This window comes from Pseudobacillus sp. 179-B 2D1 NHS, from assembly GCF_045370945.1.
Taxonomy (GTDB): domain Bacteria; phylum Bacillota; class Bacilli; order Bacillales; family Domibacillaceae; genus Pseudobacillus.
The window spans coordinates 304894-362564 of record NZ_JBIQDP010000001.1 but is presented as its reverse complement, the minus strand read 5'-3'; the positions used below and the strand labels follow the sequence as shown (position 1 = coordinate 362564).

51 protein-coding genes, 2 pseudogenes and 1 riboswitch (1 of these 54 running past the window's edge) are annotated in these 57671 nt (G+C 41.4%); of the genes and pseudogenes, 20 read left to right on the top strand and 33 right to left on the bottom strand.

Translation table 11 applies throughout. The features are described from left to right. The 3 genes from ACH0BF_RS01885 to ACH0BF_RS01875 all read right to left on the bottom strand — a co-directional run. A protein-coding gene (locus ACH0BF_RS01885; RefSeq protein WP_120031252.1) for an HNH endonuclease crosses the window boundary here: on the bottom strand, positions 1–75 show its start. The gene continues 846 nt to the left of window position 1, outside the view; the window shows 75 of its 921 coding nt (coding positions 1–75); its start codon is at positions 73–75; its stop codon lies beyond the left edge, outside the window. Between the two features lie 226 nt (positions 76–301). Beyond that, positions 302–535 carry a hypothetical protein gene (locus tag ACH0BF_RS01880; protein ID WP_120031254.1) on the bottom strand — a complete coding sequence of 78 codons (234 nt, stop codon included), beginning with the start codon at positions 533–535 and terminating at the stop codon, positions 302–304. 20 nt (positions 536–555) lie between these two features. Further along, positions 556–2172, bottom strand: a complete 1617-nt coding sequence (locus ACH0BF_RS01875) for a thiamine pyrophosphate-binding protein (RefSeq protein WP_120031256.1) — start codon at positions 2170–2172, stop codon at positions 556–558. A 207-nt stretch (positions 2173–2379) separates the two neighbouring features. Here ACH0BF_RS01875 and ACH0BF_RS01870 point away from each other — a divergent pair, with 207 nt between their 5' ends. Further along, positions 2380–3204 (top strand): aldo/keto reductase, encoded by an 825-nt coding sequence (locus tag ACH0BF_RS01870; RefSeq protein WP_120031258.1) that lies wholly within the window; start codon positions 2380–2382, stop codon positions 3202–3204. A gap of 208 nt (positions 3205–3412) precedes the next feature. Continuing rightward, complete coding sequence (locus ACH0BF_RS01865; RefSeq protein WP_120031261.1) at positions 3413–3658, top strand: YkuS family protein; 246 nt, start codon at positions 3413–3415, stop codon at positions 3656–3658. Between the two features lie 187 nt (positions 3659–3845). Here ACH0BF_RS01865 and ACH0BF_RS01860 read toward each other — a convergent pair whose 3' ends face one another. Both ACH0BF_RS01860 and ACH0BF_RS01855 read right to left on the bottom strand, forming a co-directional pair. Further along, on the bottom strand, positions 3846–3926 hold the full coding sequence (locus ACH0BF_RS01860) for a putative holin-like toxin (RefSeq protein ID WP_406908788.1): 81 nt from the start codon (positions 3924–3926) through the stop codon (positions 3846–3848). A gap of 433 nt (positions 3927–4359) precedes the next feature. Then, on the bottom strand, positions 4360–6039 hold the full coding sequence (locus ACH0BF_RS01855; RefSeq protein WP_340854143.1) for a formate--tetrahydrofolate ligase: 1680 nt from the start codon (positions 6037–6039) through the stop codon (positions 4360–4362). A gap of 421 nt (positions 6040–6460) precedes the next feature. Between ACH0BF_RS01855 and qoxA the strand changes: the two genes are divergently transcribed. From qoxA to ACH0BF_RS01825, 6 genes are all read left to right on the top strand, one after another. Beyond that, a complete protein-coding gene (gene qoxA, locus ACH0BF_RS01850; protein ID WP_120031263.1) occupies positions 6461–7390 on the top strand; it encodes a cytochrome aa3 quinol oxidase subunit II in 930 nt (309 codons plus the stop codon). A gap of 74 nt (positions 7391–7464) precedes the next feature. After that, positions 7465–9408 (top strand): cytochrome aa3 quinol oxidase subunit I, encoded by a 1944-nt coding sequence (gene qoxB / locus ACH0BF_RS01845; RefSeq protein WP_340854141.1) that lies wholly within the window; start codon positions 7465–7467, stop codon positions 9406–9408. Positions 9409–9411: 3 nt separating this feature from the next. Next, positions 9412–10008 (top strand): cytochrome aa3 quinol oxidase subunit III, encoded by a 597-nt coding sequence (qoxC, locus tag ACH0BF_RS01840; protein ID WP_120031265.1) that lies wholly within the window; start codon positions 9412–9414, stop codon positions 10006–10008. A gap of 1 nt (position 10009) precedes the next feature. After that, the gene (qoxD, locus tag ACH0BF_RS01835) at positions 10010–10291 is read left to right on the top strand and encodes a cytochrome aa3 quinol oxidase subunit IV (protein ID WP_120031267.1); all 282 of its coding nucleotides are present in this window, start codon (positions 10010–10012) and stop codon (positions 10289–10291) included. 448 nt (positions 10292–10739) lie between these two features. Beyond that, positions 10740–10907, top strand: coding sequence for a hypothetical protein (locus ACH0BF_RS01830; protein ID WP_406908712.1), 168 nt, complete (start codon positions 10740–10742; stop codon positions 10905–10907). Next, a complete protein-coding gene (locus ACH0BF_RS01825; protein ID WP_340854137.1) occupies positions 10907–11032 on the top strand; it encodes a small acid-soluble spore protein P in 126 nt (41 codons plus the stop codon). The genes ACH0BF_RS01830 and ACH0BF_RS01825 overlap by 1 nt, the downstream gene beginning before the upstream one ends. Positions 11033–11146: 114 nt before the next feature. On the opposite strand, the gene ACH0BF_RS01820 is transcribed toward ACH0BF_RS01825, so the two are convergent. The 9 genes from ACH0BF_RS01820 to ACH0BF_RS01780 all read right to left on the bottom strand — a co-directional run bounded on the left by ACH0BF_RS01820 (position 11147) and on the right by ACH0BF_RS01780 (position 21551). Further along, entirely contained in the window at positions 11147–11746 is a 600-nt protein-coding gene (locus tag ACH0BF_RS01820) for a response regulator transcription factor (RefSeq protein WP_120031271.1), read from the bottom strand. A 2-nt stretch (positions 11747–11748) separates the two neighbouring features. Then, the gene (locus tag ACH0BF_RS01815) at positions 11749–12879 is read right to left on the bottom strand and encodes a sensor histidine kinase (RefSeq protein WP_120031273.1); all 1131 of its coding nucleotides are present in this window, start codon (positions 12877–12879) and stop codon (positions 11749–11751) included. Positions 12880–13023: 144 nt separating this feature from the next. After that, positions 13024–14055 (bottom strand): Delta(5) desaturase DesA, encoded by a 1032-nt coding sequence (gene desA / locus ACH0BF_RS01810; protein ID WP_340854134.1) that lies wholly within the window; start codon positions 14053–14055, stop codon positions 13024–13026. A gap of 119 nt (positions 14056–14174) precedes the next feature. Next, entirely contained in the window at positions 14175–14657 is a 483-nt protein-coding gene (locus ACH0BF_RS01805; protein WP_120031278.1) for a DUF456 domain-containing protein, read from the bottom strand. Positions 14658–14662: 5 nt separating this feature from the next. After that, positions 14663–15193: a G/U mismatch-specific DNA glycosylase gene (gene mug, locus ACH0BF_RS01800; protein ID WP_340854131.1), complete on the bottom strand. Its 531-nt coding sequence runs from the start codon at positions 15191–15193 to the stop codon at positions 14663–14665. A gap of 130 nt (positions 15194–15323) precedes the next feature. Continuing rightward, positions 15324–16178 (bottom strand): dimethylarginine dimethylaminohydrolase family protein, encoded by an 855-nt coding sequence (locus ACH0BF_RS01795; protein ID WP_340854129.1) that lies wholly within the window; start codon positions 16176–16178, stop codon positions 15324–15326. Between the two features lie 83 nt (positions 16179–16261). Further along, entirely contained in the window at positions 16262–18838 is a 2577-nt protein-coding gene (locus ACH0BF_RS01790; RefSeq protein WP_406908711.1) for a DEAD/DEAH box helicase, read from the bottom strand. A gap of 614 nt (positions 18839–19452) precedes the next feature. Beyond that, positions 19453–19788, bottom strand: a complete 336-nt coding sequence (locus tag ACH0BF_RS01785; protein WP_120031286.1) for an ArsR/SmtB family transcription factor — start codon at positions 19786–19788, stop codon at positions 19453–19455. Positions 19789–19805: 17 nt separating this feature from the next. Further along, positions 19806–21551: a SulP family inorganic anion transporter gene (locus ACH0BF_RS01780; RefSeq protein WP_340854126.1), complete on the bottom strand. Its 1746-nt coding sequence runs from the start codon at positions 21549–21551 to the stop codon at positions 19806–19808. A 392-nt stretch (positions 21552–21943) separates the two neighbouring features. Here ACH0BF_RS01780 and ACH0BF_RS01775 point away from each other — a divergent pair, with 392 nt between their 5' ends. From ACH0BF_RS01775 to ACH0BF_RS01765, 3 genes are all read left to right on the top strand, one after another. Further along, positions 21944–22135 (top strand): DUF2975 domain-containing protein, encoded by a 192-nt coding sequence (locus ACH0BF_RS01775; protein ID WP_120031290.1) that lies wholly within the window; start codon positions 21944–21946, stop codon positions 22133–22135. Between the two features lie 210 nt (positions 22136–22345). Continuing rightward, the gene (locus ACH0BF_RS01770) at positions 22346–22876 is read left to right on the top strand and encodes a hypothetical protein (protein WP_340854123.1); all 531 of its coding nucleotides are present in this window, start codon (positions 22346–22348) and stop codon (positions 22874–22876) included. A gap of 479 nt (positions 22877–23355) precedes the next feature. After that, positions 23356–23811, top strand: coding sequence for an AraC family transcriptional regulator (locus tag ACH0BF_RS01765; RefSeq protein ID WP_120031296.1), 456 nt, complete (start codon positions 23356–23358; stop codon positions 23809–23811). A gap of 118 nt (positions 23812–23929) precedes the next feature. Here ACH0BF_RS01765 and ACH0BF_RS01760 read toward each other — a convergent pair whose 3' ends face one another. Further along, positions 23930–25114, bottom strand: coding sequence for an acetyl-CoA C-acetyltransferase (locus ACH0BF_RS01760; protein ID WP_406908710.1), 1185 nt, complete (start codon positions 25112–25114; stop codon positions 23930–23932). A 151-nt stretch (positions 25115–25265) separates the two neighbouring features. Here ACH0BF_RS01760 and ACH0BF_RS01755 point away from each other — a divergent pair, with 151 nt between their 5' ends. The 3 genes from ACH0BF_RS01755 (at position 25266) to ACH0BF_RS01745 (ending at position 28451) form a co-directional block, all read left to right on the top strand. Further along, the gene (locus ACH0BF_RS01755) at positions 25266–25859 is read left to right on the top strand and encodes a dienelactone hydrolase family protein (RefSeq protein WP_406908709.1); all 594 of its coding nucleotides are present in this window, start codon (positions 25266–25268) and stop codon (positions 25857–25859) included. 273 nt (positions 25860–26132) lie between these two features. Next, positions 26133–27224 (top strand): hypothetical protein, encoded by a 1092-nt coding sequence (locus ACH0BF_RS01750; RefSeq protein WP_340854112.1) that lies wholly within the window; start codon positions 26133–26135, stop codon positions 27222–27224. Between the two features lie 3 nt (positions 27225–27227). Further along, positions 27228–28451, top strand: a complete 1224-nt coding sequence (locus ACH0BF_RS01745) for an amidohydrolase family protein (RefSeq protein ID WP_340854110.1) — start codon at positions 27228–27230, stop codon at positions 28449–28451. 313 nt (positions 28452–28764) lie between these two features. Here ACH0BF_RS01745 and ACH0BF_RS01740 read toward each other — a convergent pair whose 3' ends face one another. Together ACH0BF_RS01740 and ACH0BF_RS01735 are read right to left on the bottom strand one after the other, a co-directional pair. Further along, on the bottom strand, positions 28765–29694 hold the full coding sequence (locus ACH0BF_RS01740) for a DMT family transporter (protein ID WP_406908707.1): 930 nt from the start codon (positions 29692–29694) through the stop codon (positions 28765–28767). After that, complete coding sequence (locus ACH0BF_RS01735; protein ID WP_340856403.1) at positions 29687–30643, bottom strand: proline dehydrogenase family protein; 957 nt, start codon at positions 30641–30643, stop codon at positions 29687–29689. The genes ACH0BF_RS01740 and ACH0BF_RS01735 overlap by 8 nt, the downstream gene beginning before the upstream one ends. A gap of 116 nt (positions 30644–30759) precedes the next feature. Between ACH0BF_RS01735 and pdxR the strand changes: the two genes are divergently transcribed. Next, positions 30760–32163, top strand: a complete 1404-nt coding sequence (pdxR, locus tag ACH0BF_RS01730; protein WP_340854108.1) for a MocR-like pyridoxine biosynthesis transcription factor PdxR — start codon at positions 30760–30762, stop codon at positions 32161–32163. A gap of 44 nt (positions 32164–32207) precedes the next feature. Here the strand turns inward: pdxR and ACH0BF_RS01725 are convergent, their stop codons facing one another. The 8 genes and pseudogenes from ACH0BF_RS01725 to nagE form a co-directional block, all read right to left on the bottom strand. Next, positions 32208–32732, bottom strand: a complete 525-nt coding sequence (locus ACH0BF_RS01725) for a hypothetical protein (protein WP_406908706.1) — start codon at positions 32730–32732, stop codon at positions 32208–32210. 193 nt (positions 32733–32925) lie between these two features. Further along, positions 32926–33687: pseudogene (locus tag ACH0BF_RS01720) on the bottom strand (class I SAM-dependent methyltransferase). Between the two features lie 489 nt (positions 33688–34176). After that, positions 34177–35178 (bottom strand): C40 family peptidase, encoded by a 1002-nt coding sequence (locus ACH0BF_RS01715; protein ID WP_406908705.1) that lies wholly within the window; start codon positions 35176–35178, stop codon positions 34177–34179. A 29-nt stretch (positions 35179–35207) separates the two neighbouring features. Then, positions 35208–36290 (bottom strand): dipeptide epimerase, encoded by a 1083-nt coding sequence (locus ACH0BF_RS01710; RefSeq protein ID WP_406908704.1) that lies wholly within the window; start codon positions 36288–36290, stop codon positions 35208–35210. Positions 36291–36305: 15 nt separating this feature from the next. Beyond that, entirely contained in the window at positions 36306–37469 is a 1164-nt protein-coding gene (locus tag ACH0BF_RS01705) for a DUF819 family protein (RefSeq protein ID WP_340854096.1), read from the bottom strand. Positions 37470–37564: 95 nt separating this feature from the next. Continuing rightward, positions 37565–37882 carry a DUF3870 domain-containing protein gene (locus ACH0BF_RS01700; RefSeq protein WP_120031318.1) on the bottom strand — a complete coding sequence of 106 codons (318 nt, stop codon included), beginning with the start codon at positions 37880–37882 and terminating at the stop codon, positions 37565–37567. Between the two features lie 146 nt (positions 37883–38028). Next, positions 38029–39372 (bottom strand): MATE family efflux transporter, encoded by a 1344-nt coding sequence (locus tag ACH0BF_RS01695; RefSeq protein WP_406908703.1) that lies wholly within the window; start codon positions 39370–39372, stop codon positions 38029–38031. A gap of 156 nt (positions 39373–39528) precedes the next feature. Further along, positions 39529–41415, bottom strand: a complete 1887-nt coding sequence (gene nagE, locus ACH0BF_RS01690) for an N-acetylglucosamine-specific PTS transporter subunit IIBC (protein ID WP_340854095.1) — start codon at positions 41413–41415, stop codon at positions 39529–39531. Between the two features lie 204 nt (positions 41416–41619). Between nagE and nagA the strand changes: the two genes are divergently transcribed. Genes nagA through ACH0BF_RS01675 form a run of 3 tightly spaced genes read left to right on the top strand, consistent with a single transcriptional unit; the run spans position 41620 to position 44268 of the window. After that, positions 41620–42798: an N-acetylglucosamine-6-phosphate deacetylase gene (nagA, locus tag ACH0BF_RS01685; RefSeq protein WP_340854094.1), complete on the top strand. Its 1179-nt coding sequence runs from the start codon at positions 41620–41622 to the stop codon at positions 42796–42798. Beyond that, entirely contained in the window at positions 42795–43517 is a 723-nt protein-coding gene (locus tag ACH0BF_RS01680; RefSeq protein WP_120031326.1) for a GntR family transcriptional regulator, read from the top strand. The genes nagA and ACH0BF_RS01680 overlap by 4 nt, the downstream gene beginning before the upstream one ends. A 13-nt stretch (positions 43518–43530) precedes the next feature. Further along, on the top strand, positions 43531–44268 hold the full coding sequence (locus ACH0BF_RS01675; RefSeq protein ID WP_340854093.1) for an SIS domain-containing protein: 738 nt from the start codon (positions 43531–43533) through the stop codon (positions 44266–44268). A 51-nt stretch (positions 44269–44319) separates the two neighbouring features. Here ACH0BF_RS01675 and ACH0BF_RS01670 read toward each other — a convergent pair whose 3' ends face one another. The 3 genes from ACH0BF_RS01670 to thiT all read right to left on the bottom strand — a co-directional run bounded on the left by ACH0BF_RS01670 (position 44320) and on the right by thiT (position 49597). Beyond that, positions 44320–48111 (bottom strand): dynamin family protein, encoded by a 3792-nt coding sequence (locus ACH0BF_RS01670; protein ID WP_340854092.1) that lies wholly within the window; start codon positions 48109–48111, stop codon positions 44320–44322. A 49-nt stretch (positions 48112–48160) separates the two neighbouring features. Next, a complete protein-coding gene (locus ACH0BF_RS01665; RefSeq protein WP_340854091.1) occupies positions 48161–48604 on the bottom strand; it encodes a DUF1801 domain-containing protein in 444 nt (147 codons plus the stop codon). A gap of 426 nt (positions 48605–49030) precedes the next feature. Continuing rightward, entirely contained in the window at positions 49031–49597 is a 567-nt protein-coding gene (gene thiT / locus ACH0BF_RS01660) for an energy-coupled thiamine transporter ThiT (RefSeq protein WP_120031335.1), read from the bottom strand. Positions 49598–49667: 70 nt separating this feature from the next. After that, positions 49668–49769, bottom strand: a riboswitch (TPP riboswitch). 379 nt (positions 49770–50148) lie between these two features. Between thiT and ACH0BF_RS01655 the strand changes: the two genes are divergently transcribed. Together ACH0BF_RS01655 and ACH0BF_RS01650 are read left to right on the top strand one after the other, a co-directional pair. Beyond that, on the top strand, positions 50149–50643 hold the full coding sequence (locus ACH0BF_RS01655; protein WP_120031337.1) for a L,D-transpeptidase family protein: 495 nt from the start codon (positions 50149–50151) through the stop codon (positions 50641–50643). Positions 50644–50721: 78 nt separating this feature from the next. After that, on the top strand, positions 50722–51063 hold the full coding sequence (locus ACH0BF_RS01650) for a DUF3243 domain-containing protein (protein WP_120031339.1): 342 nt from the start codon (positions 50722–50724) through the stop codon (positions 51061–51063). A gap of 184 nt (positions 51064–51247) precedes the next feature. Here the strand turns inward: ACH0BF_RS01650 and ACH0BF_RS01645 are convergent. The 5 genes and pseudogenes from ACH0BF_RS01645 to thrS form a co-directional block, all read right to left on the bottom strand. Continuing rightward, positions 51248–51418 (bottom strand): annotated as a pseudogene (locus tag ACH0BF_RS01645) (GNAT family N-acetyltransferase); the annotation flags it as partial. 220 nt (positions 51419–51638) lie between these two features. Further along, positions 51639–52730, bottom strand: coding sequence for a branched-chain amino acid aminotransferase (locus ACH0BF_RS01640; RefSeq protein ID WP_340854090.1), 1092 nt, complete (start codon positions 52728–52730; stop codon positions 51639–51641). 154 nt (positions 52731–52884) lie between these two features. Next, the gene (locus ACH0BF_RS01635) at positions 52885–54402 is read right to left on the bottom strand and encodes an ABC transporter permease/substrate-binding protein (RefSeq protein WP_340854089.1); all 1518 of its coding nucleotides are present in this window, start codon (positions 54400–54402) and stop codon (positions 52885–52887) included. Beyond that, positions 54395–55357, bottom strand: a complete 963-nt coding sequence (locus ACH0BF_RS01630; protein ID WP_340854088.1) for an ABC transporter ATP-binding protein — start codon at positions 55355–55357, stop codon at positions 54395–54397. The genes ACH0BF_RS01635 and ACH0BF_RS01630 overlap by 8 nt, the downstream gene beginning before the upstream one ends. Positions 55358–55563: 206 nt before the next feature. Continuing rightward, positions 55564–57486: a threonine--tRNA ligase gene (thrS, locus tag ACH0BF_RS01625; RefSeq protein WP_340854087.1), complete on the bottom strand. Its 1923-nt coding sequence runs from the start codon at positions 57484–57486 to the stop codon at positions 55564–55566. Positions 57487–57671: the final 185 nt, after the last annotated feature.

Sequence of the window (57671 nt, the reverse complement as noted above, 5' to 3'; positions counted from 1 at the left end):
TTGAGGAGACCAAATAATACCTTGCTCTTTTTCTTCTTGATAAGTGTGGCCTTGCATGACAATAAAGCTATTCATACGATATCCTCAATTCTATAGGTAAATTAAAAAATTCATTTACATTCGATTATACATCATTTCTCCTTTTACTTTCTAACTGTTCTCTTTCAGGCACCTTCTATTCTTTAGTTTTGTGCAGACCAAAAAGCTCATAAGTCTCTCCGGACGACTCATGGGGAAAGTAACGGCCAAAAGTATCGTGTCATTTATGCTTAACGGAGTAAATTTTATCTCTCCGATCGCCTTAAGACTCTCGATAATAATAGATTTTTCCATTGTCCTCTCGCATGTTAATACGGCCGATGGATTCTAGATAAGTCACATTTGTAATGGTTTGAACGAAAGCGGACATCGCCCGGTCTTGAGGCAGTCTATTTCCATAAATATCTTGGGGTAGAAGATTTTTATCAGGAAATGGGTGATAATCCGAAGGAGGAGTATCATAAATAATTATTTTCAAAGCAAAAAGCTGTGGCAATGGATGGCCACAGCTTTTCGTTATTTACTGCCCGGGAAGACAGCTTGCTCTGTACGAATATCTACTAATGTAGGGGAAGGCGTATTGAATGCTTCCTGAAGAACATCGTCTAAGTTCGAATCTGATTCGATACGAAAACCTTTCCAGCCACAGGCTTCAGCTATTTTAACAAAATCCGGGTTGGTCAGCTCCACGCCTACCTCCTCCTCACCGGCTGCTTTCAGTTTATCTCTTTCCATTTGCAGGGCATGATTATTCATTACAATGACAGTAATGTCGAGCTCATAGCGTGTAGCTGTTAAGAGATCGGCCAGCGTCATTTCCAGTCCGCCATCCCCAACAACAGCTACTACTTGTTTCTCCGGCTTCTCAAGCTTCGCGGCCATAGCAGCTGGAAGGCCGAAGCCCATAGTTCGCCAATACCCTGAAAAGAGAACAGTCTGGTCTTTTTGCCGTAGGTTACGGTTCATCCAGACAGTGACATTTCCTGTATCGAGTGTAAGAATAGCATCTGCATCTACTGTCTGTTCGATCGCCCGGACAATGGTCGAAGGATAAACTGGAGAGCCGGAAGTATGACTTTCCTGTTCATTTTGACGAGCCCACTTTTCTTTAGCTTCACGGCAGCGAGCTAACCAGTCGGCAGAATGTGAAAATCCTTGAAGGCTCTTTATTAACAGTGGGACAACTTCCTCTGTTTTACCAGTAATTCCGAGCTCCACGGGGATGCCTTTTTCCACTTTATCAAAATTCTTATCGATTTGAATAATCCGCGCATCAGTTGGCACATATCCTTCAGGCCACCATGTAGTGCCGGCAAGCAGTACAACATCCGCTTCTTTGAATACTTCTGGCGCATAAGGATTTCCACCTTCGCCGATCCCCTGCAAAAGGTTCGGAGAGGATTCGTTCAATAACCCTTTGCCGCCCAGGCTAACAAGAATACCTGCCCCCCACTGTTCAGCGAGTTGTTCAATTGCCTCTGGATCGGTGGATGCACCAGCACCTGCAAGGATCATTGGGCGCTTGGCTGTTTTCATGATGGCCGCTGCCTGATCCAAGCTTTCCTGAGTGAAAGTGTCCCCTCCTTCTATCACAGCCGGCAGTTGTCTTGGTTTAACAACAGTCGTTTTGTCTAAAAGATCTTTTGGAACAGAAAGGTGGCTCACAGCTCGCTGGCCCATAGAGGTTTGCACTGCTTTTTGTAAAAGTTCAATAATTGCATCCTGGTTCGCTAAGTTTGCAGAGTAAGAGGCAAATGGCTTCACCAGCTCCTGCTGATTTACATATTGCTTATAAGCTGTCCCGATCTTATTAGTGGGGGCTTGTCCGGTAATAGCAAGAACGGGTACCTGATCAGCATAGGCGTCTCCTAACCCATTCAATAGGTTAGCGACTCCCGGACCCATTGTAGAGATACAGACACCCAGATTGCCTGTTAACTTTGCTTCTGCTGATGCCATAAAGGCTGCTGTTGATTCATGCTTGACTGCGATGAATTTAATTCTATCCTGCTTGGCCATTGCATCAATAAGGCCAAAAATAGCATCCCCAACTACTCCATAAATCCGCTTGACGCCGAATAAAGATAACTGGTCAAGGATCAATTCGGCTACTGTTCGTGTCGTCTTTTCCATAAAGCATCAACCCCCAGTTTTATTTTTAGTTTCCTTATTACATTGATTCTTTCACTAAAGCTTCATAACTAAATTTATATTTCAAAGAAGCTTGTTTTTTTGTCTGCCGGTTTGCCTTAATTGAAAATAATCCCTCCTCTTGTTATTCTTAGTACTGTACCTGAAATGGAGAAGCCATTTATATTTCATATAAAGGAGACATGCCTAATGAATTTTGTGACATTAAACAACGGCTTAAAGATGCCCCAGCTTGGATTTGGTGTTTGGCAAGTGGAAGACGATCAAGCAACTGTTGCTGTAGCCAAAGCGATTGAAGTGGGTTACAGATCGATCGACACAGCAATGGTTTATCAAAACGAGACGGGTGTCGGAAAAGCGATTCAACAATCTTCCGTACCTCGTGAAGAGCTGTTTATAACGACAAAGGTATGGAATAGCGATCAAGGCTATGAGAATACACTCCGCGCTTTTGAGGAGAGTTTGGAACGATTGGGTCTTGAGTATGTTGATTTGTATTTGATCCATTGGCCGACTCCAAAATATGATGAGTACGTAGATACATACAAAGCGCTGGAAAAGCTTTATCATGACGGCCGTGTAAAAGCAATCGGGGTTTGTAATTTTGACATTGAGCATTTGGAACGCCTTCTAAAAGAGTGCGACGTAAAGCCTGTCCTTAACCAAGTGGAGTGTCACCCATATCTTGCACAAACCGAAATGAAAGAATTTTGTGCGAAGCATGATATTTTTGTGGAAGCATGGAGTCCGCTAGAGCAAGGCGGCGAGGTGCTGAAGGATGCTGTTATTCAGCAAATTGCTGAAGCACATGGCAAATCACCAGCTCAAGTTGTGCTGCGCTGGCATATACAAAATAATACAATAGTAATTCCTAAATCCGTCACTCCTTCCCGGATAGAGGAAAACTTCCATGTATTTGACTTTGAATTGTCTCCAGATGAAATGAGAGAGATCAGTGGATTGAACCGCAACCGTCGCAAAGGGCCAGCACCAAGCGAAATGAATATCCGTTAAAATAAGCTGTGGCGCTAAAAGGATCTTCCTTTTAGCGCCTTATGTATTTTTTCTCCCTTTATCCTTTGACACGCCTTTCCCTTTCTAAAAAATGCCGCATAAAATCAATAGAAACAGACAACCTACAAAGTGAAGCTTCCATTAGCGGGCAGCTTCTCCGCTAATGGGCAGCGAAACCAATCGGTCATGAATCTAAGGAGGGTGTAAAATGACAAAGAGAATTGCTGTGGAACAGTCGCTTACAAATGTTACTCAGGCACTCCAGGCCAAAGGATATGATGTGGTTGATTTAAAAGCCGCTGGAGATTTAAAAAACTGCGCAGCTTGTGTAATAACAGGAATCGATTCTAATGTGATGGGTATTCATGATACCTTAACAGAAGCACCTGTTATCGAAGCCAACGGTTTATCCGCTGACGAAGTGTGCCAGGAGATAGAAGAAAGAATACAGTAAAATAAGGTACGAATGTTTTCAAATTTGGCGCTTTCGGGTATAATGAAACTAAATCATCAAATAATAAAAAATGCCGTCCCCAATGCTGGTAACATTGAGAACGGCCATGCAATAGCAGGTTCCCTCTAAGGGGATCAGCGCTTACACAGGCCAAAGCCGCCCGAGTCCGCTAAGCTCAAGGGCGGTTTTAGTCTTTTTTGTTTGACAGAATTAGCACAACCAATCCCGCGAACGAGATCATTAAAGTTAACGCCTCATAGACTGTCATACGGCAACACCTCCCTCCTTGTAAATTAAACACTTGGAGGAGTGCGCCGACCACCCTTGAGAAACCTATTCTATTGCCTCCGTTATTATAGCATATTGCTGCAGCATTAAAATACAGTTTGGTTAAAACAGTCTTACATACCCACATATCAAGGTAAATAAAAGAATCTTCTTTTAAATAAAGGAGGGAAAACATGCTAGGGGATAAATGATTGGGCTTCCAGAAAAAGAACATGGAGGTGAAATCCACTGTAGAAGCCCTTTTTAGTATGTGCATGAGATTATTTAAAGGCAGAAATCTAAAAAAATTAAGAGAAAGATAGTAAACATTACATGGTTGCTCATTGCTGCGAGCAAGTAATAATAAGGGAAAAACGAACGCTCCATAATCGGTATGGAGCGTTCGTTTTTGTGAATGAAGTGGAAAGTGCCCCTTACATTAATCCGATAATATTTCCAGCAGAGTCAATGTCCATATTCAATGCAGCCGGCTGTTTAGGCAGTCCGGGCATTGTCATAATGTCACCAGTCAAACAGACGAGGAACCCGGCTCCTAATTTGGGGACAATCTCCCTTACTGTAATAGTGAATCCCTCTGGACGTCCCGTTAACCTTGGTTCATCAGTAAATGAATATTGTGTCTTTGCCATACATATCGGCAGTGTATCCCAGCCATTTTGCTCAATATCAACAAGCTGTTTCAGGGCTTTGTCAGTAAATTGTACATCTTTTCCACCATACACTTCTCTCACAATCGTTCGTATTTTGTCGGTGACTTTATCATTCATATCGTAGAGAGGTGTGAAGTGAGCTGGTTTGTCCAATTGTTTCAGAACAAGGCCTGCCAGCTCCAATCCGCCTTGTCCCCCTTTTTCCCATACATCCGCTATCGCTGCAGCAATATTATTTGCTTGACACCAGTTAAGAATTTCGTTGATTTCCTCCTGTGTATCAGAAATAAAACGATTGACTGCAACAACTGGCTCGATCCCAAAGCGGCGAATGGTATCAATGTGCTTCTCTAAATTTGGAATGCCTGCTCGTACGGCTTTCACATCTTCCTCCTTTAATTGCTGCTTCGGAACGCCGCCGTGCATTTTTAAAGCCCGCACGGTTGCCACAATCACAACCGCATCCGGTGAGAATTTTCCTTGCCGGCATTTAATATGCATAAATTTCTCTGCCCCTAAGTCTGCACCAAATCCCGCTTCGGTCACAACAATATTAGCCAGCTGCCGTGCAGTGTTAGTCGCTGTAAGAGAGTTGCAGCCGTGGGCAATATTCGCAAAAGGCCCGCCATGAATAAGAGCTGGTGTCCCCTCAATTGTTTGAACGAGGTTCGGTTTAAATGCTTCTTTAAGCAAGACAGTCAGCGCGCCCTCTACACCCAAATTCCGAACTGTCACAGGTTTCTTGTCATATGTATAACCGATAACGATGCGTGCCAGCCGCTCCTTCAGGTCTGCCAAATCAGTTGCCAAGCAAAAAATCGCCATGATCTCAGAAGCAACCGTAATATCAAAACCATCCTCCCGCGGCACTCCATGAGTGGGTCCGCCTAACCCGATTGTCACGTTGCGCAGTGCCCGATCGTTCAGATCAAGTACTCGTTTCCATGTAATTCTCCGCGGATCGATTTGCTGTGCGTTTCCCTGGTGAAGATGATTGTCGATCAGAGCACTAAGAGCATTGTTAGCTGCTGTAATCGCGTGAAGATCGCCGTTAAAATGAAGGTTAATCTCCTCCATTGGCAGCACTTGCGAATACCCACCGCCAGTCGCTCCCCCTTTGATTCCCATGACCGGGCCAAGAGAAGGTTCACGGAGAGCGATCATTGCTTTCTCCCCTAAGTGAGACAAAGAATCTGCCAACCCCACTGTAACTGTTGACTTCCCTTCTCCTGCTGGTGTGGGACTAATCGCTGTCACTAAAACGACTTTTCCATTTTGCGTTCTTTTCGGCAATTTAGAAACATCTATTTTTGCTTTATATCTTCCATAGGGTTCAATTGCTTCATCTGGGATGCCTGCATTTTGGGCAATGTCCTCGATGGGATGCATTTTAGCTTTCATGGCAATTTCAAGATCTGTTGATGGAGTTTGAATATTTGTCATGCCTCTCCCTACTTTCTTTTTCTTTATTATAATCTGAAAATACAAAAAACAGTATCAGTTTAACTATACCATTGCCCCAGCCATTTTATGTATGTAGTGAACAAAAGAATCGAGCATAAGTATGGAATTAGTTTATTATTTCAAAATATTTTTCTTTTTATATAATTACCATAGATTTTTTTTACAATTAATTGAAAAACAACCTGCACCCCCCTAATTTTCCACAAGGAGAATGAACATTTTGTGACATGGGCGAATAACAATTGTTTTTTTAGGTTAACGGTACTAATATAAAAGCAGATGAAGCAGTCAGGAAATATGTGTTGAACTTATTGAAATTTCTTGTGAATTTTTTCACATTTTGTTCACAATCTGTAATTCTGCGATGCTTTCAAATTTCTACAGGAAAGGGGTTACATTTATGAAATTCAAATGGGTCGTATTATCTGTACTTTTTACTATTGCTACTGTGCTTGCCGGTTGCGATAATCGATTACTGGTCTTAGACCCTAAAGGACCTCAAGCTGAAACACAAGCTAAAGACATTCTGTTATCGATTGGAATTATGTCGATCATTGTCATTGTTGTTTTCGCTCTATTAGCATTTATGTTAATCAAATATCGTGCTTCAAAACAACCTGAAAATTATGAGCCGCCTCACATTGAAGGGAATGCTATTGTTGAAGCCATTTGTGTAGGGATTCCGATTATAATCGTTGCGTTTCTCTCCTTTGTCTCTGTTCAAAGTAACTATAAAGTGGAGGCAAAGCCGGAAGGATACGGAAATAAAGAACCGTTAGTTGTTTATGCTTCCTCCTCTAACTGGAAGTGGCATTTCAGCTATCCGGAAGAAGGCATTGAGACAGTTAATTATCTGTATGTTCCTACAGACCGTCCGCTTGAATTTAAACTTTACTCTTACGGACCAATCACTAGCTTCTGGATTCCACAACTTGGAGGCCAAAAGTATGCAATGAGTGATATGATTACCACCTTGCACCTAGCGGCTGACGTGCCAGGAGAATATATGGGTCGAAATGCAAACTTCAGCGGTAAAGGCTTTGCTGAAAATACATTTGATGTCAAAGCCATGCCTCAAGATGAATTCGATGATTGGGTAAAAGAAGTAAAGGAAACAGCTAAGCCTCTTACAGAAGAAAAATTTAATGATTTACTAGAGCCGGGGCACCTTGGAAAATCTACTTTTACTGGCACTCACTTAGGTTTTTCACCGCCTCCTGAACATCACCATAGCTCCTCTGATGAATCTGAAAAATCGGATGAACATTCAGAGCATGAAAACATGGATGATATGGATATGTCTTCAGAGCATGAAGGCATGCACCACTAAGGTTAGTAATCATTTAATCAATCAACTAAGCCTTATACGATAAGCAATTTATTCCTGAAAGGAGTCACAAACGTATGGATTTCTTTAGTCGATTTGCCATACCGCATGCAAGTCCTGCGATTTATGCCTCAATGGTTGCCATTGTTCTTACAAGTGTTGCGATCGTTGCCGGCTTAACTTATTTTAAAAAATGGGGATATCTGTGGCGCGAATGGTTAACAACAGTAGATCATAAACGAATCGGTATTATGTATCTGCTTTCCGCTTTACTGATGTTATTCCGCGGCGGCGTAGATGCGATCATGATGCGTGCCCAGCTGGCTACTCCTGAAAGCAAGCTGCTGGATGCTCAGCATTATAATGAAATATTCACAACACACGGGGTCGTTATGATCCTCTTTATGGCGATGCCATTCATTATCGGTTTCATGAACTTTGTTGTACCATTACAAATTGGAGCGCGTGACGTAGCGTTTCCACGTTTGAATGCTGTAAGTTTCTGGTTATTCTTTATGGGTGCAATGTTATTTAACATCTCTTTCGTTGTCGGGGGTTCTCCTGACGCTGGATGGACTTCATATTTCCCGCTGGCAGGCAACGAATTTAGTGAATCTGTCGGAACGAACTATTATATGATTGCGATCCAGATTGCTGGTATAGGGACATTGATGACAGGGATTAACTTTATGACGACAATCCTAAAAATGAGAGCTCCTGGCATGACTCTAATGAAAATGCCAATGTTCACATGGTCTTCTCTTATCACTAATGCGATTATTGTTTTTGCTTTCCCTGTATTAACCGTATTACTTGCAATGGGAACAATGGACCGTTTAATTGGAACACAGTTTTTTACAACAGAAAACGGCGGAATGGATATGCTCTGGGCGAACTTCTTCTGGGTATGGGGACATCCTGAAGTATACATTTTGATTCTGCCAGCTTTCGGTATTTATAGTCAGGTTATTTCAACCTTTGCTCGCCGTAATCTATACGGCTACAAATCAATGGTTTGGTCAATGGTTATTATCTCCCTTCTTTCGTTCTTAGTTTGGGCTCACCATTTCTTTACTATGGGTCAGGGAGCACTAACCAACAGTATTTTCTCGATTACAACGATGGCGATTGCCGTTCCAACCGGTGTGAAAATCTTTAACTGGTTGCTCACCCTCTGGAAAGGGAAAATCGTTGTTACGACTCCAATGCTTTATTCGATGCTTTTCATTCCGCTTTTCACAATCGGTGGGGTGACTGGTGTAATGCTTGGAATGTCAGCCGCAGACTATCAGTACCATAATACAATGTTCTTAGTGGCTCACTTCCATATGGTTATCATTCCTGGTGTTGTGTTTGCGATGCTTGCGGGCCTCACTTTCTATTGGCCAAAAATGTTTGGCTTCATGCTGAATGAACGAATCGGAAAATTAACAGCATGGATTATTGCTATCAGTACTCTTGTTGCGTTTATGCCAATGTTCTTCACTGGCTTAGACGGACAAGCGCGCCGTATGTACACATATTCAGAATCAACTGGATTTGGACCATTAAACATGATTTCCTTTGTTGGAGCGCTAGGACTTGCCATAGGCTTTGTCTTACTCGTTTATAACGTCTACTACAGCACACGTTATGCTTCAAGAGATATCAGTTCGGATCCTTGGGATGCACGTACACTTGAATGGGCAACTCATACTCCGGTTCCTGAATATAACTTTGCGGTTGTGCCACAAGTGAATTCAGAGGAACCTTTATGGGATGCTAAGAAAAACGGCCACGAGTTATTTAAAGGTGAATACAAAGAAATTCATATGCCAAATAACAGCGGCGTACCGTTTATCATGAGTGCGATCTTCTTTGTATGGGGCTTCTCATTTGTATTCTCTCTATGGATTCCATTAATCCTAGCAACAATCGGCATTTTTGCTTGCATGACTCACCGTTCATTTGAAAAAGATCACGGACGTCACATTTCGGTTAAAGAAGTGAAAGAAACTGAAGAAAAATTGCGAGGTGCTTAATCAATGAAAATAGATCACTCGCTTCCTCTGGAATATAGTACAGAAGAAAATCGGTTGAAAATTTTAGGCTTTTGGATTTTCCTGGGTGCCGAAATCATGCTTTTTGCAACGCTTTTCGCTGGTTATTTTACATTAGCGAATCGTACAGGCAACGGTCCTACTGGAGCTGAGATTTTTGAAATCACTCCAGTATTGATTGAAACCTTCTTGCTTTTGACAAGTAGCTTTACCATTGGCCTTGGCATTCATGCGATGCGTCTTGGTAAGAAAAAAGCGATGTTAACATTCTTTGCTGTAACATTAATTTTAGGTCTAGGATTCCTAGGAGTCGAAATTTACGATTTTGTCGTATATGTACATGAAGGGGCAGCCTTACAAACTAGTGCATTTACCTCCATGTTATTAACAACACTGGGAACACACGGAGCGCACGTTACACTTGGGTTCTTCTGGGGATTATTTATCATCCTGCAAGTTAGAAAGCGCGGGTTAACGCCGGAAACAGCTAATAAATCTTTCATTTTCTCTCTTTACTGGCATTTTCTAGATGTAGTTTGGATTTTCATCTTCAGCTTCATCTACATGAAAGGAATGATGTAATATGAAAGAATTATTCCCGGCAAAACAAGTAATGGGCTTTGTGTTTTCACTGATCTTGACGGCAGTGGCTCTCTTGGTTTACTTCATGGATATGTCATTTGCTAGCGGAATGACGGTTCTTCTTATCACAGCATTTGTTCAAGCAGGCCTTCAGCTCGTTGTATTCATGCATGCTGGCGAAACTGAGGATAGAGCCTCCATTTATACAAACATCTATTACGGATTAATCATCGCTCTTGTTACTTTATTTGGAACATTGCTAGCTATGGTTTGGGATATGTAATTGCCCTATTAAAAGAGGCTGTCTCAGAGGTCGATGCGTCGGCTTCTGCAGGCAGCCTCTTTTACGTTAGACAGACACAAAAGACTCCCTCCCTTCTATTACAGGGAAAAAGCGAAGAGAAAATTTTCTCTTCGCTTTTTTGTGCAAGAGAGACGAATGGTTTGTACAGCCTGTACTTAATCTTCGACAAACACCTCATTTACATGATGTGATTATAGAAAATCCCGTTTCTGGGTTCGTACGATCTGTGTCCAAAGCCATCACCCCATTGGAGTTTTCGTTCCTTGCCTTATTATCATGTCCGTTATTTTCAAAGGTATTCGCTGTAGAAAAAAATTCCTTCCGTATGAGTTTGCTCATTTATTCATCTTATATAAATAAGCCATTGAGACAAAATAAGAACAGCACAGTTCATCCTGTGCCAATAAATACTTCGGAGGGATGGATCATGAGAAAAAGAAACAAATCTAAGCGTTTTGTACAGCAAGGTAAAGATTCTGTTACTCAGCATGCTGAGCGTTTCCCGTATCGTACGACATACTCTGAAGCCGAAGAAAAACGATTTTCTACTGAAAATACGGCAGATAATCCCGATGTGACGCTTGGAGGAGTATAATGGGCAGAAATCCTTCGAAAAACAAGGTGAACCAATCTGGACAGCCTAAGCCGCTCAGCGGATCACACAAAGTGAAAAACAGAAATCACTCTAGACAGAATAAAAACAGTGGGCATGGAATGTAATGATGGCTGTAATTAAGCTGCCGTAACAAATGCAAAGCCTCCATACACACTATGGACTCGATATGTCAAAGTCCCAGTGCTGTATGGAGGCTCTTTTATAACGATAGGGCTTCATTATTTAAACCAGCCTTTTTCTTTCGAGTGAGAAATGGCTTCAATCCGATTTTTCACGTGAAGCTTATCGAATATTGTGGAAATATAATTTCTCACTGTGCCATTTTTGATAAGAAGCTCATCTGCAATTTCTTTTGTGTTTTTCCCTTCTGCCACAAGCGCTAGCACTTCTTTTTCACGCTCAGTTAAAGGGTTTTCTTCACTATAGAAATCATCCATTAACTCCGGTGCATAAATACGCATTCCTGCCATGATGCTGCGAATGGAGCTGGCCAGTTCTTCACTCGGGCTGTCTTTTAATAAATAGCCGCTGACCTTGGCTTTTAAAGCCCTTTGAAAGTAGCCGGTACGGGCGAATGTCGTTAAGATAATGACTTTGCATCCGAATCCTTGCAATTCCTCAGCTGCTTCCAGCCCGCTTTTTCCTGGCATTTCAATATCCATAATACATATGTCCGGCTTCATTTGTTGAACAAGAGCAATCGCCTCTTCGCCATTTGATGCTTTACCGACTACTTCTATGTCCTCTTCAAGGCTAAGAAGGGAGCCTAACGCTCCAAGCAGCATCCGTTGGTCTTCTGCGATGACGATTCGAATCATGTTCATCTCTCCTTCTCTCTTTGTTTTACATCATTCGGAACAGTGATAATTAACGTGGTCCCTTCATTCGAAGAAATATCCAAATATCCATTAACAAATTCCAAGCGTTCCTTCATTCCTAAAAGGCCGTTCCCTCTTTCAAATGCTGTATCAGTTATGACTCCCTTTCCATTATCTTTTACGGTAATGGAGATATCTTTTTCCGATTGCTCCATTCTCACTTCACACTCGGTTGCATGACTGTGTTTCACCACATTCGTCACGGCTTCTTTTAAGCACATGCTTAAAATGTTCTCCAAGAATAAAGAAACATTTACTAACTTCGGCTCTTCTTCACCAATGAATTTAATCTGGGCCGCTTGCAAAATTTGTTTTACGAGGACAATTTCATCCTTCAAGCGAATGCCGCGCATGGAAGAGACCATCTTTCTCACTTCATTTAAGGCCGTTCGCGCCGTTTGTTGTACATCCTTTAATTCATTCCTTGCTTGCTCCGGGTCCTTGGCAATAAGCCTTCCTGCCAGATCACTCTTCAAGCCGATGAGCGACAGCCTTTGTCCTAAAGTATCGTGAAGATCACGGGCGATTCTTTGTCGCTCTTCCATTTTCACAAGTTCAGAAATACGATCATTCGCATCTTTCAACTGCTCTTCTAACTGTTCCTGCTTTTTTCGATTATAAATATTAAACGGCAGCAAGATGACGCTAATCCAAACAATAATAATAAAGGGCAGCTGCTTAAGAAATAACTGACTTTGAAGAACAAGGTGATAGTTGAAAGAAACAATCGTGCTAATTAAATGGATAATATAGAGAACAATAAAAGCAATTCGGTTTTTAATATTGCCGTTATAATAAGCGATATAAAAAGCAAAATACACAAATTGGAACAAAATGGTCATCGTCACAGAGATGCCAATGAGAATACACATCCATAAATAGACCGGCCACTTCTTTGATAGGAAGGCGAAACGGTAAGAAATGAAAAATAAAACCGTCAGCGTAATCCCCGTAAAGATGCTGGCTGTCGAGGATGACTGAAAAATAAAATAAAAGGGCAACAAGCTCAGGACGCTCCATATATATGGAGAAATCCCGGAACTTTTCTGAAAGGGCCAATACCTTCTCCGCATGATAAAAACCTCGTTTATATGTTAAAATCAATCTTTCTTATTAGTATAAAACAATACGAACAGCTAGTGAATCATTCATCTGATGAAAAACCATGCTTTCACTCTACCGGACAATGAGCGAAACCATGGTTTTATTTATACTTTTTAATTAAATTTTAATGCTCTTTTTTCCTTCCTGCGAGCGGCCACTTTTTTGGCAGCGCGGAAGGTGACGAATTTTTCACTTTGCTCATCCCATAAACGGAATTTAAGGGAGCCTAAACTCGTTGCTAACGTAATCGTTGGCACATTTTGTAAAGGCGGCGTTTGATTGTGCGCCGCTTCTAGCTGATAGTTAGGTACTCTTGGACTTAAATGATGAACGTGGTGGAAGCCAATATTCCCTGTCAGCCACTGCAACGGCTTAGGAAGTTTGTAAAAAGAGCTGCCTTCTACGGCGGCTTTTACATAATTCCAATGCTCGTCTTCTTTAAAGTAAGAATCTTCAAAGGTATGTTGCACATAAAAGAGCCAAACGCCACATGAGCCAGCAATGAGAAAAATGGGACCTTCCACCAGTAGGAAAGCTTCCCAGCCGACTGCCCAAATAAGCAGAGAAACAATAGCAACAATGGCTATATTCGTTATATACGTATTTAAGCGCTCATTCCAGCGAGCCTCTTTTCGGTTAAAACGATTTTCAATCAAAAATACATAAATGGGACCTAAAATAAACATAACAAATGGATTACGGTACAGTCGGTAAGATAATCGCTGCCAAAAGGACGCTTCCATATACTCATTAACAGTCATGACCCAAATGTCCCCTGTTCCCCGTTTATCAAGATTTCCGCTTGTTGCATGGTGAACGGAATGGTTGTGCTGCCATTGGTTATATGGGAAAAAAGTTAAAATCCCTGTAATGGTTCCGACAATTTTATTGGCTTTTCTGCTTTTAAAGAAAGAGTGATGGCAACAGTCATGAAAAATGATAAATATTCTTGTCATGAACCCTGCCCCAACGGCAGCTAGGACAAGTGTCAGTACATAAGAGATGGCCAGGCTTTCATAGGCAAGATACCAGATAAGGCAAAAAGGAACAATGGTATTTACTAATTGCCTTATACTAGCAGCTGTATTTGATTTTTCGTAAGGAGCTACTTGTTTACGCAGCCATTTTGAATTTTCTTTATTCATATAGTCTTCCCTTTCCCTTTTTTCTTATAATACATTCATTATAAGAAAGAAAGAGGAAAAGCGGCAGTAGCACCCGTCATATGAAGGTATATGACAAGTGTCATATACAAGATGTTATTTTAAATAATTGTGTCCAGCAAGAACCAGATAATCATGATAAATTGGATCATAAACTTGGCTATTGTACCGCTTAAAAAACCGATAAATGTTGCAAAGCCTATAGTAACTGCTTTTTTTGCATCCTTTTGGATGAGCATCTCTGTTACTACTACTGCTGCAAATGGAACGAGTACAATACCGAATGGCGGGATCACAAATGAACCTATGATAACAGCAAGAGCAGCGATCCTCTCCCCCCATTTGGATCCTCCATATTTTTTTACAAAATAGCTATTAGCCAAGATATCAGCAACGATAATTAAAATGGTAAACATGGCCATCGCCAGCCAAAAGATGACTGATAATTCATCGTTATTGATGCCAAAGTGATAAAGCAAAAAGCCCCCCCATAAAAATAAAATGGACGGGATAATCGGAAAAACTAGACCTGCAAAGCTGGTAATAAATAAAATGGTGATACCAATCCAGGCAGCAACCTCCATCAGAATCACTTCCCCTTTCTTGCTTCCCGAAGTTTATGAATCGATCGGGTTAGCTCTCTATAAATAGCAACAATTTCATCCATTTTCATTCTGACCAGACCGCTTGATGAAGGAGCAACGAAGTCATGTACTCCTGGAACGATAGATACAGATTGCATTCCCCAAGGTACCTTTTTCTTCCCGCTATACTGCTGATACACTCCCTTGCCGACGAAGCAAACGATTCTTGGTTTGAAAACGGAAATTTTCTCCTTTAATGCTATTCTTCCTTTATTATATTCTTCTTTCGTAATTTCTTCCGCATTTCTTGTCGGACGTGCGACAATATTGGTTAGGCCGTACCCTATATTTAATAAAGAAGCATCCTCTTCCGGATGAAATTTCTTTTCTGTTAAGCCTGATCTATGTAGGATGGTCCAAAATCGATTGTTAGGATTGGCGAAATGATGGCCTGTTTCACCGGACCGAAGACTCGGATTAAACCCCACAAACAAAATATCCAGATTTTCTTTTATATGGTCTTTTATAGGTTCCAATTTCTCACTTCCTTTTCTGTCATACACACTTTATGTAGTCAGTTACAATTTTCTATTCCTTTATTATACGTTAAATGGAGACTATCGTTTCAAATAAGAAGAGCCGGGCGTATGAACGCCCGGCTCCTTACTATCCGCGCAACAACGGCATAGTGCAGCATCGGAAAGATCCGCCCGACTTAATAATTTCAGTGATATCCACTTCGATTACCTTATATCCTCGCTCGGCCAGCTGTTGATTGACTCTTTTATTAACCGGTAGACTGAACACTTTTTTGTTGCCGATAGAGAGCACATTCGTTCCAAGGGTAAATTGCTCTTCTTCTGATACTTCAATCAAACGAAACCGGGATTCCAAGAGTTGTCTTTCCTGTTCTCCAAGTGCTTTTGGAAAGACCAAAGCCTCTTCAGGAGACAAAATATTAAAAACACAATCTAAGTGCAAATACTTTTCATCAAAAGGAATCGGAACGATTTCATAGTCAGGCAGCTGCGACTGAAGCTCAGTGATGGCTTGTTCGTTTGTGCGGCTGCTGATCCCGGCGTAAACTGTCCGGCCGTTGACAATGATATCTCCTCCTTCAACCGGGCCGCTAGACAATTGGAAATGAGGGAGGCCCTCCTGCTGGAGCCAATTCTTTAGCACGGCTTCTTCACCTTGACGGATATCAGTCGCCATGCCGGCTATAAATACCTGACCTCCAATTGTGAAGCCGATATCGCGCGTGAATACCTGCTCAGGATAGTCGGCCTGCGGTTGAAGCTCTATGACTTCTACCCCGTGTTCCTGAAGCAAGCGTGAAAAGCGCTGATGTTGTTTTAATGCCCGTTTTACCTGGATATTCTCTTCTTTAAATTGCTCTTGCGTTTCATTAATCACTTCTTTGATAGCCATATACCGTGGCTGGCAAAGAAGTACTTTGTGAAGTCTTTCGTATTCACTGCCACAGGTGACAGGTTCGCTTTGTCTAGATGCTAATGTCATGATCTTCCTCCTGAGAACCTAATTTATATGTTCTCTATTCCCCAAAAAGAGGACGGAGTAAACTAGTCATTAACAAAGCCCTGTTAGCTGAACTTTTTGTTCCGATTATACTTTCTTCCCCGCCTGTGGGAATAACAATCATTACAAATCCGATATTGAAAATTAGCAGGGAGTTTTTCCCCGCATTTCTTGCATGCTTTGTTCCTACTGGTTTCCCCGGCCTGTAAATGCTTATGAACTTCATCGCTGATTGTTTGGCGAAGCCGTTCCCAGTACACCGCTTCCGTTTGCCGTCCCAATCGGTATAAAAATAAGAGGTGCAAGCCGATCGCTTTATAAGAGAGCTCCAAGTCCTCAAGCGACCCTCTTTTAATAATCAGTTCGGGAAGCTCTCTGCCGTTAACGATTGACTGCATCGTAGTTACCCATTGTTTCGTCATTCCCACTTCCTTTGTGGAAAATGGAAGATGTAAAAAGCCGTACAGATCAGTCATTGGCAGGCGGGCTTCTATTTCGCTCCCCTGTATGATTTCATATAAATAACGCTCTTGAGCAAGTGCAGATTTTTTTGTCCCTTTTGGGCTCTTGAACTGCTGCCATAGTTCAAAAAAAGTGCCGAGGTCCCGATAGTATCGTTGAAAACGTTCGAATACAGCTGCTGTCGGCGCAATCGCAAACGTTCTTACGGGCTCATCTTCTTTTTCGAGCAGATAGGTCATCTTCTGAATATCAGCAGTAAAAGCTACTTTTCCAGTAGGATAGATTCCTTTCCTTCCTGCACGTCCGGCAATTTGCTTTACTTCCTGTGAAGTAAGCGTTCTTCTTCGCGTCCCGTCGAATTTCTCATTCTTTAAGAAGACAATGCGCCGGATGGGCAGGTTCAATCCCATGCCAATGGCGTCTGTAGACACAATGACAGATGTTTTCCCCTCGATAAACTGCTTCATTTGCTTTTTTCTCGTTTCCGGCGGCATGCTGCCATAGATCATGCTCACAGAAAAGCGATTCTTCTTCAGTTTCGCTGCCGTTTCCAACACTTCTTTTCTTGAAAAGCAAACGAGTGCATCCCCTTTGGCTGTATCGGATAATTTAAATGGAACAGGTTCTACTTGAAGAGGGATATCACGGCTATATTCAAATAAATCATATTCGTTATCCCCGAGAAGCTGAATAAGCATTTCTTTCATATTCCTGCTGGCAATAATGTGTACTTCAGCAGCACGGGCACCTGTAATAGCCTTATACCAGGAAAAGCCGCGATCTTTATCAGCAATCATTTGTGCCTCGTCGATGACAACAATGTCATACGGATCATTTTCGTGAAACATTTCCACCGTGCAGGAGGAGTGTCGTGCATCGGGTTGTACTTTCTCTTCTTCTCCGGTTTTCAAGGAGCACGGAATGCCTTCTTTATTTAACTTTTCGTATACCTCAAGCGCTAAAAGGCGGAGCGGTGCAAGATAAAGGCCGCTTTTCGCCTGCTTCATCCTCTGCAACGCCCGGTGAGTTTTGCCTGTGTTGGTTTCACCGATATGGAGAATATAGTGCACGTTTCTTTCAGCAGACGGGCGATACGCCTGGCCAAAAATCTCTTCAATCTGTCTTTGCTCCTCTTCTTGCCTGCGCTTTATTTCAGCCAGTCTTTCCTCTTTTCTTCTTTCTCTCTCTGCTCGTTGCTGCTGATACAACTTTCTTTGCACTGCCTCCTCATATGGCGAAGAAGAAATAACTAACAGATGGTCCAATAACTCCTCCGTTAATTCTTCAAATAACTCCCATACGACTCCCGAAATCAGATGATCCACTAAGTCATGAAGACTGTCTGTTGTTAGTGGGTTATCGTTTATTTGTTGGTATTTTTCCTTTACCTGTTCAGGAAGGCTGTCTAAAATCTCCTGCAAGGCAGCATCGAATATATAATTGGCCGCATACTGCTCATATACGGAGTAATAAGTTTCATATTCGAATTCCCAGTGCCGCGTCTGCTCTATGTGTCCAGTTAATTCGGTGAAAAAATCTCCCACCGTTTCGTAGTCTTCTGGATCAAACTCCCCATCTACTATTAATTCCTCTTCCAGAGCAGCCGGATCTATAGGGTGGAATCTTGTTTGTTCCTGCATATTTTTCTGAAGACGACTAGCTACGGAGTGTCTGAAGGATAAGTATAGTAATTTCTTCTTTTCTTTTATAATCTTAGCTGCCTCTGCTTCAATGAGCGAATAAATTTTTTCTCGTTCTTTTGCCCGGTGTTCTTTTTCCTGATCAGCAAGAAAATGCAGACGTGCTTTTTCATATAAGGCTTGCCAGGCTCCTGGGGAAAGATTTTTATACTTTTCATCAAGCCATTTCTCTGTATCAAATGGGTGATAGTTTCTAATCTCATTACGGAATAACTGATTGATCAATTTCCGAGCCACGTCTTTTGTAACGAACCCCCGTTCTCTTAAGAAAGTTCGTTTTTCTTTACTGGTTAATTCATTGGAGGCTTTATTCAGCCATACATTTAACCACAATTGCTGAATGTACCGTTCTCGATCTTTCATATATTCTTCGAAAAAAGGCATCTTTTCCTGCCTGCCAAGATAAGTAAAGAGATCTTCATGAACTTTTTGTTTTGTATGGGAAATAGCCTGTAAATAGACATCAGAAAAATAATTCATGATCGTTTCCTTTCATGTTGTTTATTTTAAGAAATAGAGGCGATAAAAGGAGGAAGAAAATCGTTCTTATTGGCAAATCTCAAACGTTGGGGTATAATCTAGGAGAAAACACATATTTTTAAAGAGACCGCTTCGATGCTGGACACATCGAAACGGCTATGCAATAGCAGGTCCCTTTTAGGAGATCAGCATCTAACATGCTAAAACCGCCGGAGCCGGGTAAACTCAAGGGCGGTTTTAGTCTTTTTTATGAAATGACAAAATTGACACGACTAATCCCGCAAAAGCTATTGCAAACATAAGTGTTTCAAACGTTGTCACACGGCATCACCTCCCTCCTTGTCCATTGGAGGAGTGTGCCGACCACCCTTGAGAAGCCTATTCTATTGCTAGTTTAATTATAACACAACGATAAGAAGAACACACGTTCTTGTGTGGCATTTTTTAAAAATTCTTGAATAAATTATCAATTTATTACCTTGTATTCATACCGAACATATCTATTTTATCCTAGAGTGAAAATATCTCCTTTTCATACTTAGTATGAAGCACGCACGTAAAATTTAACCATTGAAAAAAGCTCCGACAATGACAAGTTGCCGGAGCTTTTTCATTTATTCTTTTCTCCCCTCACTTAATTGATCCAGCATACTTACTGTATTAATTAAATGGTTGTTAAATATTTGACGGGCAATACGAAGCAAATCGATAATCATTGGGTCTCTCAATGAATAAACCACGCGATTGCCATCCTTTGTGCCGTATACAATATTTTTGCTACGCAGCACACTTAATTGCTGCGAGACAGAGGAGCCTTCAGAGCCGATCGCCGCCTGAATTTCATTCACGTTTTTATCTCCCTCCGCTAACAGCTCTAAAATGCGTATACGCAACGGATGGGAAAGAGCTTTAAAGAAATCAGCTTTAAATTGTTGTAGATCTGTATTCATTTCTTTTCTCCATTCTTTTAAGCTAAAAGACTTTTGTCTGGCTTTTTCTCTTTTTCATTGCTATTAGAAAGTTCCAGGCATTCATGAAAAGCGTATTGCTTACAGCCGAGGCATTTATTTTTGTTTAGCTTAGTAAGGGCGAAGTCTATCGCTTCTCCGGTATGAGAAAAGACATGTTCTTTTCCAATTAAGTCAAATAGCTTTGTCCGCTTTATAACGTCTGTTGGCTGGTGCTGCATACCTGAGAGTAAAATGAGCCCACCCTGTTTATGGAAATCCTTCACTATGCTAGCTAATATCGCTTCCCCAGTTATATCCATATATGGAACCTTGCTCATTCTCAATATTAACACATTCGGCCGGTAATGGATGGCTTCCGCGATTGTTTGATCAAACAACTGAGCGGCTCCAAAAAAAAGCGGTCCTTCCACGGTGCACAAGCTAATTTGCGGACAGCCACTTTTTTCTTCATCTAGCAATGGCCGTACCTTTTTATCTGCCGGATCAGGAAGCACTTGATTAACTTTAAAGGAGGTGCTCATCCGTCTGATAAAGAGGATGAAGGACATAAGCAGCCCTGCTTCTACAGCAATTGTTAGGTTAGCAAACACTGTAAGAAAAAACGTAGTAAGTAAAATAAATGAATCGCTCGTTTTGGTCAGTAATATGCGCGAGAATGCTTTGCGTTCACTCATATTCCAGGCAACAACCATCAAAATAGGTGCCATGCTTGCTAAAGGGACAGCAGAAGCGTAAGGGGCAAAAAGCACGAGTACGAACAGTACAACTAACCCATGAATAATACCTGAAACAGGGGATACTGCCCCGTTTTTAATATTAGTTGCTGTTCTGGCAATGGCTCCAGTAGCTGCAATCCCGCCAAATAAAGGAGTAATCATGTTAGCAATCCCCTGACCCACCAATTCACGGTTGCTGTTATGCTTTGTTCCAGTCATCTCGTCAGCCACAACCGCTGATAACAAAGATTCAATCGCTCCAAGAATAGCAATAGTAAAAGTTGGACCGATCAGCAGCTGAATCTTTTCCAGTGTAAACTGCGGCATATGGAAATGAGGCAAGGAATTAGGAATCTCACCAAATGTAGAAGCAATGGTCTCTACGTGACCTGGGAAAAGATAAGTAGCTATAACACTTGAAGCCAGAAGGCCGATTAAGGGGCCTGGAATTTTGGGTGAAAATTTAGGTGTCACAACGATAAAGAAGAAACAAATCAATGCAGTTGCTACACTATATACATTGATAGTATTCAGATGAATAACCATTTCTTTCATGTTGGAAAAGAAGTCTTCATGCTTTTCAATATCGCTCAATCCTAAAAAATTAGCAACCTGTCCGGTAAAAATAATAAAGGCAATACCTGAAGTGAAGCCGATAATCACTGGACGCGGAATAAATTGTATCAACGCCCCCAATTTAAGCATGCCCATTAGAACCAACAGGACTCCCGCCATAAATCCGGCAATCAGCAGATTTTCATAGCCATAAGCCATAACAATCCCGAGCAGGACAGGCACAAAGGCACCTGTTGGTCCGCCAATTTGATATTTGGAACCGCCAAAAATAGAAATAAGAATCCCAGCAATGATGGTCGTATAAAGACCGTACTCAGGCTTTACTCCGGAAGCAATAGCAAAAGCCATGCCAAGTGGCAGTGCGATGACTCCAACGATAACGCCTGCGAGTAAATCTTTCCGGAGATGATGAATGGAATAATTATTCAAAGAGCCCAATAGCTTGCTCACCGTCATCCCTTCTTTTCTTGTTAATCAATATATTCAAATATTTGAATATATTGATATTATATAACAAAAATATATATTTACAACGATAAAAAAGACTCCGTGTAAAGTGACGACAAAAAATTAAAAATCACAACTACAAATAGTTTCGGCTTTGAAGTAAAGTTCCACTATAAAAAATGGAACCGTTAAAAATGAAGTTCAACTTTTTAAAAGAGTATAATCAAAATCTTCGTACCGAAAAGAAGATATATTCTATTTTATTTAAAGAAAAACATAGAGAAAGTTATCAGAAACAATAATAATGAATTATAAAGAGATAAAAATTTATTGAAAAACGATAAATATCGTATTAAACTTATATTACCGATAAACCATTGAGGTGTTTTCATTGAATGAGGAATAACGCTATTTTTAAAGGTCGTTGTTTTGTTTTATATGTCACAAGCGATACATTCCCTCTATCCCAAAATGCGTTGTACCCTGGATTAGCAATAATCGGGTTTATAATTACCTTTGCTGCGGTTCTTCAGAATTTGTTAAAAAGTGCACTCAATATAAAAGCAGAAAATGATTTAACGGTCTGAGGTAAGAAGGATGGCGATTATCACTTATATCGATAGATGCCAGCGAAAAGAAAATAGACTGTCAGCCCGGAGATATAGGGTTGGAATAGATACGGAGGAACAAAGGGAATTTTATAAGCTGCACCCTATATTTGAAAAAATCAATTTTGAAATGATTAGAGTTACGCAGGTAATAAGGGAGCGTACAAACTTAACTTTAGGTGGGATGGTATGTCATCATGGTTATTAATTGGAGTTTTTGGAGTGTTACTTTTTATATTGTTTAAAGGCCCAATAATAGAAAAGACAGGAGAAAACAACAAGCTTGTACATAAATTAAAAAACGCTACATGGTTTCAAAATCACTGGTTAGCTGGTCTCTTCTTATTCTTTATGAATGGATTTCTATTTTCTTTTGCCTGTCTGGGTCTTTATGTGCTGATGTATTTGTTTATTCCTTTTGTTCATTTATTTGTGATGCTTTCAGTGGTAATCGTAAGCCTTTATTTATGGATATTAGTGAATAAGGCTTGGCAAGGAACGGCAGGAAACCGTTTGAAGATGGGGGCTGTCGGAAGCAGTTTTTATGTTTTTTTGATTTTGATATTTATTTATTGGTTCGTAACGCTAACACCTTCTTACCCGGGAGAAGATACTTTTATGGGAGCTGTTGGATTAATTTTTGCTATCATAGTTTCAACTGTAGCATTTATTACTGGTTTTGTTATCACGGGATTTTCTAAAAAAAAGGTTCCCGCTTAAACAAACGGTAAAACTAAAATATAAATTTATTAGACAAGAATCCGTTTTAGGTAAATTTCACCGAAACGGATTCTTCTTTATTTATTAGTTGATCACTGCAGGCGGACGCTTTCCGCGGGCGGTCCGTGAGCCTCCTCGTCGCGTGCGCTCTTGCGGGGTCTCACCAGGATACGCTTTTCCCGCTGGAGCCGCCTTCCGTTACAATCAACGATTAAAAATCAACATTCACATTTAACAGAGCCTATTTATTATAAAATATAGCTGTTTAATTTTTAACGAAAGATCCTTCACTGCATTTTCTGATTCGTTCTCAATGATCCCCTTTAGAATAAGCCATTAGATAATGAGGGTTGAATAAATAATAAACTTCGCGACTCCATATATTTCATCATTTTTTAAAAATGTCATGATTATATTTTTATATCATGATAGCATTCGAAGTGTATCAAATATTTCAATATAGAAAGGAAAATGAAACGATGAATATGAATGTCGAAGTGCTTCCAAACTATCGCCTTGCCTATGTGCGTCAAGTGGGTCCCTATGGCCCTGCCAACATTCAAGCAATGGAAAAGTTAAAAAAATGGGCTAAAAAGAAAAATTTGCTCGTTGGATCAGCCATTATACTCGGAATTCCGCAAGATAACCCCGAAACAACCCTTCCTGAAAACTGCCGATATGATGCGTGTATTGTCATTTCAAAAGATTATCAACTAGATGACTCCATTTACGAAGGTGAACTTTCTGGTGGACAATACGTTGTATTCAAAGTCAAACACACAACCGAAAGTGTCCAAAAAGCATGGGCTGAAATGTTTCCAGCTCTACAGAATAACGGATATCAAGTTGACGACAAACCGATTTTTGAAAGATATAGCGGTGATATGATTAACAACGATTATTGTGAAATATGCGTACCGGTAAAATCATTATAGTTTAATTTAAATGAAGGTGTTAGGCCACAAATGAATCCACTGCGGCCTAACACCCTATCTTTATTGTTGATGCATCAACTTTGCTATCACTCTACCATTACATATAACTTTACAATACTTACACCCTTTCAAGCACGACCGCAATTCCCTGTCCCCCACCGATACAAAGCGAGGCAAGGCCGTATTTGGCTCCGCGTTTTTGCATTTCTAGGGCAAGCGAGTATGTGATCCGTGTGCCGCTGGCGCCAACCGGATGGCCAAGCGCAATGGCCCCGCCATTGACATTCACTTTTTGCGGGTCCAGCTCTAGTTGTTTCATCACAGCCAGCGATTGCGCGGCAAATGCTTCATTTAATTCAATGACATCCATATCATTCCATGTCAAATGGGCCTTTTTAAGAGCGGCTTCACTTGCTGGCACAGGACCAATTCCCATTATGTTCGGATCAACTCCAGTTATCCCCCATGAAACGATACGCGCGAGCGGCCTGATGTCCGAGCGTCTCGATAAAAATGCTTCCGAAGCGAGAACCACCGCGGCTGCTCCGTCGTTAATCCCGCTTGAACTGCCCGCTGTCACTGTTCCCTCTTTAATGAAAGCTGGTTTTAGATTGCTGAGGCTCCCCAGATCTGTATCCGGGCGGATATGCTCATCCTTGGAAACCGTTTTTTCTCGTTTCTTTTTATCTGTAAGAAGAACAGGAACAATTTCTTCATTAAATCGTCCTGCTGCTTGTGCCTTTGCTGCTTTTTGATGTGACTGCAAAGCGAACGCATCTTGCTCTTTGCGACTGATCTCGTATTTTTGTGCCAGGTTTTCAGCTGTAATGCCCATCCCACAGCCGATGTATTGGTCTGTGAGTGTTAACCACAGCATATCATCCAGCGGTGGCGGTCCGGATGGCGAACCGAAACGGGTATGGCGCAGTACATGTGGAGCCTGACTCATATTTTCTGTTCCGCCCGCGAGTGCAGTACTAGCATCGCCTAATAGAATCGTTTGTGCCGCCGATACGATAGCCTGCAGCCCCGAACCACATAGCCTGTTTACTGTTAAAGCTGGTGTTCGTTCAGGTACTCCGCTCTTTAGAGAAATATGACGTGCCAAATAAGAAGCCGCTTTCGTTGTGTGTATGACATTTCCAAATACTACGTCTTCAATTTCCTCCGGCAATAGAGAACTTCTTTCCATGGCGGCTTTTGCTGCTGTTACTCCAAGGTCAATGTCAGATACCCCTTTTAACTCCCCGCCGAAAGCGCCAAATGGTGTTCTTGCCCCACTAACTAAATAAACAGACTCCATTGTGTGATCCCCCCATCCTGGATTTCTCTTTTACTATAATATATTATGAATGATGATTCACTTTTTGTTGAATCAGCGAGAAAGGCTGAAAAAATTTGAAACTAATAGTTATATTTAACGTAATTCCTTACTACATAGCTGGATAGGAGAGATGAAAAGAGTGAGCATACATAAAAAGTCCGATATAGTCATCATTGTGGCACATGAAATCTATGGGGTAAATCGCCATATGAGAGATTTTTGCGAGTTATTGACAGAAAGAGGGTTTGACGTGATTTGCCCCAATTTGCTTGAACGGGAAGCCCCTTTTGATTATGAAGAAGAAGCTGCTGCCTATCGACATTTCATCGAGAATGTAGGCTTTGTTAGAGCGACACGTACCATGAAACGTTTATTGATAGATATGGAGAAAAAATATAAGAAAGTCTTCCTTATTGGGTTTAGTGTGGGAGCAACAGTTGCCTGGTTGTGCAGCGAAGAAAAATCAGTTGATGGAATAATAGGTTATTATGGCTCCCGGATTAGAGATTATTTGTCCATCTCACCGCAGTGCCCTGTCTTGCTATTTTTCCCACAGGAAGAGTCTTCGTTTAGTGTAGATGAGTTAATTAAACATCTGCGTACAGGCTCTATTCAAGTTCATCAATTGAACGGTCAGCATGGATTTAGTGATCCTTATTCTCCAAGATACGATACAAAGTCAGCGCAAACAGCATTTAACGAGGTAATAAAGTTTATTGGCTGAGTCACTCAATGAAAACGTCCACCAACATTTAAGGTGGACGTTTTCACTTTATTGGATAATCTGCGCTCACCTGCTTGTTCTTCATCAAAGTCATGTTTCTTTTCGACAGGTATACTATGCTTCGTCTGTGTAGAAGAGTCAATTTCCTTTCCTGGTAAGGTGTATAAACAGCAAATGGCTGGTAGTCAAATGAGTATTTTAATAAAGATTGGGCTATTCACCTATTTTACAACCATTCATACAATAAAATAAAAATGGCAGGAGGCAACTTTTATGTCAAAAAAAATAGAAGCTAAGACTAACGATTCACGAGCCAAGTGGCAATTTTATGAGGGGTTAGGTCTTCTTCTTGTCCTATCTTCTATGCTTCTTCTGTTATTTAAACCTAATTCGCTGGCAGACTTTTTTAGTGCCATTATAAATGAAGTCAAACCTGTGGTTGTTGACATTTTTTTAATGAGTGAGATAGGTATTGCCATCATTGCGAGTGTTATTATGGGCCGCCTACTAGAGCGGCTTGGATTTACAGATGGATTAATTCGAATGTTTGTGCCCGTTATGAAATGGTTCAGAATCAATCCAGCTGTTATTATACCAAGTGTCTATAATGTCCTTGGCGACATTAATGCTGCTGGAAAAATTGCGGGTCCAATACTTATGAAAGCCAGTGCTACGAAAGATGAGCAAAAAATTGCTGTTGCCACAATGATTCAGTCCCCCCAATCCTTCGCAACATTTGTACTGGGATTAATAGCTTTAGCTGCCTTTGGCATTCATGCTTTTCCGCTCGTGATTCTCTCTATTTTCCTTCCAATTATTGTTGTTCCTTTTCTGTTATCAATAACAGTTTATCGCTCCACTAAGAAAGTCGAGCTAGAAGAACTGCCACGCTTTACACCGAAAACGCCTTTTCTTCAAACCATTTTCTCTTCAGCAAAAGAAGGAGCAGAGCTCTTGTTTTTAATTATCATCCCGGCAGTGGCCGCTGTTTTTTTCTTTATTGGTATTTTAAAGTTTGCAGGCGTATGGGAACTGCTGGAGTCGTGTTTATCTTCTTTCCTTACGTTCATAAGCATTGAGCCGGCGACGGGTCTGGTTTCTATTCTTGCAGCTCCTACCCTTGCAGTGGCTCAATTGGCTGAATTAAGCCAGGGGTTTGACCCCCGTCTCATCGTTGGCTCTTTTATCATTGCCAATTCAGGGTTACCGCTGTCTGTCATCTTTGGTCAAGTGCCGGCAACATGGGTAGAATCGTCTAGTTTAAACGAGAAAGAAGTATTAAAAGCAGCGCTCATTGGGCTGATTATCCGCTTCATTACAGCCTGGGTACTCGGAGTATTTTTAACTCCTTATTTGGTCGGGTGAGCTATGGAAGAGCGGTATTTAATTCGCGGGAAAAAGCTGGTTACTGTATCAGATTACGGAACGATAGAGGATGGATGCCTCGTTATCAGTCACGGAAAAATTGAAGAACTTGGCCCTTGGGAACAAGTAAAGAAACGCTTTTCAACCATTAAAGTGATCGATTGTTCCGAATATGTCATTACGCCTTCACTCGTTGATTGTCATACTCATTTGTTAGAATTTGCGCCTTCTTCCTTGCATCCTGTTTCTCCAAACACTCATCTATGGGCAGGAAAATCGATTCTTTTTCATGCTCTATCCTCAGGGATTACAGCGCTCGGAGAACAAATTTGCGGCCATCCAAACTGCAATTTTTCAATAAAGGATTATCGAAAATCAATAGCTGATTTGCCGATTGATATTTCTTTTGCCACGACGAGCATATCTATTGGTTTTGATGAACCTGTACACTTTTCAGCTATTACCCAGTCACAGCCTATCGAAAGAAGCCGCTTGTCTGATGCACGATTAGTACGAAAAATTGCAAAAGAAAGCGGCTTTCCCGGTGAAAATGTTTTCATCAATGCGACTCCTGCCAATTTTATTGCTGAGGCAGTGCCTTGCGCTGGTGAGATTATGTACAGTTTGCAAGAATTGAAACAAGTAACGGATATTTATCATCAATTGAATAAGGAAATAGGCGCCCATGTGGCAGGCGAAGAAGGAATTGAATTAGCCATCTCCGCAGGGATAGATGTCCTGCATCATGCTCATGGAATTACGGATGAACAAATTAAAAAAGTAGCAAAGCAGAACATGAAAATAGTAGCCACTCCAATGGGAGGAACTCATTTGCCGCCCAATTCTCCGAAGGAAATTATGAAGTTGGTAGAAAAGAAAATAGCTGTATCGATTGCGACAGATGCTTATCTTCCCCCCTATCCGAATGTTTCATGGCTTCCTTTCCATTCCCGTACACTGCAAGGACCAGATGCTTTGATGCTCATAGCCCAACCTGCTATGAAATTGATGAAGGAGCATCAATTTGATGAAAATGACATTCTAGCTTTATTAACAGCAAACCCCGCAGACCTTTTAGGAAAAGGAGATCAGTTCGGTCGTCTGGAAAAAGGAATGGACGCTAATTTTATCGTATCTGCGGGCATACCTGGCCTGGAGATAACAGACGTGGAACAAATAAAGAAAGTATTTTTCCGAGGAATAGAAGCGATTAATCGCTTGGTTTAATCCTTTTCTTTTGGCATTCTACCAGAAAAATACGGAAGGTATACGTCAAGACAATTTCGGGAGACCAAAAGCCGATTTTCCTTAGCGCAAGGAAAATCGGCTTTAAAGTTGAGCATGGTTAAAAATGAATGATGTTTTTTGCCGTTGATTGTAGCGGAAAGCGCCCGCCTGCAGCGAAAATCAACTTTTTCCTCTCTTTTTGACAATTAGTTTGTTGAAGCGCGGATCGATTGTTTACTATTTTAATGATGAATCAGTTAATTTAATAGGAGGAAGCTTGTTAGAGAGCGTTAAGCGAAAGACACGTGCAGCATCAAGTGTCTCCTTTTCTAATGTGATCGAGACGAATAACTTTTTTCTCTGGGTGTTTAGCAATCAACAAAATAGCTGTTAATATGAATCCACTCCCTATAAGATGGATAAAAGAGAGTTTTTCACCTAAGAAAAGCACAGAAAGAATGACACTGCTAATTGGTAAAACACCTGTCAACACTCCAACTGTACTTGCCGGAACTTTTGAAACACCCTGGTACATAAGAATAAAAGCAATAACAGTCACAACTACACCAAAATAAAACACTAATCCCCACTCCGCCATGGACACTTCTTTAAATTTAAATTGAGAGCTCTCATAAAGAGAAAACGGTAGAAATAAAACAGCCCCAAACAAACTAACAATCGTTGAAATAGCAAGCGGACTAACTCGCTGTGCCACAAATTTCCCAAATATAATAAACAAAGCTTCACCAATAACGGCACCAAAAATGAGTAAATTCCCCAATATGGGAGAGGAACTACGCTCAATGGATGAAAAAGAGGTGAAAACATTGATTATCAATGTTCCCAAAACTGCCAGCAAAATGCCTATGCTAACATTTTTGGTTAGTTTCTCTTTAAGAAAAAGAGCAGCAAGGCCCCCGGTAACTGCTGGAATAGTGCTTGTAATAATGCCGCCTTCCATGGCCGTAGTTAGTTTCAGGCCATATAACATCAGAATATTAAATAAAAATACACCAGATAATGCTTGTAAAAATAGGATGAAAAAATCGCTCTTATTAATAGTCGGGATCCCTTCCATCTTAATCAGTAATGGAACCATAATAATGGTTGCAATAAGAAACCTAAGTTCAGAAGCCAAGAACACGGGGAAACTTTGAACCATCAGCTTACCTGCTACAACTGAACTGCCTACAATAATCATGGCCAACATAATTTTCAAGCTTGGGATTAAATGGTCATTCAATATGAGTACTTCTCTCTAATGAATGGATGATATCCGTTACTGCGCGATATAAATTTTCCGGGTATTCAGCTATTCGATGACATAAATATAAGTACCACTCTTTTCCATAAGGTAAGTACACTTTACAGTTATAACCTTTGCTTTTTAAATCACTTAACAAATCTGAACGTATGCCATAGAGCATTTCTATTTCTACGTCTGGACGATTAAGGTATTGACGATATTCCATTTCGCGGATAAGAATCTCATCATGTGTGGCTATGGATACCGAGTGGTTGGCTTCTATTAGTTGCTCTATAAGTTTAAGATAGCGATCATTTAATTCTTTCGATCTAGATATGGCAATATCGGCAGATTCTTGATAAGCTCCTTTGACAACGCGTATCTTCCCAGGATAATCAATGAGTTTCTGAATATCATTGTCCGATCGGTATAAGTGCGCCTGTATAGTTATCCCTACATTCGGGCACTGTTCAGCTGTTTTTCTATAAATATCAAGAATGTGATTTGTTTTTGCAGATTCTTCCATGCTGATCATCAGTGAAATCCCATGCAGATTTGCTTCCTTTGCTATCTCAAGCAAATGGCTATAAGCTGTATCAGGATCCACAGATAACCCGATATGTGACAAATCAAGCGAAACAGTTTCCTTCATAGATAGAGAGCCCATCTCTTCTATAAGGTTTAGAAACTCATTTTTTGCTTTTTGACACTCCTCTAAATCAGTTATGTTTTCTCCTATGTATTCCAGTGAAATAAAATAACCTGTTGAAATTAGTTTTTTTGCTACTTCGATTCCTTCTTGGCTATTTTCGCCTGTGACAAACCGTTTAGCAGCTTTTAACAATAACGGATAGAGTTCGGATGATTGCTGAATATAAGATTTCATTTGTTCATTACGTGCAATTGATTTAAGAGCTTGAATAACTTCGATTTCTGGATTAGTCATCATTGTCCATCTCCTTTTCTATTTGCATCCACTTTATCATGGTAAAATGGTTTGTATTAGTACCACTAAACACAATTTTTAATGGTACCACTTTTATTAAAGGAGAAAATGTACATATGCTTTGGATACCGATTGACCGATCCTTAGATATACCTTTGATTAGACAAGTGTATCAACAAATACGGGAGCAAATTTTAAATGGGCATCTACATTCAGGAGAAAAACTGCCATCCACACGCGAACTATCATCTGAATTAAAAGTTTCCAGAAATGTGATTTTGGAAGCTTACGATCAACTGCTGGCTGAAGGTTTTTTAGTTTCACGGAGGGGAGCAGGCACCTTTGTTGCTGCAGGAGCTTTTTTAGAACAACATAAAAAGGTGCCTGTATTTCATTCTTCAGATGAGAGGGAAGAAAACAGAAAAGAGGATTCCGTTATTAATTTTCGGTCGGGTATACCTTCATTAGATCTATTCCCCCGTAAGACATGGGCAAAGTTATCTCATGCCACGTGGAATGACACCTCACCTTCTTCGTTTGGATACGATATCCCTGAAGGACGACCAGAATTAAGGCAGGTTTTATCACGGTATTTACTTAAAACGAGAGGAGTTCACTGTCATCCAGATCAGATTGTTATTACTTCTGGTGCCACTCAAGCTCTCACACTTGTTTCTAAACTACTTTTAACACCGAATGATACAGTAATAATGGAGGATCCCATCACTAATGATATTCAAACGATCTTTAAAGATTCAGGGGCTCTTCTTTATCCCGTATCTGTTGATGAATATGGAATGAAGACATCCTTGCTACCAATCAATCAAAATCCAAAGTTTGTCTTTATTACTCCTTCCCACCAGTTCCCTTTAGGAGGAACATTGCCGATTCAACGACGGATCCAATTGATTAATTACTCGAGAAAGACAAACTGTTATCTTGTTGAAGATGATTATGATAGCGAGTTTCGATATGAAGGCCCCCCCGTAAGTTCGTTGCAGGGGTTGGAACCGGAACGCGTGTTATATATTGGTTCATTCAGTAAAATCTTATCTCCTGCTCTTAGAATGGGATATTTAGTTCTCCCTTCGCATCTGATTGAAAAATGTCGGAAACTAAAATGGTTTTCCGACCTACACACTCCTTCTGTAGATCAGCTTATTCTCGCTCGATTTATTGATGAAGGCTATTTGGAACGACACATTACAAAAATGAAAAAAATGTATAAAAATCGGAGGGATTTCCTGATTCATTGTTTAAAAATAACCTTTTCGGATAAGGTTAATATCTTCGGTTATTCAACAGGCTTACACCTAATTGTTGAATGGAATGAGCTCCATTTCTCAAAAGAATTACTTGAACACATCCAACAATTTGGAGTGAAAGTATATCCAGTAGAAGATCATACAATTGAAAAAGGAAAACACCAAAATCGGATTATTTTAGGATACGGTCATCTGAAAAATGAAGAAATAAATGAAGGCGTAATTAGATTGCATGAAGCCATATATAACTATTAAATTTAAAAGAAAGGAAATCCTAACAATAGGGTTTCCTCCATTCTTCAATTGAGGCCTTTTACAGTTATTTCAAATGTGTCTCCATCCATTTCTAACTTTACACGATTACCCAAGTTGAGAAATTCATCGCATGTAATCAATAATTTATTATTAGACCAACCATGAAATGTAACTGTGTCCATTTTAATTGGACTTTTTAATAGAATTTTATCATTTAATGTTGACTCTATTTTTTCAATATCATAATAATCCGCAATTATGAAGTCACCTGATGGTGTCACGGTTAAACATTGATATGGAGGTTGGGATTCATATGCAGTTACTTCTCCGCTATAACAGTCAACTTGAAATAAATAATCGGAAGTGAGAACCAGAATTTTGTTATGCTTGTTTGATAGTGCAACAGCCCTTGGTGAACCTCTAAACTCCCCACACCATTCATGAAAATCTTCTTCTTCAAACTTTATCCAAGTCCAATTTTGAGAATTCCAAGAACTTGCTATGTCATAAATTTTTTCTTTGTACTGTCCTGAATAAGGCTGGTTGATTATTTCTGCTTTGATTATCACTTTTTTGTCCTCCAAAAAGAGTTTGTCTTATACATATTCGATAAATAATGATGGAGTACAGCTAACATTTCGGAAACTTTGTACGCTAAGCGAATGTCAACTTAAAAAAAGTCGAATTCCCGTATTCGAAGGGTTCGACCTTTTTTTGATTAGCTTGCTACACTACAGGAGGGTAGTTGGATAAGAAAAAATGTCATTCCTTATGAGCGACAGCTTCAAACGTAATTATTTGACTTGATGTAGTTGGATATTGTCCGTATTGATAGTCTGCTGATATGGTTATATCTTCAAATCCAATCTGTTCAAGAATCATTTTGAATTCTTCAATTCCATACCAACGAAGTGGAAAACGTTCCAATTCTGTTTGTATCCGTTCCCCATTCCCCCATTTTTCATAGCGATTATGAGATATTGTGTATTGGTTGATATAGTCAACTTCGACCACTTTATTTTCTAATGTGATAATATCGCCATTCTTAGATTCCCAAGTTCTTGTTGATACCTTGCCAATAGATATATCCGTTTGTAAAAAAATATCTAAAATTAGCCTGCCTCCATTGGAGAGATGGTGGTAGAAATTTTTTAAGGCTTAAATCGAGTCCTCTCTTCTATGTAACAATAGGAATGTGCCAGTTGGCACGATAATAGCTTCATATTTTATGTCTAATGAAACTGACTCCATTTTTCCTTCAAATAATTTTGGTTTCAGTCCTCTTTGTTCGCAGTTGTTACGGCATATTTTTAACATTTCTTCTGAAACATCGAAGCCATCGACCTTCAAGCCTTTTTGTAAAAGTGGAATAAGAATACGGCCGGTTCCAACTCCTGGTTCAAGAATGTTGTCCTTGCAAGACGCTAATCTATCGCTATAAAATTCGACATCACCAAATGAAAGACCGATATATTTGTCTATATCATATAATTCTGAAGAAAGTTTATTATAGTAACCCAGCATATGCCTTTCCCCTTTTCTTTTTTAATCATCCTACCTATTAGTTTAAGCATATTTCTTTATCATAACTTTTCCATCATAACATATTTATCCAATTCATTCTCTCTAAAGGGTTCCGAAAATGGCATGTTAATGGGACTAAAAATAACGCTGTTAACAACAACTATTTTGTATGATTTGATAGAGCCAAAACTCACACCTAAAATCAGAGTAGTCTTTTTAATAGCCTAAATCGTTTTTGGTGAATAAAATAGCTATAGCTCCCCGAGGAATTATATACTTTAACAAGTTGCTAAACGATTTACTCACCTTGATCGTTTCCCCTGATAACTGTTCTTCTGTGGATTATATCAACATCCATCTTTAACAGAGGCAAAAGAAAAAGTAACGATAGATTGTTAGCCTATTTTGCCTGCCCTTCTCTACGCGGGCCCTTTTTAGGAAACACAAAATCATCCACCCGGGACTGCATATCCCGGGTGGATGATTGGATTACTGAATATATCGGCGGGCCCCCGCATACTCTTCGCCATAGCCCGATGTTTCAATCGGATCAATGCGCACATGAGTCGAGCTGTTAGGAGAGTGAATCATCTTGCCATCTCCAATATAGACAGCAACGTGGTGAACTTTGCCTTTTCCTTGATCATAGGCGAAAAACAAAAGGTCTCCGGCCTGTAGATTTTCTCTTTCAACAGGTATTCCATGTGTGGCCTGTACAGAAGAATCCCGCGGGATCACTATTCCATTTGCATGATAAAGCGTGTAGGTGAACCCCGAGCAGTCAAAGCCAAAACCGGACATGCCTGCCCACAGATAGGGAAGGCCGAGAAACTTTTTGCCGGTATTGACAATATCCTGTCCAGTCGGAGCTGGGATATCCATCTCGTTTTTGTAAATGGCCACATCGCTCTTTTTTAGCCATTTGGCACCATCGCCAGGTGTCGCAACGAGCACTTCATGTTTGAATTCTTTTATAACTGGAAGGCGAGTGTTAAAGCTGATCTCCATAAACGCATGATTGCCCTTTTTGTTTTCATACAGCCAAGCTGTTGGAGACGTGACAAGTGCAAACGGTCGATTCAATTTGTTTTCAAAGCTTTTCCCTTTTACAAGCTGGGTTTTCGGCATCCAGCCCGGGTAGCCTTGTTCATTTCTTGGTGTTGGTTGATTATGAACGACCACTTTAACCCATTCCCCTTTTTGCTCAAGTACCGTTACTTTTGATCCGTATAAGGCTTGTGTTTCTAGTTTCCCGACAAGGCCGAGTTTTTCTTCGTAAGTCATGCTGGTGGTCCATTTTCTTAGATCAACCGGATTAGTGGAGGAAGGCTTGTCCACCTCTCGTAAAAGGTTTGGAGCCGTCCACAAAGTCGCCGCTGATACATCAACATAATAAGTATCTGTCTCTTTCCCTTTTGCTTCTGCTGAATTGATTGACAAAAGCAATAATGTTCCAAGAGCTAACACAATGGCATACCACTTTTTTAACATAATGAATGTTCATCCTTTCTTTTATTTATTTAAAAGGAAAGGTTTTCTTTCCTTTTTATCCCCAGTCCTGGAGCATTTCCGAGCTTGATCAGATCTTTCTCGTAAGAAATGCCTTCGAAGTTCTCTTGCTTGATCCAGAGCGGTGCATCCAGGTCAATTTTCGTTATATTCGGGTGGGCTACGGCCAGATGGATGGCGGCTGAAACACTGACGATTGATTCCATCATGCTGCCAATCATGCATTCTACTTCTGCTGCTTCCGCCATATCAGCGATTTGTACTGCCCGACGAATCCCCCCTGTTTTCATTAATTTAATATTTAAATAGTCCACTGCCTGCTCGGATAATAGTTTCATAGCATCAACCGGTGAAAAGAGGCTTTCATCTGCCATGATAGATGTGTGAACGTTATTTTTTATTTCTTTTAGACCGGCAATGTTGTAGGCTTTTACCGGTTGTTCGACCAGTTCAATATTAAGTTGTCGATCTTCAAGTTCTCTGATAGTTCGGATCGCCTCGCTGACCGACCATCCCTGGTTCGCGTCCACACGGATAGCGATTTTACTGCCGACCGCCTGGCGGATGGCACTGATTCTTTCCACATCCTGCTCCCAGTCTTTTCCCGCTTTAATTTTTAAAATGGAAAAGCCATCTTTGATAATTCTCAACGCATCATTGACCATCTCAGCTTCACCGGCAATGCTGACGGTCATATCATTGTGCAGCTGATTCGTCTCGCCGCCGAGCAGTTCGTATAGAGGAATATTCCAGTAACGGCAAGCTGCATCATATACAGCGATTTCAACAGCTGCCTTTGCACTCGTATTCCCGGCACATGATTGCTGAATGATTTTTGAAAGCCTATTAAGGCAGGTGATTCTCTGGCCAATCAACTGAGGAGCGATTATCTGTTCAATGACACTTGAGATTCCTTCTGTTGAGTCTCCCGTAATAGCAACTGTTGGCGCAGCCGCTCCTACTCCTATCAGGCCATTTTCCAATTGAATTGTGACAAAGATATTGTCAATTTCTGTTGCTGTGCGTAAAGCTGTCTTAAAAGGTTTGACCAATGAAAGTTTTTCTACAGAAACAGCTAGTTTGCTAATATACATGATGACATCCTTTCCTTACAGTGCAGATAAAATATAAGAAGTGAAAATTCCATAATATGTGCCAAGCAAACTACCGAGCACGGCCATTAAAATACCTACCGGGATCAGTGTCCTGTTAAAGGAACCGGCTAAGATTGGTGCCGAAGCGACACCACCAATGTTGGCAAGTGAAGCGACTCCCATTGTAAATAGATCTAACTTAAAGACTTTCGCCAGAATAACCATAATTACACCATGGAAGAACATAATCATGAAACCGGAGATAATGTAAACTGGCGCCTGGAACAATTGCGAAAAGTCGGCATGGGAGGCAATCAACCCGATGACAATGTAGAGCATTACTTTCGAAATTTCCATAGAGCCCGGCAGTTTGCCTACCTTCGTCATTGCCAATATAAGGCCAACAGCAGAGGCGATAATGATTGTCCACGTAGTTGCATTGACAGCAGCCCCGAGTTCAGGAAGGCTGTCTCCTATTTTCGTTGCAGCTGCGGAGACGAATAAGGCGAGTGCCAGAAAGCCAATTAACTCTACAAAGCCGATCGGCTGTTTGTCGCCGTTATCTTCCGCTTCCAGCTGGGCTGTAATTTCATCAATATAAGAAGTGTCCGCTTTCGTCCACTTGTTGAACTTTAAGGCAAACGGCACAAGCCAGAATAAGAACATAACCCAAACGGAATAATTGACGGTATCCATGATCAGGGCGTACCCAAAAATATTTTCCGGAACATCTAAAATTCCTTGAAGAATGACCATATTGGCTGATCCGCCTGTCCAGCTCGCACTGAGTGCAGAAAATGCCTTCCATGTTCCTTCGGCATAAAATCCTTGAAGAAGCACATAAGTGATGGTAAATCCAGCGATAATACTGAGCGATGCAGCGAAAAATGTCAGCAGCATTTTTGGTCCTAGGCGGATAATTTTTCTTAAATCACAGTGAAGCAGCATGAGCATAAGCATCGCTGGCAACAGCAAACCGCGCACGGTCCCGTAAGCGGTTTCAACGGACTCACTAGCAGAGAAGAAACCAAAAGTTTTCATTAAAGCAGCTCCAATATAAATGAGAACAATGCCGGGCACATACTTAAAGAACTTCCCACCAATCGTTTTTTCTGCAATGGCAATGACAGCCGTAAATGCCAGCAAAAAACAAACAAACATAACACCATCTTGAATCATCTATAATTCCTCCTTTAAAAAATAAAAAATCCAGCTGCCAAAGGAGAGTAGCCCCTTTAACAGCTGGATTTCAAATGCGTAAACAATTGAAGCAGCTAATTGCTAATAATTTGGTTATATTTAATATGGGCATTCTTAAATGCCACAATTAAAGCCTTCTGTGATGCGCCAAAATAACGGGATTCAATATCGGCAATAATATCCTCGAATTCCATCATGGATCGCCCGCTAAAAATGGATTGAACAAATTTAGATGTTAATGAAATGGTTGAAGAGCACTCAGCTTCTAATATTTTATGATTGCTCCGATCGATGACGAGTCCGATAAAATAGGAATTAAACTGCTGCATAATCGGATTGTTAGAAGCCGTTTTACTATCTCCAATTACATAGATTGTATCTTTATGAAACACGAGTGATCCTCCTGCCATTCGGATATTACGCGGGGCATCCACATGTTTTGCATGCAAATGTTCGCCGTAATAAGCATGGTACATTCATCTTAATATATCCGCCCGCTATTTGCAATATTAAAAATATTTTGTTTCAAAGACAATAGTTAGGCTCCTTCTTTTGTAAACAGCTTTTTTTCTTTCCATTTTCCAAAGTGAAAATAGGCGAAGGCAAAAAGGCTGCTAATGATAAAGCTTGTCCCCATGCCAAAAGCAATGCCGCGTTCTCCTATCCAGTTTGCAAACCATTCCGTCAGTGGATATCTCAACACCCAAAAAGAAATGAAGTTCAATACCAACACTTGAAACATGGCCCCTGCTCCCCGCACGATGCCATTTAATACAAAATTCAAGCCGAGGAAAGGATAGAAAAACGCCACCATTTTTACATATTCACTTCCGAACGCTACCGCTTGCTTGTCGGTAATAAACAGGCGGATGCTCCAATCAGCAAATAAGAAGATAAATAGAGCGGCCAACAGCATAATAGCTAAATTTAACAAAGCGGCATAGAGAGCAGTTTGGTTTACCCGCTTCCACTGCTGGACGGCGATATTTTGACCAGCCATACTGTTGACTGCTGTACTGAGAGCCTGGGCCGGTAAGATTAACAGGCTGTCCAATCGCTGAGCAGCACCGAAACCAGCAACGGCATATCCACCAAATGAAGCAACCACACTCATAATAGCGGCCATCCCTGCAGAAATAACCGTCATTTGCAACCCAGCTGGAATCCCCTGTTTTAAGATCAGAGTTACTTCTTTTTTGGCAGGGATCGAAGGAATGGTGAACGGAATCAATTTAAACCGAATGCTAACTACTAGACCATACAAAAAAGCGGCACCTTGAGCGAAAATGGTGGCATAGGCGGCACCGTCAATGCCCATGTCTAATACACGGATAAATAATGGATCAAGAACAGCGTTTAATATAACCGCCATGGAAACAAAGCGGATAGGCGTCTTGCTGTTTCCGAGCGCCCGAAAAACCGTGCCAATAAAGTTGTAACCGAATAAAAAAAGAATGCCAATAAAGTTTATTTGTAAGTAACTGACCGCTTCAGGAACCATGGCGGATGGCGTATCCAGCAATCGTAAAATATCTTCTGCCAAAAAAAAGCCAGCTATACCTAGGCTAATGGACAAAAAAGTTAAAAGGACGATAAAAGCATTTACGTATCTTTTTAAATGCTCAGTGTCATCTTTGCCTTTTAACTGCGACAGAATGGTCAAGGTGGCATTGTTAATGCCAATGATAAAAGATAACACTGTAAAGATGACGGTGCTGGAAACAGCTACTGCCCCTAGTGCATTCGCACCGAGTAAATTTCCTACCCACAAGCTATCAATGAATTGATAAGACACCTGTAAAAGGTTGGTCAGCAAAATTGGCAGAGAAAAGGTAAGCAGCTGCCTACAGATGTTCCCTGTCGTGAAATCATGCTGTTTCATTCTTGTACTCCTTTTTGTTCTATCATAACGAAAAACAATGGAAGATGTGCTGAAAATGCTTCCAAAAGAGAAAGCAAGATGTTTGGCAGCTGAAAAAACACCGTCTGGTTTAGACGGTGTCGTATGATGACTAATGATTATTTGGGCCTATCTGTATTATACAATTTTAATGAGGTCCGAGGTGCCTGTGCGCATCTCCCCTGTTTTATTCAGTTCAATCGCCTGTCCTTCTTCGAGGTTAGTAAAAATAACCGGCGTTACAGCTGAAGGAGCATGTTCATGAATATAATCTAAATCGACTTTCAAGAGAGGTTCCCCTCGTCGGATTCGATCCCCATCTTTTTTAAGCGCTTCAAACCCCTCTCCTTTTAAATGAACTGTATCAAGGCCGACGTGGATCAATACTTCATGCCCTTCGTCTGAACGAAGACCAATGGCATGCTTGGTAGGGAAAATAGTAACAATTTCTCCGTTAAACGGAGCTTCCACTACGTCTCCTGTTGGCTCTATCGCAAATCCATCCCCCATTAATTTATTAGAAAATACTTCATCAGGCACTTCTGAAAGCGGCATTACACGGCCGGCAATCGGCAAAGAAAAATCGGTCAGTGATCCAGGATGGTTCACTGAAGTCATTGTATTTTCCGTTGAAGGAGCAGAAGGTTGTTGTCCGGACATGATATTTTTCATATCTTCATATACAAATTGCACATTTGTACCGACGATGACTTGCACGCCTGTTTTTCCAAGCTTCATTACACCACGAGCTCCATTTGCTTTTAAAGCTTGATCTTTCACTTTTTCGCTATCGGCTACTGTCAGGCGAAGACGAGTAGCACAATGATCAAGAGACGTGATGTTGTCCTTTCCGCCTAGATTTTCGATGAAAGCAGCCGCCATGTGTCCAGTTGTTCCGTCACCTTGAACAGCTAGTCCTTCTTTTTCTGAATCAGCGGTTTCTTTTTCTCTTCCTGGTGTTTCAATATCGAGCTTTTTAATTAATGTGTAAAAAATAACAAAATACAAAACAGCATATACAATCCCTATTGGTATAAGGAAAAGCGGTTTTTGAGCGATACCAAAGTTTAAAAAGTAGTCAATTGCTCCCGCGGAAAAACCGAAGCCATGATGAATGCCGAGCATCACACTGATTGCCATGGACAAACCAGTTAATAAAGCATGGACGACATACAGAAGCGGCGAGAGAAACATAAATAGAAATTCAATCGGTTCTGTAATACCAGTTAAGAAGGAAGTTAAAGCTAAGCCGCCGAGCATGCCGGCTACTGCTTTTCGCTTTTCTTTCTTAGCAGCAGCAATCATCGCCGCCGCTGCTGCAGGAAGCCCGAACATCATAATAGGGAAAAATCCAGTCATAAAGGCACCCGCTGTCGGATCACCGGCAAAGAAGCGCTTTAAGTCTCCATTTGCCCCATTGAACTCACCAAACACAAACCAAACAAGACTATTTAAGACATGGTGAAGCCCTACTGGCAATAGCAGGCGATTTAAGAAACCAAAAATACCGGCTCCAAGAGCACCAGCGCCTGTAATCCATTCTCCTACATTATTAATGCCTTCCTGAATTGGGGGCCAAATCACACCGAAAATACCGGCAAGAATGATCATCGCAAAAGAAGTAACGATAGGCACAAAGCGCTTGCCTCCAAAGAAACCGAGCCACTCTGGGAGCTTTATACCGGAAAATCGGTTATATAAAAGCCCGGCCGTAATCCCCGAAATAATTCCGCCAAGCACATCCATATTAATGTCTTTATTAATAGCCTCTGTCCCATTCGACAAGACGAAATAACCAACAGCCCCAGCTAGCGCAGCGGCCCCGCTTCCGTCTTTCGAAAGGCCAATCGCAATGCCGATCGCGAACAAAATGGCTAAGTTAGCAAATACTGCATCACCAGCGGCAGCGACGAATGGAATTCCTAGTAAGTCATCTTGGCCAAGCCGCAGCATTAATGCTGCGGCTGGCATAACAGCGATCGGCAGCATTAACGATTTGCCTAGTTTTTGTAAAAAATTCAGCATATATTCATATCTCCTTTTAAAATGAATGAAAACGCTTTTGTTGGGAAAACTGTATCACAAAACATTTATAGTTGTCTATACCAATTTTGCGGTTTATCATGATATTAGAATGTGCTTTTTTTCATTCTTTATGACCAATTTAGACAAAATTATGGTGAACAGGTACATTAATAATGAACTTCTTTATAGAAAAGGATGACGTACATGAGCGATTATATTTTAACGGGGGCGACAATTTTTGCAGAGAACGAGACTATCTCTGATGGCTTTATCCGTGTAACTAACGGAAAAATTGCTTCATTTGGCCGCTGCAATGATGGCGAACAATCCCCAGAAATGCCAGTCATTCAGCTTCCAAAAGATAGCCTGATCATTCCAGGGGCGGTCGATATTCATATTCATGGAGCTGGAGGAGCCGACGCGATGGATGCCACGGAACAATGCTTGCAAACGATATCGTCAGAATTGCCAAAGGAAGGCACCACCTCCTTTTTGGCAACAACCATGACCCAATCACAGGATGCTATTCAAAAGGCCATACAAAATGCAGGAACATTTCGACCTGACCGTCCAGGCTATTCAGAGATGGTTGGCATTCACCTGGAAGGGCCTTTTATTTCAAAAAAACATCCCGGCGCCCAGCCAAAAGAAGCGATTATGCTTCCTGACGCCTCCTTGTTTGATCAATGGCAACAGATGGCAAACGGCCGGATTCGGCTGGTAACAATGGCTCCGGAGGAACCTGGTGCTATCAGCTTTGTTCAATCCCTTGTACATTCCGGCATCACCGTATCTGCCGGACATACAGATGCGACATATGAACAGCTGCTTGAAGCTGAGTGTGCTGGTGTTAAGCACGTTACCCATTTATATAATGGCATGCGAGGCATGCATCATAGAGAGCCTGGAACAGCTGGCGGGGCTTTGCTCATCGATAGCTTGTTTATAGAAATGATCGTCGATGGCATTCATATTCATCCCGAAATGGTCCGGCTTGCTTTTCGCCAGAAAACCGCTGACAAAACTGTGCTGATTACCGATGCTATGCGGGCAAAGGGGCTGAAAGACGGGCAATATGAGCTTGGCGGCCAGCCTGTCGCTGTCGAGGGAGGAAAAGCTACTTTAGCCGATGGTACGCTAGCGGGAAGTACGCTAACGATGAATCAGGCGATCAAGAATATGATGAGCTATACTGGCTGCTCGATCCGCGATATTATAAAAATGACAGCCGAAAATCCCGCCCGCCAAATTGGAATATTTGATCGTAAGGGCAGTATTGCTTTGGGGAAAGATGCGGATCTAGTCGTATATAATAAAGATTTAGATATCCAGTGGACCATTTGCCGCGGTGAAACGGCTTTTTTACAGGAGGATTTTTTATGATTAATAAGCAGTCCCCCTTGCCTATTTATTTTCAAATTGAAACGATGATCCGCCAGCAGATCGAACGTGGCGAGCTAAAACCGGGAGAGGCTCTTCCTTCTGAGAGAATCTATGCGGAAGAATTCGGCATTAGCCGCATGACTGTCCGACAAGCTATTACGAATCTTGTCATAGCAGGTCTTCTATACAGAGAGAAAGGGCGTGGCACATTTGTCGCTGAGAATAAAATGGAGCAGCATCTCTCTGGCCTGACAAGCTTCACAGAGGATATGAAAAAGCGCGGCCTTACGCCAGGAAGCCGATTGCTTACATTTCAAATAGCGCCGGCCCCAAAGAAAATTGCTGGCCGTTTGCAAATTAAAGAAGGCGCGCCTATATACGAGGTTACCCGTCTTCGCTTGGCAGATGATGTGCCGATGGCTTTAGAGACACTGTTTGTTTCCACAGATCTCGTTAAGGATCTGAATGAAGAGATTGTCATCAGCTCTTTGTACGAATATGTGGAGGGAAAGTTGAACTTAAAGATCGGTCATGCCCTTCAATCGATAGAAGCGATTTCTCCTGGTGAAAAAGAGCGGGAATATTTGCAGGTTTCAAAAGATGTGCCTGTTATGCTGATGGCTCGGCACACTTTTCTGGAAGACGGCCGTCCATTAGAATATGTACAATCATCTTATCGGGCAGACCGGTATAAATTTATGATTGAAATTAAACGATAAGAGGATGAGTGCAATGTTTCTTGCTTATATGGAAAAAGTAGCGCATTTGTTACAGGAGACTGCCCAAAAACAAGCAGACAGTGCTCAGCAAGCTGCTCACACGATTGCCTCCTCTATAAAAAATGGCGGGATCATTCATGTGTTCGGCTGTGGTCATTCACATATGCTTGCTGAAGAACTCTTCTATCGGGCCGGCGGACTTGCTTGCATCAATCCAATTTTTATCGAAGAGTTAATGCTTCATAAGGATGCCGTCCGTTCTTCTTCGTTAGAACAGGAGCAGAACTTCGCCTTCTCATTTATGAAGGATATTCCGATCCAGCAAGGCGATGTTTTCATTGCTGTGTCTACGTCGGGCATCAACCCCGTTCCAATTGATGCACTGCTTTATGCTAAGAAAAAAGGAGCTGAAACACTGGCACTGACATCGCTTGCTTACTCTGAGCAGGCGTCTTCCAGGCATAAAGAAGGCATCAAGTTGTTTGAGGTGGCCGACCTGGTCATTGATAATGGTGCTCCTTATGGAGATGCGATTCTTGCGCATCCGCATGCCGATGCAGAGTTTGCCCCTGTTTCAACTGTCATGGGAGCCGCATTATTAAATGGGATTATGGCTGAAGTTATTTCTATACTTGCTGACAATAACTATAAGCCACCTATTTTTAAAAGCAGCAATGCCGGAGACTCAAAAGAGCATAACCACTCTTTAATTCAACGCTATTCACCGGTTATAAAACTATTCGAAAATTAAATCAGGCTGTTCTGAAAATATGTCTGTTTTCAGAACAGCCTGATTTAGTATTCAGAAAAGTCCAATTTGCAGCTCGTGAATCAGTTTTTTGTAGTGGGCGGCTTCCGATTTTCCGGCAAGCGCCGCCAACCTTCCTGCTACCTGCTCTTTTATTTGCTCTTCTATGTCCTTTCTCGCCTGTTCTAAAAGCTTGCCATAGAACGGGAGAAAGCTTGCTTTCATATGCTCCTCTTCCTCACGGATATACTGGTGAACAGGCGGGATAAGTGTTTTCTCGATTTCATCCCTGATTTGTTTGTTTCCATCTTCTGCAAAAAATTGCAGAGGCGTTTTGTATTCCTTAAACAGAGAAGTAAATAAGCCTGAATGTATTTCTTGAAGACCGGGTTCAAAAAATAAATCCGGCGCTTTTTCTACAATTGTTTCCTTCAAGTCAACCGATGGCAGCAGCTGTTTCATTTCCTTCTCAAGCGATCGATAAAGCTCATCCATCCTTTTTTGCATAAAGATTTGGAATCGAAAAGCAGCAGTCCTCATTTCTTGCGTCATCTCCCCGGCAACAAATCGAATGATTTCATTCGTCATTCGGTGCAACGCGGTGAACGTGTCATCAAAAGCATCAAAAGCCGCTGGACTAAAGATCAGCTTAAATTCATCATTATAGCGATAGAAGAGGCGCTGTCTTGCATAAAACAGCAGCTCTTTAATTTCTTGTTGAAAAGCCTCCTGCTCGGCTGTAAACGACCGATTCTTTAAGTAAAGAAGTGCTTCCGTCAATTGTTGGGAAAGTCGCTGGCGATAATTTTGTTGTTCTGTTTCGTCTGCTTCAGCGAGCCGAAGCCGCCGTTTCAACTCGATCACGGCCTCGTCGGCATCCAACTCTGCCTGATGCAGTACGGCAACGGCCAGTGCCTGCTTTGTAAAAGGGTAAAAATAATGCTCGAACAAAGAGAAACCCGATAATTCCAGTGCCTGCTCAACCGGCATATACTCATTTTCCGATAAATTCAAAAGAGCTTCATACTGTTTTTTATCTTCTGCCGTTAAAGAGTGAGCGGCCCCTCTTTTGGACAGCAATGCCAAATGACTTGACACTGGGAAGATGCGCGCTTGCCGAATTCCATTCTTTTCTAAATTTCGTTCTACATGGTGAAGCACATCGAATAAGTCGCTTTTCGTTGCAGCAAGATCAGCAGCATTAACGATAAAAAACATTTTATCTTTCTCGATAAAATTCTTCATTTGGCCGAGTTGTGTTAAGAAAGCCTGATCTGCTCGCGAGAAAGCATGATTATAATAGGTAACAAATACGATAGAGTCTGCACTCGTTATATAATTAAAAGCCATTTCTGTATGCCGGGCATTCATGGAACCCGCGCCAGGTGTATCGACAAGAACCATCCCCTGCTCTGTTAGCGGAGAGGAATAGTAAAGAATAATACGTTCAACAAAACAGGCCTTTTCCTCCATGCTGACAAATTCAATGTAGCTCTCTGCCGTTCTGTGTGCTGTCTGTCCGAGATACTGTTTCATTTCTTTATAGCCCGCGAGAGCGGCACGCAGAAAGGCAAACTGTTCAAGTGGCAAAGCGGTAAGCGGGCTGAACCACTCGTCCTCTTCTTCCCCCTCTCCATTCCCCTCCTTTCCCGGCGCCAGCTTCTTTTCTACCAGCTCATCATGCTTCTGTAAAAGCAACTGTAGACTTTCTATGCTGCCAACCGTTTTTCCGCTTAGCTCTAGCGCCTGATTTATATCTTTAAGCAGCTGGTCTTCTGTTTTAAACAACAGTATAACTGTTCCGTGGGAATGCTCGGCATCAGGCATACGAATTTCATTGATCGCCGCTGTCGTCGGATTGGGGGACACTGGCAAAACCCGCTCACCTAACAAAGCGTTCGCAAATGATGACTTGCCAGCACTAAACGCGCCAAATAAAGCAATAGTGTATTCATTTTTTTCCAAACGCTCAATTCGTTGATGAAGCTTTTCCATTCTCTGTTCCATGTAATTAGCCTGCGACAAAAGGTGGGCTTTTCTTTTTACCTCCTTAATCCGCTCGTCTAGATTAATAGAAACAAAAGCCGTTTCCTCAGATCGGCTGCTCCACTCTCTAGCGGCTTCACCAATAGAAACGAATGGCTTTCTTTTTTGACTGGCTAGTGGTTTTGTCTTTTTAAAAGCCTGAAAAGGTTTTTTCTCTACTTTTTCCTGGCCGCGTACAGCGAGGATAGAAAAGATGTTTTCATACAACTCTGTTTCGTTTGCTTTTAACTGTTCCCGCTTTTTCCAATCCTCCATTTTTTGATATATCTCTTTCTCTTCTTTAGCAAGCAGAACCCGCTTCTTGCGGTTATTTTCCTTTGCCTGTGCTTCCAGCGGTTCAACGAAAGCAGCAAATGCCTGGCGGTACAGGGTCTTCATTTCGGAAGTGACGTCCTTCGCATAGTTTAATACGTAATCATCTGTAAGCATTGCTCCACTTTTGACGAGCCTTACGAGCAAATCTGGAGAAAACTGGACTTCGCATTGGCGAACTCTCTCTCTGAGCTCATCATTTATTACATCAAATGAGGTTAGCAGCTTGATAACCTCTTCTTTAAAGGGGATGTCAATGTAAGACAGCCTATTCTCGTTTAGTGTTTGAAACAGCTGCTGCAAGCGCCATTCTTTTTCTTTTTTTGTTCGTTTGCGGGAAAAGAAGCCGCGCACCTGAAAGGAAAGTTCACGGGACTCTAAAAATTGGCGCACAAAAATGCGCGCATAATAATCTAAAAGCTTGGCATTGTTAAAAACAGTTGACAGCATTTGATCAAACAGCGGAATAAACAGATTGTCCCGCTCTCTTATCGCTTCTTTTCGCTCATTGAACTCTCGGCGTTCTTCTTGAAGCTGCTGAAAAGAAGCCGTACCTATAAGCCGCTCATCATATTCCTCAAGCTCGGTTCTTGTTTTTTTCCGCTGCTTGTGAAAAAAGCTCATGGCAACGACTAGTGCTTCCTGTAGTACATGAGCCGTGATTTGCTGTTGCCGGTCAGCGATTTTTCCCGACAAAAGAGCTTTCAATTCGCTCAGTTGGTTATAAGCATGGTCTGCCTCTTTTAACGAAGTGAAATAAAGGCCGTTATATGAAAGGCGATGCTCAGCAAATGATTGCTGAATACGGCTTAAAAATTCAGTAAGCGACAGTTCACTTGCTATGTGTTTATCGATTTGGTTAACGATTAAATAGTTTTCTTTTCCTCTCTCCGCAAGCTGGCGATTAAATTCAAAGTTTACAGGAGATTGCACATGATTATAGTCCATCATGTAAAAAACAAGGTCGGCCAAGTGAAGCTTGGACAAAGCACTTACCCGGTGAGCATCGTCTGTTGAGTCAATTCCAGGCGTATCAAAGATGGCAACTCCTTCAGGCAACTGGCCTGTACGATGGGATATTTCCACTTCTTCTACTATATTGCCGTTGACGCAATATGCTTGAATGTCACGGATATCGTAAGGGTAAGGGAACACTTTTATAGTCCCATCCTTAAACCAAACCTTCGCATACGGCTCTCCTTCTTTTACCTTGACAATATTGGCGCTTGTCGGAATCGGACTGGATGGCAGCAAGCTTTCTCCCATTAATTCATTGATCATGGAAGACTTTCCGGCTGAAAAGTGGCCATAAAAGGCGATGATATACTCCATGTTTTCCAGTTTTTCGATCAGTTCGGCACATATATAGGCACTTTGCTGGTCACCGTACTTTAAAAATAAAGCATGAAGCTGCTCTAGTTTTGGCAGAAGCAAGGCGCGGGTTGGTTTCTGGTTAGCGAGCCAGTTTTTTAATTTCTCGGTTAACATGCAGCATCCTCCTTTCTGCTTTCAGCGGTATTTTATTTACGCACTCCCCCTATGTAATCTCGGCTTCTTTGCCTATTTCTGGATAGGTTTCTTTTAAAAATGCTACGGATTGTTTGATTAATACTTTTAAAACATCAACATTAATATCGGCTAATTTATTAATATAGACGCATGCTTTCCCAGTAGTATGTTTTCCGAAGCTTTTTAACAGTTCCTCACGCTTTGTGTCACCCGGTGCAAAATACAAACTTATTTTAGCTTTTCGAGGTGAAAAGCCAACTAACGGTGCGTCTCCTTCATGGCCGGATTTATATTTATAATGATACGAACCGAATCCAATAATGCTCGGCCCCCACATTTTTGCTTCAAAACCCGTCGTTTCGGTAAAAATATCTAGTAATTTATACGCATCTTCCCGTTTTTTGGGGCTTTCAATAGCTTCAATAAACTCAATCACATTGTTATCCGTTTCCTTTGTTTTTAACTCATACATATAGAGTCACTCCTATATTTTTAACTTTTATACAGTCAAAGCGAGTATAACTGCGGAAGTGCAGGTCGCTTAGCTACACCAGCTGTAAATTAATCAACTAACGTAATCAGAAATATCGTCTCCAATTTCCAGTGCGCTACGATAAAGATTTCTCTATCAATCTTTATTACTCCTTTATTAAGCGCAAATTCTCAAGTTAACAGTCTATATGAGAAAGCAGGAAAGAATCAAACGTTCTCTACGCCCCGTTGTAAATGGCAACGTGACCGGCTTGGCATTTTAGCAGCCCTTAATAAAAAAATTTTCTGAACAGACTCGCAGCTCTTCTACAAATATAAGAATAAAAAGCGGGTTTCGGCAAATCTTCTCTCTGCACAAAAAAACAGGAGCTGAATTTAATGGATCAGCTCCTGTTTTATGTGTTTATTAGTAACTGGCCGAACTATTTTCAACAGGAATGGACTGTTTGTAAAAGCGCGGCGCTGTCTTTTTCAAAAATAGTAGTACAGCTGACGTAATTAACATTTCCGGAAGCAAATAAGAAAGGTTGTACAAGAAAGAATAAACGGCGACCGGTGTTCCTTCCGGTGCCGAACTGCCGAACCAGACGACGCCGGAAACGAAGTGGCAGATAAAACGAAACACAGTACCTAACAATAGACCGGCAAAAATACGGCCCGTTGTAACTGGTTTATGGAAAACAGCAAGGCCTCCGAGTCCGAGTACAGCATAAGCAAGAGGATAATCCAACACGAGCTGCACTGGATGCACAACGTATCCACCTGTCATTAAGCTGATCAGCCCAACCAATAGACCTGTAATAAAACCAGCCTGCCAGCCGCGGCGAAAGGCCATGACGAATATTGGCACCATGACGAGGGAGATAGAACCCCCGAATGCCCAAAGAGCGCCAAACTCGACATAGCTTAATATAAGCGATAATCCTGCCATGACAGCAATTTCGATCATCGTAACCAGTTTGTTTCTTTCCATAAAAAATCCCCCTTTTCTTATCCAAAGGGGTGTACGGATACAACGGATTCTTCCGCTTATGCGAATATTTCCTGTATCTGTCACACTTTCCCTACGCTGGTACTAACCAGATCAGGTTCTTAGAGTTGAGGATGGTTCCTCTCTCAGTCTAACGACACCCCTAGTGGACTTATTGCTCTTACTATAGCATAACTATAAGGAAAATGAAATACGGGGAATCATCTCCGGTGCTTTACAGTAGTAAAAGATGGCTAGATTTTTAGAGTGACTTTCATAGGAAATTATCCATCATCTCAGCGATTTCATAAAAACTGGACTCTGCCTCTCGGCTTAGTTGTGTTACTGTCTGTTCCACATGAAAGGATTCTTTCGACTAAACGATACAATCTTATAAGGGCCTATTCATATTCTCTTCCCTCTTTTGGATGTGCCTGACTCTTTTTATTTAAAGCGTATATCTTACTCTCTTATTTCATATACGTAAGTGAATATCAGGCGAAGCATCTTTTCATAAATACTTGTTTTAAAAATATATAAAATCAGGTGAGCCGATGAATCATATTGTTAAGAGCGGTGAAACATTGACGTCTATTGCAGCGGATTACCGCATTCCTGTTTCTCAATTGATTGCAGCCAATCCGGGGATCAATATTCATTCTATCTATCCCGGCCAGCAGCTGCGTATCCCGGGACTTCCTGATCCTTCTTCTCTTCCTTATTCAATTAGCGTTTCATTGTCACAGCGCAGGCTAACCTTATTTCGTCAGGGGAAAGTACAAAAAGTCTATCCGGTGGGGGTTGGTAAAATGCTGACTGAAACGCCAACTGGAGATTTTGTTATTATTAATAAAGCACCAAACCCAGGCGGCCCATTCGGAACGATGTGGATGAGTTTATCGAAGAAATCTTATGGCATTCATGGAACGAATAATCCTTCTTCTATCGGCAAGTTTGTCTCTAAAGGCTGCATTCGCATGTATAACCGTGATGTAGAAGAACTGGCTAGAACCATTCCAATCGGTACTCCAGTTCGCATTAGACCTTAAATCGCTGAAAATTCATCTGTTGCATGTTTGAAAACAAGCAAAGGGGGGCATAACGAAACAGTAAAGGAGGAATGACTGATGACAGAAGAAAATCACGCGATTCATAAAGACGGGGAACTGCAGCCGGATATGGTGGATGATACACTTGAACGGATAAGCCCCGAAAGAATGGACAGCATTCTTGAGAATTTCAATTCCTTTAAATCTTATTTGAAAAAAAGAATAGAACTCGCTGAAAAGATCGGTTTAAATGAAGAGCAACTGGCGATTGCTACAGAAAAAATTGCCGACTATCTGGCTGATCATGCCGAGCCGAAAAACAGAGAAGAGAAGCTTCTTCAAGAGCTTTGGAATGTCGGGACACAGGATGAGCGTCACCACCTAGCTCATATGCTTGTTAAATTTGTGGATCAAGAATAGAGTGGTTCTCTTTAGTGCAAACGAAGCACTATTTACGATAAAAGCCTGATATGGAGCAATCTTATATTTAACAGTCAATGAAAAAGCCTCTATGCATTCAGGGGCTTTTTCATTTGTTTCTGATCCTTCTTCTCCCTCCAAATCTTAGAAGAAAAGCGCTTTAATCAGGTTGGCATGTTGTCTCTTACTTTTGATATGGGGATGAGTTCTTCTCTTTCCACTCACTAGCTAACACTCCATAAATAACATGGCCTCCACAATGATTGTATAACCATTCGGCTTGTCGGATCGTCCCCTCTTCTACAAACCCTAACCGTTCAGGAAGGCTTCTGCTCTTTGTATTGTCAGGAGCAGCGATCAAAGAAACTTTTTCAAAAAGAATGTAATAAGGGCCTCTCCCTCGTGACAGCTTGGGTTTACTCGAATGAGCTTGAAACCCGTCTCCCTATTTAATGCTATATGAGCTGAGGCATAGAGAGTAATAAAAAAAGAGAAGCGAATCGCTTCTCTTTTAAGGTGTACCGGTCCTTTAGTTTTTCTTTGTCATCAAACTCTATCAGTTTTTGGAAAAATTTTTATTTTACTTCGGCATACTGTTCTACTTCAACTGTCCAGTTGAATGGATCTTGTTCCTTGCCGTTTTGAATACCGGTAATAGAGCTGTACAGCTTTTTAGCGATTGGACCAGTTACACCCTCGTTAATGACCATCTTCTCATTATTCCAGAATAATTCTCCGATTGGAGAAATAACCGCTGCTGTTCCTGTGCCAAAGGCTTCTTCTAACTGTCCAGCCTTATATGCTTCACGAATTTCTTCCATAGCAATGCGGCGTTCGGTTACTGTCAGTCCCCAAGATTTTAAAAGCTCGATGACAGAGTTTCTTGTGACACCTTCTAAAATACTGCCATTCAAAGCAGGTGTGATAATTTCTCCGTTGATTTTAAAGAAGACATTCATGCTGCCTACTTCTTCAATGTATTTCTTTTCTAAGCCATCTAACCACAAAACTTGAGTATATCCTTGACGTTCAGCCACTTCCTGCGCCTTTAAGCTGGAAGCATAGTTACCGGCTGTTTTCGCTTCTCCTGTCCCTCCGGCAACCGCACGAACATATTCGCTTTCAACCAGTATTTTTACCGGATGAATGCCTTCTTTGTAATAAGCACCAACCGGCGATAAAATAATGATAAATTTATAGTGGTTTGATGGCGCTACTCCAAGAAACGGCTCGGTAGAAATGATGAATGGGCGAACATAGAGAGACGTGCCTTCTGCACTCGGAATCCAGTCTCTTTCTACTGAGATTAATTGCTTTAACGCTTCCAAAGCAAAGTCTTCATCCACCGAAGGAATACAAAGACGCTCATTGGAGCGATTCAAGCGTTCAAAATTTTTCTTAGGACGGAATAATAGCACTCGATTGTCTTCAGTAAGATACGCCTTTAATCCTTCAAACACAGTCTGCCCATAATGAAAGACCATGCAGGCTGGATCTAATGAAAGTGGTTGGTAGGGAACAATACGTGGATCGTGCCAACCTTGCCCTTCCGTATAATCCATAATAAACATATGGTCCGTGAATATTTTTCCAAAGCCCAGTTCTTCTCCTTGTGGCTTTGGCTTTCTTTCAGGACTTAAGTTGAGTTGGATAGTATGTTCTTTCATTCGCACTGTCTCCTTGCTGTATATGAATTTGGTGAAAAGTAAAGGGATAAATAATTATATACGTACCATTTTACAATTTTTTAGAATCTTTTCACAATAGTTTAGTGCAAAATTATTGTAAAACATTTTCATTTTTTTGTCCAACCAGATTTTTCTATTTCAAAAGTCCTTCCTCTTTTAAAAATTCCTCCGCCACCTTTTCTGCTTCTTGATTCGCTACATTCACTTTATAATTCATCTCTCGCATCTGCTCATCGGTCACTTTTCCTGCCAGCTTATTTAGTGTCTGTTCAACCTCCGGATACTTTTTCAATGTTTCCTCTCTTAACAATGGGGCTCCTTGATATGGTGGAAATAGATGGAGGTCATCTTCTAACACTGTTAAATGGAACTGTTGCAGCTCACTATCTGTAGAATAAGCATCTATTAAATTAATATCTCCCGACTTGATAGCCTGGTAACGCAGCTTGGGCTCCATCGTTTTGACGAATGGAAAATGGAGATTGTATTTTTTTTGAATGCCACGGTAGCCATCTTCACGATCAGAAAACTCTAATGTAAACCCTGCCTTCATTTGTTTTTCCACTTTTTTTAAATCCGAGATTGTTTTTAAGCTCAATGTTTGTGCTGTTTGATCCGGCACGGCTAATGCGTAAGTGTTATTGTAAGCCATCGGGCGAAGCAGTACCATATCATACTTTTCAAGCAAACCGGTTTGCGCTTGTCGATACACCGCTTGCCGATCTGTGCTCTTTGCTTCCTCCTTTAAAAATTCAGAAAGAGCCGTTCCTGTAAATTCCGGGTAAATATCAATTTCTTTCGCACGCAGAGCATTAAAGACAAAAGATGTTTTCCCGAGCCCTGGTTTTAATTCCACTTGCAGATCGGTATCTTGTTCAATGAGCAGTTTGTACATATTCATTAATATTTCAGGTTCACTGCCCAATTTCCCAGCAATAACAAGCGTCTCCTGCTTGTTTTTCATGAGGGATGGGGCCAGCAGGAGTACACAAGCTGCCAGAACAGCTATCCCCGTCACCATCAGTGAGCGCTTAAATGAAGCTCTCTCTGCGGCCTTCAGCACAATATCAAAGAAGATAGCAAGCAACGCGGCTGGGACAGCTCCAAGAACGATCAAGGAGGCATTATTGCGGTCAATACCGAGCAGAATAATATCGCCAAGCCCCCCTGCTCCGATTAAAGCTGCCAATGTGGCCGTTCCGACAATTAACACCATGGCTGTCCGGATGCCTGCCATCATCACCGGCATAGCGAGTGGAAGCTCCACTTTGATTAACTGTTGATGGTTTTTCATTCCCATCGCTCTGGCGGCTTCAGAAAGTGAGGGATCAACCCCGGTAATCCCCGTGTATGTATTACGAAGAATGGGAAGCAGAGCATAAATAACCAGAGCGATAATGGCCGGCAGCCGACCGATTCCAAATATCGGGATCATTAATCCAAGCAAAGCGAGTGATGGAATGGTTTGAAGAACGGCAGTCATGCCGATAATACTTTCTGCGGCCTTTCTATGCCTCGTTAAATAAATGCCAAGGGGAATAGCGATCAGTACCGCGAAAAACAGGGAAATCAGAGAAAGTTGTACATGCTCAAGCAGCGAGTGCAGCATGTCCGCCTTGCGTTCATTAAAAACAGCGATAAAGTTATCCATGTGTCCGTCGCTCCTTCAGCCTGTCCGATAAATAAGCAAGGGCTGATTGTCTCGTAAGCACGCCAATAATTCTCCCGTCTTTTTCGACTTGGACCTGTTCGGCTTGCAGCAACAGGTCAATCGCTTCTTCTAACGGCAAGGTTGCCTGAATCGTCCGGATCCCTGGCTGTTTTACAAGAACGAGTTGTTTTTCAAGAGCCTGTTCAGCTGTGAGTGTTCCCAGTGTGAACGGGCGAGCTGTACCGATAAACTGTTCAATAAACTGATTGGCCGGATCGTTAAAGATCGCCTCCGGGGTGTCGATCTGAACAATTTCTCCCTCTTTCATTAAACAAATTCGATCTCCTAGCTTAAAGGCTTCCTGCATGTCATGGGTCACGAACACAATGGTTTTATGAATGCGTTTTTGCAACTCAACTATATCATCCTGCATTTTCTCCCTGCTGACTGGATCCAAAGCGCTGAATGGCTCGTCCATTAATAAGATGTCCGGATCGGCGGCTAAGGCGCGAGCCACACCTATTCGCTGCTGTTGGCCGCCCGATAATTCTGTTGGCTTTCGATCTCTATATGTATGGGGGTCCAGTCCTACCATGACTAAAAGCTCATCTATCCTCTTCTTTATTTGGGGCCGGCTCCATTTTTTTAATTCCGGTACCACAGCAATGTTCTCTTGGACTGTCATGTGTGGAAACAGAGCAATCTGCTGAAGAACATAACCGATGTTCCAACGGAGCTCATGAATATTATAATCATTTATATTTTTTCCGTTGATAGCAATTGTGCCCTCTGTCGCATCAATTAACCGGTTAATCATTTTCAAAGTCGTTGTTTTTCCGCAGCCGCTTGGGCCGGCCAGAATAAGAAACTCTCCTTTGCGTATGGATAAATCAATAGATTGAACAGCTATGGTCCCATCAGGGTATTTTTTTGAGACCTTTTCAAATTGAATCATATTCACTCCTCTTTTCTCTTTTTCCTAATTATTTCCCTAACTATTCATACTAACAAACTCTTCTTTTTCATCAAATGAAAAGGCCCGCTGCAAGCAATCAAGTAAGATGAATGTTCCGCATGATCAGGTAAGCAACTGTAAGAACAAAAAAGCCGACTTCCTTAAAGGGATCGACTTTTTTATTCTCAAATGGCCTTGCTCTTTTCTTATTTCCTGCGTTCTTTTATTTGCTGCAGAATTGTCTTCTTGAAGTCAGCCAACGAAACCATTTTCGATTGTTGCTCTCCATACTTTCTGACGTTTACTGTCTTCTCTTTCACTTCGTTGTCTCCTAGCACTAGAATGTATGGAGTTTTCTTTATCTGGGCTTCTCTTATTTTGTATCCGATTTTTTCCTCGCTTTTATCAGTTCTCGCTCTTATTCCTGATTGCTTTAATTCGGATTCAACTTTCAAGCAATGGTCGAGATGAACCGATGAAACAGGGATAATTTCGACTTGAGTCGGTGCAAGCCAAACAGGAAAAGCACCTGCAAAGTGTTCAATTAAAATGCCAAAGAAACGATCAATGGAGCCAAACACAGCACGGTGAATCACAACGGGACGGACCTTCTCGTTATGTTCATTAATATAGGTTAAACCAAATTTCTCTGGCATTTGGAAATCCAGCTGGATTGTGGCACATTGGTGGCTTCGCTTCAAGGCGTCTTTGATATGGAAATCAATTTTTGGTCCATAAAACGCTCCGTCCCCTTCATTTATCTCGTAATGAATCTCTAAGCTTTCGAGGACATTTTTCAATGCTCCCTCAGACATCTCCCAAAGGTCGTCAGTGCCGAGTGAATTCTTTGGACGAGTGGAAAGCTCCACTGAATACTCAAAACCAAACGTGCGATATACCTTGTTAATCAGAGAAAATACTTGCTTAATTTCACTCTCGATTTGATCCTCTCGCACGAAAATATGAGCATCATCCTGGCAAAACGTACGGACTCGGAACATTCCGTTTAAGGCACCACTATATTCATGTCGGTGGACTTGACCGAACTCAGCGAAACGAATGGGCAGATCTCGATAAGAGTATAGATTATTTTTAAAAATGAGCATGTGACCCGGACAATTCATTGGTTTCAGAGCAAATCTAGCATGATCCACTTCAGAAAAATACATATTTTCGTGATAATGATCCCAGTGACCGGATTGTTCCCACACCCGCTGATTCATCATAAATGGTGAGCGCACTTCGTCATAATCGGCACTCTTTTGCAGCTCCCGCAAAAATGCCTCTAGTTCATTCCTGACAATTTGGCCTTTCGGTAGATAAAACGGCATGCCGGGTGCTTCTTCAGAAAACATAAACAGTTCCAACTGTTTTCCTAATTTGCGATGGTCTCGCTTTTCTGCTTCTTCCAAGAAATTCAAATACTCCTCTACCTCTTTTTCTCTGTTAAATGCTACACCGTACACCCGTTGGAGAACGTCATTTTGACTATCGCCCCGCCAATAAGCTCCCGAGACACGAGTTAGTTTGAATGCCTTGATCAATCCTGTAGAAGGAAGATGCGGACCACGGCAAAGGTCAATAAACTCTCCTTGTTGGTAAAGAGTGATCTTCTCACCCTGTCCGATCTCCTTTAATATTTCTAACTTGAATGGTTCTTCTCTTTCTTTAAACAGCATTTCAGCTTCTTTGTAAGACACGTCGATTCGCTTGATTGGTAAATTCTCTTTTACAATGTTCTTCATCTCTCTTTCAATCGCAAACAAGTCCTTTGGAGTCAAGCTATGATTTAATTTCATATCATAGTAAAAACCATTTTCAATGACTGGCCCTATTCCTAATTTCACCTCTCCATAAAGTCTTTTCGTTGCCTGTGCCAATACATGAGCCGATGTATGCCGCAAAATAGACAATCCTTCTTTAGAGTGCAGTGTTAAAATAGAAAGCTCCACATCTTTTTGCAGATGATGACTTAGATCTACCAACTCCCCATCTGCCTTTGCTGCAACTGCATTTTTCCCCAGGGAGAGGCTGATGGAATTGGCTATAGTCTCCACTGTTGTGCCTTTCGCAAATTCCTTTATGTTTCCGTCTGAAAGTGTAACTTTGATTTTTTCCTTGCCTATCATCCTAAACACTCCTTTTAAAAATAAATAAAAAAACACACCCATCCCCCAACAAGGGACGAGTGTGCATTAACCCGTGGTTCCACCCAACTTCCCATAAGCTCAATAGATGGCTTATGGCTTTGGTGCTGTAACGTAGCATAGACGGCATTGGATACTTCAAGTTCCCCAATACAGCTCAAAGGCGG

Coding starts and splice junctions, on each gene's coding strand:
- ACH0BF_RS01875 (WP_120031256.1), bottom strand. CDS start 2,172: ATGGAAAAGACGACACGAACAGTAGCCGAATTGATCCTTGACCAGTTA.
- ACH0BF_RS01870 (WP_120031258.1), top strand. CDS start 2,380: ATGAATTTTGTGACATTAAACAACGGCTTAAAGATGCCCCAGCTTGGA.
- ACH0BF_RS01865 (WP_120031261.1), top strand. CDS start 3,413: ATGACAAAGAGAATTGCTGTGGAACAGTCGCTTACAAATGTTACTCAG.
- ACH0BF_RS01860 (WP_406908788.1), bottom strand. CDS start 3,926: ATGACAGTCTATGAGGCGTTAACTTTAATGATCTCGTTCGCGGGATTG.
- ACH0BF_RS01855 (WP_340854143.1), bottom strand. CDS start 6,039: ATGACAAATATTCAAACTCCATCAACAGATCTTGAAATTGCCATGAAA.
- qoxA (WP_120031263.1), top strand. CDS start 6,461: ATGAAATTCAAATGGGTCGTATTATCTGTACTTTTTACTATTGCTACT.
- qoxB (WP_340854141.1), top strand. CDS start 7,465: ATGGATTTCTTTAGTCGATTTGCCATACCGCATGCAAGTCCTGCGATT.
- qoxC (WP_120031265.1), top strand. CDS start 9,412: ATGAAAATAGATCACTCGCTTCCTCTGGAATATAGTACAGAAGAAAAT.
- qoxD (WP_120031267.1), top strand. CDS start 10,010: ATGAAAGAATTATTCCCGGCAAAACAAGTAATGGGCTTTGTGTTTTCA.
- ACH0BF_RS01830 (WP_406908712.1), top strand. CDS start 10,740: ATGAGAAAAAGAAACAAATCTAAGCGTTTTGTACAGCAAGGTAAAGAT.
- ACH0BF_RS01825 (WP_340854137.1), top strand. CDS start 10,907: ATGGGCAGAAATCCTTCGAAAAACAAGGTGAACCAATCTGGACAGCCT.
- ACH0BF_RS01820 (WP_120031271.1), bottom strand. CDS start 11,746: ATGATTCGAATCGTCATCGCAGAAGACCAACGGATGCTGCTTGGAGCG.
- ACH0BF_RS01815 (WP_120031273.1), bottom strand. CDS start 12,879: ATGCGGAGAAGGTATTGGCCCTTTCAGAAAAGTTCCGGGATTTCTCCA.
- desA (WP_340854134.1), bottom strand. CDS start 14,055: ATGAATAAAGAAAATTCAAAATGGCTGCGTAAACAAGTAGCTCCTTAC.
- ACH0BF_RS01805 (WP_120031278.1), bottom strand. CDS start 14,657: ATGGAGGTTGCTGCCTGGATTGGTATCACCATTTTATTTATTACCAGC.
- ACH0BF_RS01795 (WP_340854129.1), bottom strand. CDS start 16,178: ATGACATTAGCATCTAGACAAAGCGAACCTGTCACCTGTGGCAGTGAA.
- ACH0BF_RS01790 (WP_406908711.1), bottom strand. CDS start 18,838: ATGAATTATTTTTCTGATGTCTATTTACAGGCTATTTCCCATACAAAA.
- ACH0BF_RS01785 (WP_120031286.1), bottom strand. CDS start 19,788: ATGAATACAGATCTACAACAATTTAAAGCTGATTTCTTTAAAGCTCTT.
- ACH0BF_RS01775 (WP_120031290.1), top strand. CDS start 21,944: ATGAGGAATAACGCTATTTTTAAAGGTCGTTGTTTTGTTTTATATGTC.
- ACH0BF_RS01770 (WP_340854123.1), top strand. CDS start 22,346: ATGTCATCATGGTTATTAATTGGAGTTTTTGGAGTGTTACTTTTTATA.
- ACH0BF_RS01765 (WP_120031296.1), top strand. CDS start 23,356: ATGAATATGAATGTCGAAGTGCTTCCAAACTATCGCCTTGCCTATGTG.
- ACH0BF_RS01760 (WP_406908710.1), bottom strand. CDS start 25,114: ATGGAGTCTGTTTATTTAGTTAGTGGGGCAAGAACACCATTTGGCGCT.
- ACH0BF_RS01755 (WP_406908709.1), top strand. CDS start 25,266: ATGAAAAGAGTGAGCATACATAAAAAGTCCGATATAGTCATCATTGTG.
- ACH0BF_RS01750 (WP_340854112.1), top strand. CDS start 26,133: ATGTCAAAAAAAATAGAAGCTAAGACTAACGATTCACGAGCCAAGTGG.
- ACH0BF_RS01745 (WP_340854110.1), top strand. CDS start 27,228: ATGGAAGAGCGGTATTTAATTCGCGGGAAAAAGCTGGTTACTGTATCA.
- ACH0BF_RS01735 (WP_340856403.1), bottom strand. CDS start 30,643: ATGACTAATCCAGAAATCGAAGTTATTCAAGCTCTTAAATCAATTGCA.
- pdxR (WP_340854108.1), top strand. CDS start 30,760: ATGCTTTGGATACCGATTGACCGATCCTTAGATATACCTTTGATTAGA.
- ACH0BF_RS01715 (WP_406908705.1), bottom strand. CDS start 35,178: ATGTTAAAAAAGTGGTATGCCATTGTGTTAGCTCTTGGAACATTATTG.
- ACH0BF_RS01710 (WP_406908704.1), bottom strand. CDS start 36,290: ATGTATATTAGCAAACTAGCTGTTTCTGTAGAAAAACTTTCATTGGTC.
- ACH0BF_RS01705 (WP_340854096.1), bottom strand. CDS start 37,469: ATGATTCAAGATGGTGTTATGTTTGTTTGTTTTTTGCTGGCATTTACG.
- ACH0BF_RS01695 (WP_406908703.1), bottom strand. CDS start 39,372: ATGAAACAGCATGATTTCACGACAGGGAACATCTGTAGGCAGCTGCTT.
- nagE (WP_340854095.1), bottom strand. CDS start 41,415: ATGCTGAATTTTTTACAAAAACTAGGCAAATCGTTAATGCTGCCGATC.
- nagA (WP_340854094.1), top strand. CDS start 41,620: ATGAGCGATTATATTTTAACGGGGGCGACAATTTTTGCAGAGAACGAG.
- ACH0BF_RS01680 (WP_120031326.1), top strand. CDS start 42,795: ATGATTAATAAGCAGTCCCCCTTGCCTATTTATTTTCAAATTGAAACG.
- ACH0BF_RS01675 (WP_340854093.1), top strand. CDS start 43,531: ATGTTTCTTGCTTATATGGAAAAAGTAGCGCATTTGTTACAGGAGACT.
- ACH0BF_RS01670 (WP_340854092.1), bottom strand. CDS start 48,111: ATGTTAACCGAGAAATTAAAAAACTGGCTCGCTAACCAGAAACCAACC.
- ACH0BF_RS01665 (WP_340854091.1), bottom strand. CDS start 48,604: ATGTATGAGTTAAAAACAAAGGAAACGGATAACAATGTGATTGAGTTT.
- thiT (WP_120031335.1), bottom strand. CDS start 49,597: ATGGAAAGAAACAAACTGGTTACGATGATCGAAATTGCTGTCATGGCA.
- ACH0BF_RS01655 (WP_120031337.1), top strand. CDS start 50,149: ATGAATCATATTGTTAAGAGCGGTGAAACATTGACGTCTATTGCAGCG.
- ACH0BF_RS01650 (WP_120031339.1), top strand. CDS start 50,722: ATGACAGAAGAAAATCACGCGATTCATAAAGACGGGGAACTGCAGCCG.
- ACH0BF_RS01640 (WP_340854090.1), bottom strand. CDS start 52,730: ATGAAAGAACATACTATCCAACTCAACTTAAGTCCTGAAAGAAAGCCA.
- ACH0BF_RS01635 (WP_340854089.1), bottom strand. CDS start 54,402: ATGGATAACTTTATCGCTGTTTTTAATGAACGCAAGGCGGACATGCTG.
- ACH0BF_RS01630 (WP_340854088.1), bottom strand. CDS start 55,357: ATGATTCAATTTGAAAAGGTCTCAAAAAAATACCCTGATGGGACCATA.
- thrS (WP_340854087.1), bottom strand. CDS start 57,486: ATGATAGGCAAGGAAAAAATCAAAGTTACACTTTCAGACGGAAACATA.